Source organism: Pseudomonadaceae bacterium SI-3, assembly GCA_004010935.1.
Taxonomy (GTDB): Bacteria; Pseudomonadota; Gammaproteobacteria; order Pseudomonadales; family Pseudomonadaceae; genus Stutzerimonas.
This window is the reverse complement of sequence record CP026511.1, coordinates 2,298,976-2,356,646: the sequence shown is the minus strand read 5'-3', so window position 1 is coordinate 2,356,646 and position 57,671 is coordinate 2,298,976. Positions and strand designations below refer to the sequence as shown.

The 57,671-nt window shown below is 56.0% G+C and carries 50 protein-coding genes and 2 pseudogenes (2 of these 52 only partly in view); 27 read left to right on the top strand and 25 right to left on the bottom strand.

Annotated elements, in window-relative coordinates; translation table 11 throughout:
- The 5 genes and pseudogenes from C1896_11115 to C1896_11095 all read left to right on the top strand — a co-directional run.
- On the top strand, positions 1–251 hold the 3' portion of the coding sequence (locus C1896_11115; GenBank protein ID AZZ45404.1) for a disulfide bond formation protein B. 163 nt of this gene lie to the left of the window's left edge; the window shows 251 of its 414 coding nt (coding positions 164–414); its start codon lies beyond the left edge, outside the window; it ends in the stop codon at positions 249–251.
- Positions 248–928: a disulfide bond formation protein DsbA gene (locus tag C1896_11110; GenBank protein ID AZZ45403.1), complete on the top strand. Its 681-nt coding sequence runs from the start codon at positions 248–250 to the stop codon at positions 926–928. Before C1896_11115 ends, C1896_11110 begins: the two co-directional genes overlap by 4 nt.
- A 4-nt stretch (positions 929–932) precedes the next feature.
- Positions 933–1,373 carry a protein-S-isoprenylcysteine methyltransferase gene (locus tag C1896_11105; GenBank protein ID AZZ45402.1) on the top strand — a complete coding sequence of 147 codons (441 nt, stop codon included), beginning with the start codon at positions 933–935 and terminating at the stop codon, positions 1,371–1,373.
- A 303-nt stretch (positions 1,374–1,676) separates the two neighbouring features.
- Positions 1,677–3,140 carry an apolipoprotein N-acyltransferase gene (locus C1896_11100; protein ID AZZ47626.1) on the top strand — a complete coding sequence of 488 codons (1,464 nt, stop codon included), beginning with the start codon at positions 1,677–1,679 and terminating at the stop codon, positions 3,138–3,140.
- Between the two features lie 100 nt (positions 3,141–3,240).
- Positions 3,241–3,895: pseudogene (locus C1896_11095) on the top strand (IS5/IS1182 family transposase).
- On the opposite strand, the gene C1896_11090 reads toward C1896_11095, so the two are convergent.
- Positions 3,819–4,022 (bottom strand): hypothetical protein, encoded by a 204-nt coding sequence (locus C1896_11090; protein ID AZZ45401.1) that lies wholly within the window; start codon positions 4,020–4,022, stop codon positions 3,819–3,821. The pseudogene C1896_11095 and the gene C1896_11090 sit on opposite strands and share 77 nt — an antisense overlap.
- A 440-nt stretch (positions 4,023–4,462) precedes the next feature.
- On the opposite strand from C1896_11090, the gene C1896_11085 reads away from it, so the two are divergent.
- Complete coding sequence (locus C1896_11085; protein ID AZZ45400.1) at positions 4,463–5,653, top strand: DUF255 domain-containing protein; 1,191 nt, start codon at positions 4,463–4,465, stop codon at positions 5,651–5,653.
- Between the two features lie 17 nt (positions 5,654–5,670).
- Entirely contained in the window at positions 5,671–6,255 is a 585-nt protein-coding gene (locus tag C1896_11080) for a hypothetical protein (GenBank protein ID AZZ45399.1), read from the top strand.
- Between the two features lie 157 nt (positions 6,256–6,412).
- Here C1896_11080 and C1896_11075 read toward each other — a convergent pair whose 3' ends face one another.
- From C1896_11075 to cadR (C1896_11050), 6 genes are all read right to left on the bottom strand, one after another.
- A complete protein-coding gene (locus C1896_11075) occupies positions 6,413–7,660 on the bottom strand; it encodes a cytochrome P450 (GenBank protein ID AZZ45398.1) in 1,248 nt (415 codons plus the stop codon).
- Between the two features lie 35 nt (positions 7,661–7,695).
- A complete protein-coding gene (locus C1896_11070) occupies positions 7,696–8,604 on the bottom strand; it encodes a sterol desaturase (GenBank protein AZZ45397.1) in 909 nt (302 codons plus the stop codon).
- A 68-nt stretch (positions 8,605–8,672) separates the two neighbouring features.
- Positions 8,673–9,254, bottom strand: a complete 582-nt coding sequence (locus tag C1896_11065; GenBank protein ID AZZ47625.1) for an AraC family transcriptional regulator — start codon at positions 9,252–9,254, stop codon at positions 8,673–8,675.
- Positions 9,255–9,415: 161 nt separating this feature from the next.
- A complete protein-coding gene (locus C1896_11060) occupies positions 9,416–9,925 on the bottom strand; it encodes a lipoprotein signal peptidase (protein ID AZZ45396.1) in 510 nt (169 codons plus the stop codon).
- Entirely contained in the window at positions 9,922–10,269 is a 348-nt protein-coding gene (locus C1896_11055) for a DUF3703 domain-containing protein (protein ID AZZ45395.1), read from the bottom strand. Before C1896_11055 ends, C1896_11060 begins: the two co-directional genes overlap by 4 nt.
- Before the next feature lie 106 nt (positions 10,270–10,375).
- A complete protein-coding gene (gene cadR, locus C1896_11050; GenBank protein ID AZZ45394.1) occupies positions 10,376–10,783 on the bottom strand; it encodes a Cd(II)/Pb(II)-responsive transcriptional regulator in 408 nt (135 codons plus the stop codon).
- 236 nt (positions 10,784–11,019) lie between these two features.
- Here cadR (C1896_11050) and C1896_11045 point away from each other — a divergent pair, with 236 nt between their 5' ends.
- The 3 genes and pseudogenes from C1896_11045 to C1896_11035 all read left to right on the top strand — a co-directional run bounded on the left by C1896_11045 (position 11,020) and on the right by C1896_11035 (position 12,774).
- Positions 11,020–11,778 carry a hypothetical protein gene (locus tag C1896_11045; protein AZZ45393.1) on the top strand — a complete coding sequence of 253 codons (759 nt, stop codon included), beginning with the start codon at positions 11,020–11,022 and terminating at the stop codon, positions 11,776–11,778.
- Positions 11,779–11,878: 100 nt separating this feature from the next.
- Positions 11,879–12,415: pseudogene (locus C1896_11040) on the top strand (Tn3 family transposase).
- A complete protein-coding gene (locus C1896_11035; protein ID AZZ45392.1) occupies positions 12,412–12,774 on the top strand; it encodes a transposase in 363 nt (120 codons plus the stop codon). Before C1896_11040 ends, C1896_11035 begins: the two are co-directional and overlap by 4 nt.
- Positions 12,775–12,799: 25 nt before the next feature.
- Here the strand turns inward: C1896_11035 and C1896_11030 are convergent, their stop codons facing one another.
- A complete protein-coding gene (locus C1896_11030; protein AZZ45391.1) occupies positions 12,800–13,759 on the bottom strand; it encodes an arsenic resistance protein in 960 nt (319 codons plus the stop codon).
- A 253-nt stretch (positions 13,760–14,012) separates the two neighbouring features.
- Here C1896_11030 and C1896_11025 point away from each other — a divergent pair, with 253 nt between their 5' ends.
- From C1896_11025 to C1896_11015, 3 genes are read left to right on the top strand one after another with little or no spacing between them, the layout of a single operon-like run.
- Entirely contained in the window at positions 14,013–14,426 is a 414-nt protein-coding gene (locus C1896_11025; GenBank protein ID AZZ45390.1) for a disulfide bond formation protein B, read from the top strand.
- The gene (locus C1896_11020; protein AZZ45389.1) at positions 14,423–15,103 is read left to right on the top strand and encodes a disulfide bond formation protein DsbA; all 681 of its coding nucleotides are present in this window, start codon (positions 14,423–14,425) and stop codon (positions 15,101–15,103) included. Before C1896_11025 ends, C1896_11020 begins: the two co-directional genes overlap by 4 nt.
- A 4-nt stretch (positions 15,104–15,107) precedes the next feature.
- Positions 15,108–15,569, top strand: a complete 462-nt coding sequence (locus tag C1896_11015) for an isoprenylcysteine carboxylmethyltransferase family protein (protein AZZ45388.1) — start codon at positions 15,108–15,110, stop codon at positions 15,567–15,569.
- Between the two features lie 214 nt (positions 15,570–15,783).
- Here the strand turns inward: C1896_11015 and C1896_11010 are convergent, their stop codons facing one another.
- The gene (locus C1896_11010) at positions 15,784–16,704 is read right to left on the bottom strand and encodes a cation transporter (GenBank protein ID AZZ45387.1); all 921 of its coding nucleotides are present in this window, start codon (positions 16,702–16,704) and stop codon (positions 15,784–15,786) included.
- A gap of 377 nt (positions 16,705–17,081) precedes the next feature.
- On the opposite strand from C1896_11010, the gene C1896_11005 reads away from it, so the two are divergent.
- Complete coding sequence (locus C1896_11005; protein AZZ45386.1) at positions 17,082–17,411, top strand: hypothetical protein; 330 nt, start codon at positions 17,082–17,084, stop codon at positions 17,409–17,411.
- Positions 17,412–18,049: 638 nt separating this feature from the next.
- Here the strand turns inward: C1896_11005 and C1896_11000 are convergent.
- From C1896_11000 to C1896_10990, 3 genes are read right to left on the bottom strand one after another with little or no spacing between them, the layout of a single operon-like run.
- Positions 18,050–21,220, bottom strand: coding sequence for a CusA/CzcA family heavy metal efflux RND transporter (locus C1896_11000; protein ID AZZ45385.1), 3,171 nt, complete (start codon positions 21,218–21,220; stop codon positions 18,050–18,052).
- A gap of 17 nt (positions 21,221–21,237) precedes the next feature.
- Positions 21,238–22,584 (bottom strand): efflux RND transporter periplasmic adaptor subunit, encoded by a 1,347-nt coding sequence (locus tag C1896_10995; GenBank protein ID AZZ45384.1) that lies wholly within the window; start codon positions 22,582–22,584, stop codon positions 21,238–21,240.
- Positions 22,585–22,592: 8 nt separating this feature from the next.
- Entirely contained in the window at positions 22,593–23,900 is a 1,308-nt protein-coding gene (locus C1896_10990; protein ID AZZ45383.1) for a cobalt-zinc-cadmium resistance protein, read from the bottom strand.
- Positions 23,901–24,730: 830 nt separating this feature from the next.
- Here C1896_10990 and C1896_10985 point away from each other — a divergent pair.
- The 3 genes from C1896_10985 (at position 24,731) to C1896_10975 (ending at position 28,415) form a co-directional block, all read left to right on the top strand.
- Positions 24,731–26,050 carry an outer membrane porin, OprD family gene (locus tag C1896_10985; GenBank protein AZZ45382.1) on the top strand — a complete coding sequence of 440 codons (1,320 nt, stop codon included), beginning with the start codon at positions 24,731–24,733 and terminating at the stop codon, positions 26,048–26,050.
- 320 nt (positions 26,051–26,370) lie between these two features.
- A complete protein-coding gene (locus C1896_10980) occupies positions 26,371–27,045 on the top strand; it encodes a DNA-binding response regulator (GenBank protein ID AZZ45381.1) in 675 nt (224 codons plus the stop codon).
- The gene (locus C1896_10975; protein ID AZZ45380.1) at positions 27,042–28,415 is read left to right on the top strand and encodes a HAMP domain-containing protein; all 1,374 of its coding nucleotides are present in this window, start codon (positions 27,042–27,044) and stop codon (positions 28,413–28,415) included. Before C1896_10980 ends, C1896_10975 begins: the two co-directional genes overlap by 4 nt.
- Before the next feature lie 122 nt (positions 28,416–28,537).
- On the opposite strand, the gene cadR (C1896_10970) is transcribed toward C1896_10975, so the two are convergent.
- Positions 28,538–28,942 carry a Cd(II)/Pb(II)-responsive transcriptional regulator gene (cadR, locus tag C1896_10970; protein ID AZZ47624.1) on the bottom strand — a complete coding sequence of 135 codons (405 nt, stop codon included), beginning with the start codon at positions 28,940–28,942 and terminating at the stop codon, positions 28,538–28,540.
- Positions 28,943–29,034: 92 nt separating this feature from the next.
- On the opposite strand from cadR (C1896_10970), the gene C1896_10965 reads away from it, so the two are divergent.
- Entirely contained in the window at positions 29,035–29,925 is an 891-nt protein-coding gene (locus C1896_10965) for a sodium:proton antiporter (protein AZZ45379.1), read from the top strand.
- A gap of 86 nt (positions 29,926–30,011) precedes the next feature.
- Here C1896_10965 and C1896_10960 read toward each other — a convergent pair whose 3' ends face one another.
- The 4 genes from C1896_10960 to C1896_10945 are packed head-to-tail and all read right to left on the bottom strand — an operon-like array spanning position 30,012 to position 33,781.
- Positions 30,012–30,644, bottom strand: a complete 633-nt coding sequence (locus tag C1896_10960) for an HAD family hydrolase (GenBank protein ID AZZ45378.1) — start codon at positions 30,642–30,644, stop codon at positions 30,012–30,014.
- Between the two features lie 57 nt (positions 30,645–30,701).
- Positions 30,702–32,015 (bottom strand): hypothetical protein, encoded by a 1,314-nt coding sequence (locus tag C1896_10955; protein ID AZZ45377.1) that lies wholly within the window; start codon positions 32,013–32,015, stop codon positions 30,702–30,704.
- A gap of 21 nt (positions 32,016–32,036) precedes the next feature.
- Positions 32,037–32,780: a hypothetical protein gene (locus C1896_10950; protein ID AZZ45376.1), complete on the bottom strand. Its 744-nt coding sequence runs from the start codon at positions 32,778–32,780 to the stop codon at positions 32,037–32,039.
- A 29-nt stretch (positions 32,781–32,809) separates the two neighbouring features.
- Entirely contained in the window at positions 32,810–33,781 is a 972-nt protein-coding gene (locus C1896_10945) for a Tn3 family resolvase (GenBank protein ID AZZ45375.1), read from the bottom strand.
- 179 nt (positions 33,782–33,960) lie between these two features.
- Here C1896_10945 and C1896_10940 point away from each other — a divergent pair, with 179 nt between their 5' ends.
- Positions 33,961–34,947: a cointegrate resolution protein T gene (locus tag C1896_10940; GenBank protein ID AZZ45374.1), complete on the top strand. Its 987-nt coding sequence runs from the start codon at positions 33,961–33,963 to the stop codon at positions 34,945–34,947.
- Positions 34,948–35,124: 177 nt separating this feature from the next.
- Here C1896_10940 and C1896_10935 read toward each other — a convergent pair whose 3' ends face one another.
- Positions 35,125–35,403 (bottom strand): transcriptional regulator, encoded by a 279-nt coding sequence (locus tag C1896_10935; GenBank protein ID AZZ45373.1) that lies wholly within the window; start codon positions 35,401–35,403, stop codon positions 35,125–35,127.
- Positions 35,404–35,490: 87 nt separating this feature from the next.
- Here C1896_10935 and C1896_10930 point away from each other — a divergent pair, with 87 nt between their 5' ends.
- The gene (locus tag C1896_10930; GenBank protein AZZ45372.1) at positions 35,491–35,919 is read left to right on the top strand and encodes a hypothetical protein; all 429 of its coding nucleotides are present in this window, start codon (positions 35,491–35,493) and stop codon (positions 35,917–35,919) included.
- A 228-nt stretch (positions 35,920–36,147) separates the two neighbouring features.
- Entirely contained in the window at positions 36,148–36,951 is an 804-nt protein-coding gene (locus C1896_10925; GenBank protein AZZ45371.1) for an inositol monophosphatase, read from the top strand.
- Between the two features lie 1,745 nt (positions 36,952–38,696).
- On the opposite strand, the gene C1896_10920 is transcribed toward C1896_10925, so the two are convergent.
- The 5 genes from C1896_10920 to ligD all read right to left on the bottom strand — a co-directional run bounded on the left by C1896_10920 (position 38,697) and on the right by ligD (position 47,660).
- Complete coding sequence (locus tag C1896_10920; protein ID AZZ45370.1) at positions 38,697–39,815, bottom strand: hypothetical protein; 1,119 nt, start codon at positions 39,813–39,815, stop codon at positions 38,697–38,699.
- Complete coding sequence (locus C1896_10915) at positions 39,803–40,657, bottom strand: transposase (GenBank protein ID AZZ45369.1); 855 nt, start codon at positions 40,655–40,657, stop codon at positions 39,803–39,805. The genes C1896_10920 and C1896_10915 overlap by 13 nt, the downstream gene beginning before the upstream one ends.
- Positions 40,658–40,660: 3 nt before the next feature.
- Positions 40,661–42,454: a hypothetical protein gene (locus C1896_10910; protein ID AZZ45368.1), complete on the bottom strand. Its 1,794-nt coding sequence runs from the start codon at positions 42,452–42,454 to the stop codon at positions 40,661–40,663.
- 304 nt (positions 42,455–42,758) lie between these two features.
- On the bottom strand, positions 42,759–44,900 hold the full coding sequence (locus tag C1896_10905) for a dihydrolipoamide dehydrogenase (protein AZZ45367.1): 2,142 nt from the start codon (positions 44,898–44,900) through the stop codon (positions 42,759–42,761).
- 198 nt (positions 44,901–45,098) lie between these two features.
- Positions 45,099–47,660 carry a DNA ligase D gene (gene ligD / locus C1896_10900; GenBank protein ID AZZ45366.1) on the bottom strand — a complete coding sequence of 854 codons (2,562 nt, stop codon included), beginning with the start codon at positions 47,658–47,660 and terminating at the stop codon, positions 45,099–45,101.
- Between the two features lie 174 nt (positions 47,661–47,834).
- Between ligD and C1896_10895 the strand changes: the two genes are divergently transcribed.
- On the top strand, positions 47,835–48,119 hold the full coding sequence (locus C1896_10895; protein AZZ47623.1) for a hypothetical protein: 285 nt from the start codon (positions 47,835–47,837) through the stop codon (positions 48,117–48,119).
- A 55-nt stretch (positions 48,120–48,174) separates the two neighbouring features.
- On the opposite strand, the gene C1896_10890 is transcribed toward C1896_10895, so the two are convergent.
- Positions 48,175–48,705, bottom strand: coding sequence for a hypothetical protein (locus C1896_10890; GenBank protein ID AZZ45365.1), 531 nt, complete (start codon positions 48,703–48,705; stop codon positions 48,175–48,177).
- 225 nt (positions 48,706–48,930) lie between these two features.
- Between C1896_10890 and C1896_10885 the strand changes: the two genes are divergently transcribed.
- Positions 48,931–50,010: a mechanosensitive ion channel protein MscS gene (locus C1896_10885; protein AZZ47622.1), complete on the top strand. Its 1,080-nt coding sequence runs from the start codon at positions 48,931–48,933 to the stop codon at positions 50,008–50,010.
- A gap of 90 nt (positions 50,011–50,100) precedes the next feature.
- Here C1896_10885 and C1896_10880 read toward each other — a convergent pair whose 3' ends face one another.
- Complete coding sequence (locus C1896_10880) at positions 50,101–50,601, bottom strand: CinA family protein (protein AZZ45364.1); 501 nt, start codon at positions 50,599–50,601, stop codon at positions 50,101–50,103.
- 298 nt (positions 50,602–50,899) lie between these two features.
- Here C1896_10880 and C1896_10875 point away from each other — a divergent pair, with 298 nt between their 5' ends.
- The 4 genes in view from C1896_10875 to C1896_10860 are tightly spaced (at most 12 nt apart) and all read left to right on the top strand, a layout consistent with a single transcriptional unit that may run on beyond the window.
- Positions 50,900–52,450 carry a glycogen synthase GlgA gene (locus tag C1896_10875; GenBank protein ID AZZ45363.1) on the top strand — a complete coding sequence of 517 codons (1,551 nt, stop codon included), beginning with the start codon at positions 50,900–50,902 and terminating at the stop codon, positions 52,448–52,450.
- Positions 52,451–52,462: 12 nt separating this feature from the next.
- Complete coding sequence (gene treZ, locus C1896_10870) at positions 52,463–54,244, top strand: malto-oligosyltrehalose trehalohydrolase (protein ID AZZ45362.1); 1,782 nt, start codon at positions 52,463–52,465, stop codon at positions 54,242–54,244.
- Entirely contained in the window at positions 54,244–56,319 is a 2,076-nt protein-coding gene (malQ, locus tag C1896_10865) for a 4-alpha-glucanotransferase (protein ID AZZ45361.1), read from the top strand. Before treZ ends, malQ begins: the two co-directional genes overlap by 1 nt.
- On the top strand, positions 56,319–57,671 hold the beginning of the coding sequence (locus C1896_10860; GenBank protein AZZ45360.1) for a malto-oligosyltrehalose synthase. The gene runs 1,461 nt beyond the window's last position; the window shows 1,353 of its 2,814 coding nt (coding positions 1–1,353); the start codon lies at positions 56,319–56,321; its stop codon lies off the right edge, out of view. The genes malQ and C1896_10860 overlap by 1 nt, the downstream gene beginning before the upstream one ends.

Below are 57,671 nucleotides of genomic sequence, written 5' to 3'. Positions count from 1 at the left end.
GCTCGGATTTCACAGTCTGGCGTTACGCCCTACCGCTGACCGCTATCGGTGCGGCGCTGGCATTTGTTCACACGCTGCTCTATGCAGGGCTGATTCCACAGCCGATCCAGCCCTGCACGGCCACCGGTCCATCCTGCTCGGGCGCCGGAATGACACTCTTCGGCGTGGTGCCCCTGCCGGCACTCGCCTTGTTCGCCTTTATCCTGATCGCCATCCTGCTCATTCTCATCCGTCGGAGAACAACTTCATGAATCGCCGTTCCGTGGTCCTGATCACCAGTGCCGTGATCCTGGCCGTTTTTGCCGCCGCCGCATTCTTCTATTCCCCCTCGCAGTCACCTCAACAGGCCCAAGCTCCCGGTTCGACAGCCCAAGAGACCGCGACACAACCCAAACAGAACGGTGGCCAACTGGTTCGCTTCCACTCGCCGGTGTTCGGCCCAACGCAAGCGCCAGTAACCATTGTCGAGTTCTTCGATCCTTCATGCGAGGCATGCCGCGCCTTCCATCCCTATGTGAAGCAGATCCTCGCCGAGAACCCGGAAGATGTACGTCTGGTGCTGCGCTATGTACTGTTTCATCAAGGTTCGGAAGAAGTGGCGCGGATGCTTGAGGCGGCGCGCAAGCAAAATCTCCATGAACAAGTGCTGGAGGCTGTGCTGGAGACCCAGCCCGGTTGGCACGACGACCCCAAGGTAACGCAGGCATGGGCTGCTGCCGAGCGCGTCGGTTTGAACTTGGAGCAGGCCCGCCAGGACATGCATACGCCTAGCGTCAACGCCGTGCTTGAAACGGACATGCAGGACGTCAAGGCCGTTGGGATTCGTGGCACCCCGACCTTTTTTGTAAATGGTCGTGCGCTCAGCGAGTTCGGCCCGGAGCCGCTGCGCCGATTAGTGAGCAGCGAAGTGGCCAAGGCACGGGAATGACACTATGAGCGCGCTGGAGAACCGCGTGCCACCGCTGCTCGTAGCGGGCCTGATCGCTCTGCTGATGGGGTTGTCGGGACCCAGATTGCCGAGCATCGAACTGACATGGACCGCGCGTCTGACCGTCGCTTTGCCGGTACTGTTCCTGGGGCTCGGCGTGTGTTTCGCCGGCGTACTGTCGTTTCGCCGCGCACGTACTACTGTCAATCCATTGCAGCCGCAGCAGGCTTCGGCATTGGTGGAGGCTGGCATCTACCATTACAGCCGCAACCCCATGTACTTAGGCTTCGCCATTACTCTGGCGGCTTGGGCGCTGGCCTTGGCCTCGCCTCTAACCCTGCTGGGCGTGGTTGCTTTCGTGCTGTACATGAACCGTTTCCAGATCGCAGCTGAAGAGTGGGCGCTGGAAGCTGCGCCTGGCGCCCGCAACGCGCGAATCGATTAGCCAGTCGCTCGAAGCGACAGGCGGTTGATGTTTGACGAGCGAGACGTGGCGGTTGTCCGCTGTCTTGCTGGCTGAATACGGAGCAGCTCCCAGCTTACGGCGCACCTTGTCGAGTTCAGAAAGTTCACTTTGCTACTCTGGTCAGCCCGTCGAATGGGTTGATGGGTGTGAGTTGAGCGGAGCAAGAAAGCATGAGCTACAGGGTTGATCTTGGCTTAGGAGGCGAGAGCATTGGGTGATAAGTGCGCTCTACCGTCCGACTTAACCTCGGGAATGCGCTACAAGACGTTTCTGACAAGGGTGATGGCTTTACTAGCCGGAGGCGCCATGCCGCTTGCCTTTGCCCCTGTGGGCTGGGCATGGATTGCGGTGATGGCTCTTGCCGCATTGTTTGTCCTGGTCGCGCAATCTTCAAGGCGTCAGGCGCTATGGTCGGCCTACATATTTGGCCTTGGTTACTTCGGCGTAGGTGTCTCCTGGGTCTACATCAGCATCAGCCAGTACGGCAATGGCCCCGTGGTGGCAGTGTTAGCCACAACGGCCTTTGTCTCGCTGCTAGCTCTCTTCCCATGGGGCGTCGCGTATCTCGTACGCCGCCTGCACCCTGAGATCGATGCGACGGCGCTCTGGCTAGGGCTACCAGCGGCATGGGTGTTGAGTGAATGGATGCGCACCTGGTTCTTAACCGGCTTTCCTTGGCTTTTTATCGGCTACAGCCAGACCGACACCACACTTGCCACTATCGCTCCTGTCTTTGGTGTGCTTGGCGTGAGTTTTCTGGTGGCCTTGCTCGCTGGCGGGCTTGCGTGGGTTATCTTGGGCTTAAGCCTGCACCGTGCGACGGTAGCCGGTGCCGTGTTAATCGCTACTCTCGCCAGCTTGCAGATTCTGGATCGTGAGTGGACGCAGCCAGCCGCTGGCCCTATCAATATTGCCCTCTTGCAGGGAAACATCACGCAAGACAAAAAATGGGACCCGGATTCCCGGGAAATCACGCTTGACCGCTATCAGACGCTTACGAAGCAGCATCTCGGGGCCGACATCGTGATTTGGCCAGAAGCGGCAATCCCGATGTGGCATGACCAGGCTAGAGAATATCTTGCTGAGCTCGAGGTGTTAGCCGATCAGGCCGGCACCTCGTTAATGATTGGCGTCCCTATACGCGAGACGGACGGTCGCACCTACAACGCGGTGATAAGCCTCTCAGATCCCGCAGGGTACTACTACAAACGCCACCTGGTGCCATTCGGTGAATATGTTCCGCTCCGGAACTTCTTGGGTTCGGCCCTCGACGTGCTCGGGGCGCCTATGTCCGATTTCACACCAGGACGGGAAGCGCACGTCCTTAACGCAGCGGGTGTGCCCGTCGGAGCACTCATCTGCTACGAGGCGGTCTTTGGTGCTGAAGTCACGGAACTTCTGCCCGAAGCGCAGTTACTGGTGAATGTCAGCAACGATGCTTGGTTCGGCAGCTCAATCGGCCCTCTCCAGCACTTCCAGATGGTCCGCATGCGTGCCATCGAAACCGGACGTGACCTACTGCGAGCCACGAACACGGGCATCACAGCAACTGTCAGCTATGAGGGAAAGGTCCTTACACGCGCTCCTCAATTCCGCGTAGCCACCCTCAGCGCCGAAGTGACCCCCCGAACTGGCGCGACCCCTTATGTGCGCTGGCGGGATTGGCCTATCCTTGGCGTGATCGCACTCGGACTCGGTTTGCTCCTGCTTCGTCGAATTCGGCAGTATCATCGGTTGGATACATAACGCTTGCCATTCTCACAGCGAGCAGACTCTGTATCGGGTGAGAAGGAAGGGATTTGTCTACATATGGCATTGGCTCGCAGGAAAAAGCTCCAAAGCCGGGCTGGAGAAACATGAGCTGGCTGCCGGCATCCTGGCTGTGATCAACGGCCACCTGGGTGACCACGGCCTGTCGCTGCGCCAAGGCACTATCGTCGATGCCACACTGATCAACGCGCCGAGTTCAACCAAGAACAAGGACGGCAAGCGCGACCCGGAGATGCACCAGACCAAGAAAGGCCAGCAATACTACTTCGGCATGAAGGCGCACATCGGCGTGGATGACGAATCGGGCTTGGTGCACAGCGTGGTGGGCACGGCGGCCAACGTGGCGGATGTCACCCAGGTCGATAAGCTGCTGCACGGCGACGAGAATGTGGTTTGCGCCGACGCTGGTTACACCGGCGTTGAGAAGCGTCCCGAGCATGAGGGGCGTCAGGTGATCTGGCAGGTTGCGGCACGCCGCATCACCTACAAGAAGCTCGATAAGCGCAGCGCGCTATACAAAGCCAAGCGCAAGATCGAGAAGGCCAAAGCCCCAAGTACGCGCCAAGGTCGAGCACCCGTTCCGCGTGATCAAGCGGCAGTTTGGCTATACCAAGGTGCGCTTCCGCGGGCTGGTGAAGAACACCGCTCAGTTGGTCACGCTGTTCGCGCTGTCGAATCTGTGGAAGGCGCGCCGACGGTTACTGACCAACGCGGGAGAGGTGCGCCTGTAATGCGGGGAATGGCCGCCGCGAGGTGCTCGCGGCGGCTAAAAACACAGAAATGAGCGGTGATCTGATCATTTTTGGTCGATTTTCCGCTTTCAAAATCGGCGGAAGCTGAAGTCAGCCAGAAATACATGGCTACTTCAGACCATCCCTAGGGGATTGTTTATAGGCCATTACTTATTCTTGAGAGGACCAGTAGGCTCGGTGCGTGCAGCTGCTCATTGAGCGATTGTGGGCCTCAGCGTGAACAGACTTATATTTAGTTGTTGGCTAGTCGTATGAAAATGGTAAGCCGCTAGGTTTTTAGCATACCCAGAGTGGCACTAACCAAGCATCTGCCTCGCCTGTGTAAAATTCTTTAATGTCATCTCAGCTCTTCGCGATGCCTGAAGCCGATGCGATAATCGTTACCGATAGCTGACGTTTGCCAATAACTCAAAGGACGGGGTCTATATGGAGAAGAGATATGAGCACTCAAAAAATCTGCTATTTAAGTATGCAAGCAGCCAATGGCGGGGTCAGACCGGACGTTCCGGCCAGGAAGGGTGGGAAGGGGCTGGGAATAGCTGAGTGATGGATCAAATTCCCTCTTTACTCATCGCCGGCCAGCTCTTAATGGCGATAGTGGCAGGTTTGCTGCTCAACCTGACGCCCTGCGTTTTGCCTGCAATTCCCATTAAGGTCCGGACCATCTTACGAGAGGCGGGCAGCCAACGATCGCACCGCGTGCTGGCGGCATTGGCGTTCACCGCAGGAACGCTCGCGTTTTTCCTGACGTTGGGCGGACTGACCGCACTTCTGCAGTGGAGCTGGGGCACTTTGTTTCAGTCTGCGGTGTTCGTTGGTGTCCTTGTTGCCTTGATGGTCGGGTTTGCGGTGGTCACCTGGCTGGATTTGCCCATCCCGATCCCGGCGTTCGCCGCCTCGGTCCATGGCCGGCGCTACTTTGAAGCATTCGTATCTGGGTTATTGAGTGCGGTTTTGGCCGCACCCTGCGCCGGTCCTTTCCTTGGTGGAGTCCTAGCCTTTGCCGTTACCCAGCCGACGCCGGTAAGTATGGGGATATTCGGCAGTATCGGGCTGGGGTTGTCGCTGCCCTACGCAGCATTGATGCTCAAACCCGATTGGCTGAGCCGGTTGCCCAAGGCGGGGCCCTGGACCCTGGTCATTAGAGAAGTGCTCGCGTTGGTCTTGCTGGCCGCAGCCGTCTTTTTCAGCGCGAGCCTGGTGCCCAAAGCGGTTTATACCTGGCTATGGTGGTCTTGGCTGGCCCTGGTGCTGGCCTGGGGTGCCCGCCGTTTCGTCCAGGGTAATGGTACCGTGCGTGTGATCACCACAACGGCGGCAGGCCTTGCCCTTGCGATGACTGTGGAATTCGCATCCCCGCTGGGCAACAGCGAAGACGAACTCGTCTGGCAACCCTACTCCGCAAAACTACTGACGGAGACAAAAGCCCAGGGCACACCCTATTTGCTGGAGTTCACCGCCGACTGGTGCATCAACTGCAAGATACTTGAGCGCACGGTCTACCAGGAGGCCGCTGTGGCCGAAGCCGTGCGGCGCACCAAGATGGTGCCCATACAAGTTGACGTGACAGCGAGCAACCCAGAAAAAGATGCGCTATTAACTGCGACCGGCGGGCAGGCCTTACCCTTCGCAGTGGTTGTTGACCGTGACGACACCGTTATCGCCCGTTTCACGGGGCTTTTTGACACCGACAGCTTGGTCGAAGCTATCAATCGCACCGGAAACCCACAACCTTAGATACTGGAGACCCAATCATGGTGATTCGACAAAAAGGATTGCTAGCTGGAGTAGTGGTTTTTGCGATCGCGATCGCTGCGTTCATGTTGATCGACACCAACGGAAACAACCTCGACGCTGCCCAGACTGAACGTGCCGGTCTTGAAGTCCCGGTGCCGACCCGAGCAGGGTTGGCAAATTCCGCTGATAAGGTCCGCCTCACTGTTGCGGGAGGCGCCGCAGCAATGGCGGGAAAGACGGGTGATTTCGTTTTAACACTGAACATTCAACCGGGCTGGCATGTGAATGCAAATCCGGCCTCCATGGAATTCCTGATTCCCACCGTCGTCAGCTCTTCAGTCAACGGCCAGGCGCTTATAATCCCGACGCAGTACCCGCGCGGCCGGGTCAGTGACATTGTGCTGAGTGACACCGCCCTAGAGGTGTATGACGACGGTGCAAGTATTCGGCTGCGGCCCGACGAAAAACAGACCGCCGTGCTGGAAAAGGCAGGCAGGCTCGAAATGATTGTACGGGTGCAGGCCTGCAGTGACGAGGGCATTTGTCTGGCACCGACTGACCTGCCCGTTGCGCTGAATCTGGACGATACCAAGCGACAATAAGTCAGAACGGCCCTCGGAAATGACTCAATTGGGGAATGACTGTGAACAGCTTATTCTGAGTATTCCCCGATTGCCGTGGTTGCGCTGGGCAGCTCAACGCCATGCCCCACCGTTCATATCTTGAGATGGGCGAGACTCGCTTCGTTAAACACCAAACTTACATTGTGATTCGCGCATTCCGCATGACGAAGTGGCTTCGGGGCAGTGCCGGCAATCGGTCCCAGGTGATTGATAGATCCTGTTCGGGAACCTCATATTGGAGCGAGCGAGCCAGGAAGCGAACAGCAACGCTCATCAATGCGACGGCGACGCCTTCACCTGGACAGCGATGGTTAACATGCGGGTCGCCTGGTCCTTGTGGGATGAAGCAGTATGGCGACGGAGAGTTGGATCGAAAGCGCTCAGGCTTGAAACGATCTGCCTCCTCCCAGAGCTGGGAATCGTGATTGGTTCCGTATAAGTCCAGCAGGACTAAGGTGCCCCTGCCAAAGGCAAATCCTTCCCATAGAAAATCTTCTTTCACGCGAGCGCTGATCGCTGGGAAGAAGGGGTAGAAACGCCGCACTTCCTGCACAAAGCAACCTATATCTCTTTCATCTCCCGACTGCAGGTTTCTCAGACAGAACGGGTGCTTGTGCAGCGCTAGCGCTGCAAAGGTTATGAATACAGAGACGGCTACCGTCGGCCGCAGCAGATTTAGTAGTTCCACTGATGCGGTATGTAGATCCAACGGCTGTCCGTGCTGGTCCTTGTAATGGGCGATGCGTTCGAGAGGCGATTGCTCGGGTGTAGGGGGAGCGGCGCGAGTGGACTCGACAAGTTCTGCCGCCCATTGCTCCAATCGGCGACGTGCCTTCCGTGCCTGCCAGTGCTGCAGACCGATCGCGCCGGCGTGCTCATAGAGAGCTGCAAGATCTTGAGTCCATTGTTGAACATCTCTTTCAGCGATTGGAGCACCGGCCCAGTCGCATACGGTGCGGCATAGAATTTCGCGAGCAATCTCGTAGAGGACGATTGACTCACCGGGACGCCAAGTTCGCGCATACTCCCTCCAACGAACCTCGCTCAACTCTGCTAGTTCCTGCACGTTCGCGGGTGTGAGCACTCCCATGAAGAGGGCCTTTCGGTGACGATGCGCATCACCGTCCAAACCTTGGACACCGTCTTGTCCGAATAAGGTTTTTTGCAGTCGCTTGGGCGCAGCGTTCTGGCGAACGAATCGGTCAGGGTCGCAAATCAAGCGAGCAGCTTCGGCACCTGTTAGGCACAGAGTTTTCTGTAACATCAAGCGAGTTTGAAACACCGGCGATTGATGAAACTGACTGCGCGCAAAGATAAATCGGTAGGGATCTCGCAAGAAGGCCCAAGTACTGTCCAATCCGGTGTCACGCGGTATGTTTGGCATCGCTTGTACTCCCGTTGAGACTCCACCCGTTCTAGCTACGTATTGCGGCTTTCATCCTGTTCTAAAGAATTGTGACCGGCCGGGTAAGCAGATGTTGGACGAAGAGGATCAATAAATTGCCCGAAATAATTTCTGGGGTAGTCCTTTTCATGCAGCCCAACCTCAGCTTTGCCCAGCTTCCCGGCACTGTCATAGAAGGTTCCGAATAGCCGATCCCACACGGTTGAAAACTCACCGAAGTTGACCTGGGCGTCTTCGAAGTCGCGCTTATGGTGCCAACGATGGACCTCAGCAACCCCTAGCACATGCCGCAGCCAACCCACGCTGTAGTCCAGGTTCGAATGCTGAAAGGCCAGATGGACGGTTAGGATCCCAAACCACGTTGCGACTACGGCAGACGGAGCTCCAGATATGAGCAAAACCACCAGCCCCGGCCCGGCCATCAACGCCGCATGCAGAGGATGTCGACGTTCTCCGTTCATCCAGTAGAGCCGCTCAGCGCTGTGATGGATCATGTGAAAGCGCCACAGCCAATGCACCCGGTGGCTGATGCGGTGCATCACATACAGGCTCAAGTCGAGCACGGCGGCGACTAGTAGCAATTGCAGCCACAATGGGCTCTCGATCGGAAAGAGCCGAACCGAAGCCGGTACCGCATCGCCTAACTTAGCCAGAAATTCTGCAGTAAATTGAATGACAGACAGGTTCACCAGCATGTGCAGCAGATCCGTCAGGGTGTCCTGATGATCTTCCAGCCAGGCTCGCCGAAAAGGCTGGATGCGCTCCAAGCCAGCAATGAGTAGCAGCCCCGCCGCGGCGACTATGGGTGTGGTGGGCCAATACGGTATACCTGCATACAGCGCCCAAATCATGAAGGAGGCACAGCCGCCAAACACAAGTGGATAGCTCAGCCACCGTATGGCGAATCGCAAGGGAATAGACATCGCTCAGCTCCTGAGTAGGGAGCCATGACTGTATGTGGGAAGGTCCGCTTTCGGCTTGAACGAAAGAGCTACGACCCCTGAAGATCGACTTCAGCCAGGGCGGAGGAAGGATCGATGCCCAGCAGTGCCCGGAATGTCCGGGAGAAATGTGCCGAGTCAGAAAAGCCCGCCTCATGGGCCGCTTCAGTGAGTAGACCCCCTTTGGCTAGGTGCTGTAGGGCTTGTGTGAGACGTAACCATTTCGCATAGCTGCGCAGCGGCAAGCCTGTCTGTTCCACGAACCAATGGGAAAACCGTGTAAGGGATAAATGCACCAACGCGGCCATTTCTTCGCGCCTCATTTGGCCTCTATGCAGCGCTTCAATCACCTTTGTCAAGCGAGGATCTGGAATCGGTGGATCGGGTAGCCGCAGTGCCTGGCGCACCCCCGTCCTAACCTGGAGAGCGGTATGTCCTGTCTCGCGCAGCATATCGATAATCGCTACTACGTCCGCCGGGGCGATCACGACTACCCTTGCTTCTTCGGTACCCCGCATAGTTGGGGCTTCATCGGATAGTGCATCCAGATAGATCGACAGCACTCGACCAGCACTGATCCGGTGTTTCAGGCCCGCGGCGATGAAGATGGCAGCCCCTGTTTGAATGCCCAACGGGGTTTCAACCGATACAGGTGAATCGAGGCCCACTGAAATCTGATGCGCCTGATGGTGGTGCCACTCCTGGTGGCCGGCACGGCCATGAAAGATGCCGATGCCGGGCCCTATCCAGGCCTGGCCTGCCCAGCGTACGGTATCCGTTGAGAGCGAGCCTTTCATTCGTTGACTCGGCCGGCTTCCGCATTTGGGCTTAGCAAACTGCTCAGGATCAACATGGCGGCGCCACCGACGATAGCAATATCCGCCAGGTTAAACGCAGGCCAATGCCAGGACAGCCAGTAAAAATCCAGGTAGTCGATTACATGGCCTCGAAATGCGCGATCAATCAGATTCCCAACTGCCCCGCCCAAGATAAGGCTATAGCCTAGGGCTTCGCTTTTGGCTCTGCGTTTACGCAATATCAGAGCCAGCACGATCGAAACGACCAAAGCTATGACAATGAAGAAGTAACGCTGCCAACCACCCGCGTCAGCCAGGAAGCTGAACGCTGCACCGGTATTCCAGAAGTGAACCAGGTTGAAGAACGGGGTGAGAGGAATCACGGTGCCGACCGGGAGCGAACCCGTAATTGCGCTTTTCAACGCTAGGTCGGCCGAGGCAATGGCTAGCGATAGCATCCACCAGAACCCAGGAGCAACAAGAGGTGATCTAGGAGACGACCTCATTGCATTTCTCCTTGGAGAAGTCGCTGCAGCTCCGGTGAAATAGGCATCGGCGCAAAAGCACTGACCCTGGCGCGCCCGCTGTTTCCGAGCGGCACCCAGATCTTCGAGAACAGCAGGGCCGCCATGATTCGCGGTACTTGGCTGAGCACCTTTCGTAAGTCGCGCAACTGCCAGCCGGCCCTCAGCATCAGCCAATGGCTCTGAGCATGAAGAATAGGCATTCGCTGGCTCAATATGTGGGCTCGCTCCAGCCAGGAGAAAGCCTCGGTTGGCGCCTCTTCATTAAGTGCTTTCCTAGCCTGGAAGAAGGCCTCATCAATGGCAATGCTGAGAGCGGTATTCATCTGGATCTCACTTACGCAGTAGATGCCCGAGTGAACACCCTATAGCTGCTATAGGGTCAAGCGCTATGGGCGATTCAAGACGACGCAAAAATGACTTTATGCCGGATTACGAAAGAGGTTTGTCGCCCCCCAGCAGGCCCGAAAGTATCCCGCAGTCCAGACTTTGTCGTTCGTTATCGCAGCAACCTCGCAACGTCACCAGCTGGTTTTCGAGAGCATGTAAGGATGCGATCTGAGCCCTTACCTGTGCGATATGTCTATCAAGGAGCTCATTGACCGCAACGCAGGGTTGCTGCGGCTGTTCCTGATAGCTCTGCAAAACACCAATTTCTTCCAGTGACATGCCAAAAGAGCGGCATCGGCGAATGAACAGCAGTTTGTCCGCATGGCCTGCTTTATAGGTTCGATAGCCATTGTCCTCGCGTTCGGGCGGTGGAAGCAGTCCCTGACGTTCATAAAAACGAATCGTCTGAGTGTCCACTCCTGTCTGCTGTGCAAGTTGACCGATGCGCATGGTCTGTCCCTTGGTAAAAAAGCCAGTATATCCAGGCTTGACCCTATAGCCACTACATGGTTTTTAATCGGTAGAATCAAGTCCTATAGGAGAGGCGAGTCATGACTTCTTGTGATAAATCCTGTGGCTGTGGCCCTGAGCCGGTAAGCACTGAAGCGGCAGCCGCGCCTTCGAATGAAGGGACTTGGGTCAGCAGTTTTTCTGTGCCCAAAATGGATTGCCCGTCAGAAGAGCGAATGATTCGGCTCGCGCTCAATGGCTTTTCTGAACTCAATTCGCTGTCCTTTGATCTGAGCAGCAGACAGGTACGCGCTTTCCATGACGGTCCGGTTGACCAGATCGCGACCAAGCTGGAATCACTTGGTTTGGGGGCAACATTGCTCGGCACTCAACCGGCCAGCCAGGAAGCAGCTTCGGCCAATAGCGCCAGTGAAGAGCTGACTGCTTCCAAGGAGGCTGGCACGCTCAAAATCCTGCTCGGTATCAATGCCACGATGTTTGTCATCGAGTTGGGCGTAGGCTTGATTGCTCAGTCGACGGGTCTGATCGCCGACTCGCTGGACATGTTTGCTGATGCTGCCGTCTATGGTCTGGCTCTCTTTGCGGTCGGTCGGGCTGCGCAGCTGCAGGTTCGCGCTGCGCACCTGGCGGGTTTTTTCCAGATCGTGTTGGCCCTTGGGGTACTTGTAGAGGTGGCTAGACGGTTCATCTATGGCAGCGAACCTGCGTCGATGCTGATGATGGGAATTGGCTTAGTTGCCCTCGTCGCAAACGTCAGCTGTCTCTTGATGATATATGGCCATCGCGAAGGCGGTGCACACATGAAAGCGAGTTGGATTTTTTCGGCCAACGATGTGCTCGCGAATATTGGCGTTATCGCCGCAGGAGCTCTGGTTGCGTGGACAGGCTCTTCCTATCCAGATTTGGTGATTGGTACGGTAGTTGGCCTCATCGTACTCAACGGTGCGCGCCGAATCCTGGCATTGAAAGCCTGACCAACCGGATCGACAGCACCCCCATTTTCCAAACAGAGACGCGTAGCTTGTGAGTGACGTTGAGACGGCTGAGATAGAACAGCTGATGGCTGGATTGGACGGCAAAATCTCCTCGCCTATGCTGCTGCGAAAACTCGGCTCCTATAGTCGGCGCAACAAGCTCTACCATGCGGCCCAGGCACTGGGCAGCGTGATCCGCACGATCTTCCTGCTCAACTGGATCGGCAGCCGCGAGTTGCGCCAGGAAGTCACCGCGAACACCAACAAGATCGAGTCCTACAACGGATTCTCCAAGTGGTTGTCCTTCGGCGGTGATGTGATTGCCGAAAACGATCCGGATGAGCAGCAGAAGCGGCTGCGCTACAACGACATGGTGGCCTCGTCCGTGATCCTGCAGAACACTGTGGACATGATGCGCATCCTGCAGAAGCTGGCCCGCGAGGGCTGGCAGTTCACCGATGAGGACGTGTCGTTCCTCAGTCCCTATCTAACCAGCAACGTCAAGCGCTTCGGCGAGTTCAGCCTCAAGCTCAACCGGCCACCGGAGCCCTGGATCAAGGACTCGGTGTTCCAACAAGCTGCCGGCTCGCTGCGGGTGATCACACCTCGCCAGCTAGATACCGAGAAAACTACATGATCAATGTTCCTCCCGCATCCTTTCGCGTTACACCGTACGGCGAAGTCGATGCGGTGGCGTTGGAAAACCTGCGCGACGGCTTCGACACCTCTCAACTGCTCCGGCTGGTTGATCGATTGGACGCCTGCTTGTTGGAACTGGGTGGAACCACCGCCATTCGCGACGAGCTGCTGAGATTGCATGCGATGGCTCTGACGATGGTTGAGAGCATCGCTCTTACGGTGCCTGCCGAGAGTGCTTGTATCTGGGCAGAAGCCGAATCTCTACAGATGGATCTTGAGGCACTGGTTTCTTGGGCGCGCTCCGCTCAGCTCATCATTGCGCCGCTGATCAATCTTGCTCCACAGCACGAGGCATGAGCGCTCTCGCCGATTTCGACGAGGCTCAACTGTTTCTGACCATGGCTGGAATCGCCCGTAAGTAGATCAATTCACCAATCAGTTCTACGAGTGTCTGAGTAATCACAGCCGCCGCGGCCAGCGCGCGAATGGACTCCGGGAGCGCTAGGGCCAGGGGAAGCACTACAAGCGAGTTGCGAGTGCCTGAGCTAAAGGCCACTGCCCGTGCGGCAGAAGCCTCCAAGCCAAATAGCCGGGAGCTGAGTACGCCGAGGGCCGGAGCGAGTAGTAGAAACGCTCCGTATACCGGAAGCAACGGCGCCAGGATGTCGAGTTGGTACACGACGGCCTCGATCTGCGAACCCACCACCACGATTAGAACCAGGGCCATTGCAGGTACTGGCAGCCAGGCCCAACCTGCGCTCCATGCGCGAACCAGCAGAGATCGGCGCCCGCCAGATTCGGTGAGCACAGCCGCTACCAAGGGTAGGACTATCAGTAACAGAAAGGCTTCTGCGAAGGGCCACAGCTCGATCACTGTGCCTGCTTGGGAACCAAGGATTAGCTGCAAGTAGAGGGGTAGCAGCAGAAGCTGGAGCAACAGCAGCAATGGCGTCGCCGCGAGCACCAGACGAGAGTCCCCTTTGCCCAGGTGGGTGAAGACCACCACGTAATCGATACAAGGCGTCAGCAGGACAAGCAGCGCGCCGACCAACAAGGCCTGGTTCGATGAGAGCGGCCACGTCACCAACCACACCATTAATGGAACCAACAGGAAGTTGGCCAGCAACAAGGCACCGACGAAGCGGCGGTTGGCAAAAGCTTCTCGCAGCTCCAAAAAAGGAATCTGCAGAAACATGGCATACATCAGCACGGCAATCGCCGGTGTGATGGCCATGGCCGCCACACCGGTGAATTGCGCAGAGCTCAGGCCTGCAATGGCAGCGGCCACCACCGCCGCGAAATAAAATGCTATCTGGTGTTCTTCCAGCCAGTCCCGCGACATCTGATATCTTTCCTTGTTGCGCAAGGGCGACATTCTCGCACTGGCATCGGATTTAACCCAGCGTTGAGGCTGGTTGCGCAGCGGGCTGCCTGGTTGCTTTTCGCTTTGTGGCGGTGGGCGAAGGTCTACAAAGCTCCTAACAAGTATTGCCGACAAGAGGAAGCATGGTGTTTCGAAAAAACCGGATGGCGGGTCTGACGCAAGTGTTCTTCACCGCCAGGAGCTAACCGAGATGAATCCTCAACCTTCAGGCATGACCTGGAATCTCCTGCTGCTAACCTGGCTGGTCGCACTGATATCGACCTTGTCCGCGCTGTTCATTGGCGAGGTGATGGGCCAGGCACCCTGCGTGTTGTGCTGGTTCCAGCGTGCCTTCATGTTTCCGCTGGCGGTGATCCTGGCCATCGCCTGCTACCGCTCGGATTTCACCGTCTGGCACTATGCCCTGCCGCTGACCGCTATCGGTGCGGCACTGGCATTTGTTCACACGCTGCTCTATGCAGGGCTGATTCCACAGCCGATCCAGCCCTGCACGGCCACTGGTCCATCCTGCTCAGGCGCCGGAATGACCCTCTTCGGCGTGGTGCCCCTGCCGGCACTCGCCTTGTTCGCTTTTATCCTTATCGCCATCCTGCTCATAATCATCCGTCGGAGAACCACCCCATGAATCGCCGTTCCGTGGTCCTGATCGTCAGTGTCGTGATCCTGGCCGTCTTTGCTGCCGCCGCATTCTTCTATTCCCCCTCGCAATCGCCTCAACAGGCCCAGGCTCCCGGTTCGACAGCCCAAGAGACCGCGACACAACCCAAACAGAACGGCGGCCAGTTGGTTCGCTTCCACTCACCAGTGTTCGGCCCGGCGCAAGCGCCAGTGACCATCGTCGAATTCTTTGACCCTTCCTGCGAGGCATGCCGCGCCTTCCACCCCTATGTGAAGCAGATCCTCGCCGAGAACCCGGAAGACGTGCGTTTGGTGCTGCGCTATGTACTGTTCCATCAAGGCTCCGAAGAGGTGGCGCGAATGCTGGAGGCGGCGCGTAAGCAAAATCTCCATGAACAAGTGTTGGGGGCTGTGCTGGAAGCCCAACCCGGTTGGCACGACGACCCCAAGGTAACGCAGGCATGGGCTGCTGCAGAGCGCGTCGGTTTGAACTTGGAACAGGCCCGCCAGGACATGCATACGCCTGGCGTCAACGCCGTGCTGGAAACGGACATGCAGGACGTTAAAGCCGTTGGGGTTCGTGGCACGCCGACTTTTTTTGTCAATGGTCGTGCGCTCAGCGAGTTTGGCCCGGAGCCGCTGCGCCAGTTGGTGAACAGCGAAGTGGCCAAGGCACGAGAATGACACTATGAGCGCGCTGGAAAACCGCGTGCCACCGCTGCTCGTGGCCGGCCTGATCGCTGTGCTGATGGGTTTGTCGGGAACCAAATTGCCGGGTTTCGAACTGGCATGGACCGCGCGCCTGACCTTCGCTTTGCCAATACTGCTCCTGGGGCTCGGCGTGTGCCTCGCCGGCGTCCTGTCGTTTCGCCGCGCGCGTACTACGGTTAATCCATTGCAGCCGCAGCAGGCTTCTGCATTAGTGGAGGCTGGCATCTACCGGTACAGCCGCAACCCCATGTACTTAGGCTTTGCCATTATCCTGGCGGCTTGGGCGCTGGTCTTGGCCTCGCCTCTAACCCTGCTTGGCGTAGTTGCTTTCGTGCTGTACATGAACCGTTTCCAGATCCCAGCCGAAGAGTGGGCGCTGGAAACATTGTTCGGCGAATCATTTGCCCGCTACCGTGCACGAGTCCGCCGCTGGCTCTGAGCGTCCGCGGCGGTAGCGACTGGCGGGGCTTGCTCGTCGCGGCAGCCTGCCGAAGGTGCCACGACCTAGCCTGATCTCCTCGTGACGAGCTGCTTTGGCCACATGCCGCTAGCATGTCTCTGGTCGAAGACATAGCGCCAACGAGTGATGTCGCAAGTTCACTCCGTTGATATCGAGATAACTGTCTAGCAACAGCGGTGAGCGCAAAGCAGGCTTATGCTTCGCTGCGATGACTGTCGGCCTGCCTGGTGTCGATACAAACACTGCCGTCTAGCTCCATTTCAAGTGTCGAGTGGCTGACTTTGAATCGCTCATGAAGTACACGTTTTAAATCAGTCTTCACTCGTTCAATTTCGGGCAGGCTAGCCTTCTTGATGACAACGTGAGCTTCCAATGCAGTTGAATGTTCGGCAATTTCCCAGACATGTACGTGGTGAACACTCACAACGTCGTCCACTTGCTCCATGACATTGATTATATCAGTGATGGAAACTCCTTCTGGTGCGCCCTCCATTAACAAGTGAATGGTTTTAGGTAGCATGCTAAAGCCCTGCCATAGCACGTAACCAGCAATCATCAGCGTCAGTACAGTATCTGTCCAATACCAGTCATACAGAAGGATTAATGTTCCGGCAATAATAACACCGACGGAGGCCAGCGCATCCGACACATTGTGCAAGAATGCCGCCTTTATATTCATGCTATTCTTAGACATTGTGTAGGTGAGCAAGGCCGTGACGACATCTACAATCAAGGCTATTCCCGCCACCACGACCACTGTCCATCCTTCAATGGGCTGTGGGGCAAAAAACCGACCTATAGCTTCGTAGATGAGGTAGAGACCAACGATAATCAGCGTGACCAAGTTAATCAAAGCCGCTATGGTTTCACTGCGTCGGTAGCCGAAGGTTTTAAAAGCATCTGGCGGTTTGCGACCGATTTTACGTGCGATGAGCGCAATAACCAGTGATGCGGCATCGCTCAAGTTATGTAGCGCGTCAGCTATGAGCGATAAACTGCCAGAAAGTATTCCTCCAACAACTTGTGCCAGAGTTAGCACAGTATTAACGCCAATGGCAGCGATTAAACGCTTATCGCCTATGGCTTCGGTGTTATGGTTATGTTCGTGAGCCATTGGTTTTTAACCGTCCTTAAATAACATAAGACAAGGATAGGGAGCCCAAAAAAGTAATAGATAATACTAGCACCAATACCATCTGGCCTTCCAAACCACACTGACAGAAATGCGACCACTCTCAAGCGAGTTCGTGCATTATCGTCTGAAACTTGCCGATAACTGGCCGATCCCTCTCAAACGTTAAACGACGTTGCTCGCTAATGATAGATGATGCGGCGTCAATCCGAAGATGACAAAATTGTAATCTTCCAATCATTCTTTTCGTAGGATAGGCCCTTGCAGATTGGTGCGCCTCGGTGCTGACATGACGAAGCAAGGCGCTCATGTCACCGCGCAATGGAAGCATTACATTTCAATAATGTAATGCTTGGCTCATGCTGCTGTTAACTTCAATCACGCAAAATTCATTCGAACCTGCAGGGCTCAGCGAGAAAGCTCAGCAAGCCACCTTTGAATTTAGCGAGGACTGCCCTATGAATCTGTTGAAAGCTATTGTTGTTGGTTTGGTAATCTGCGGCTCCGCATTGTCTTATGCAGAAGATGGTTACGACCGCTCAATTAAATTTAATGAAAAATTCCGAGCAGATCAAAAACGAATTCACGGAACCGAATCCGCCAAACGAAAAATAGACGAATTACAGATTAAGGATACCCGCCAAGATCAGAACAATACGGAAAGCAAGAAAGAAACCAAAGCTGACTAACCGCTTCATATCTGAACGATATTCGCCTCCGGCAGCTTCCAATCTCCTTTGGAAGCAGTTGCACTCTAAGCGCCCTTCGGGGCGCTTTTTTGTTTCCATAACTTGCCCGCAACATCGCTACCAGCGAATCGCCCGGAATTTATATAAGCCGTTTCGTTTAAGTCAGGCCGCCATTGCCTGATCTGTTGTTATTAGCCTTCGCAAGGATCATGTCCGAGTGAGCTGAACAGACGCTGTGGCGTACAGCGCACCCATGTCTGGGTCGCTATCTCAAAGGCCTCACGGTTCGCCCATGATTGACGGTGTCAGCTCGGCCTTGCACAGCCCGCTGATCGTTCCAGCCAGGGCTTTGTCGTAGCTATCGCCCTTTGCTGCCGACCGGGGCAGGTCAGTCGCTGTTTGCATAATCCTTCGTCAGCTCACCGTGGGTGAAAGCCATCAGGTCAAGGACGCGTATGTAGCGAAAGTCATACGCACTAAGCGCTGAGCAATTTTTTATTTACCGCTTAGATGCATCAGACTGCGCCACAAAGGCTGTGCTGTCCGCTGCGCCGCTAATGAAACTGCGCTCCGATAATTAACGCGCCCCGTTCTCGCTAGCTAGCAAGAACGGGGCGTTGTGTGCCGCCATCCAATCTCTAGCTTGTTCTGTCAGCGGCCAACGCGATTTCTTGCTCCTCCAATTCGTCTTCGCGTCGATGAGCCATCTGGTAGAGCAACGGCAAAACTAATAGCGTTAGCACCGTTGAGGAGAGAATCCCCCCGATCACCACCGTCGCAAGGGGACGTTGTACCTCTGCACCGGTACCCACATTCAAGGCCATTGGAACGAACCCGAGTGAAGCCACTAAGGCTGTCATCAATACCGGTCGTAGCCGGGTAAGGGCACCTTCGCGGATCGCAGTGTCCAGAGGTAAACCTTGCTCCCGTAGGCTACGGATGAAGGAGATCATTACCAGGCCATTTAGAACGGCGACGCCTGACAGAGCAATAAAGCCAACACCTGCTGAAATGGACAATGGGATATCTCTGAGCCACAGCGCAACAATGCCTCCGGTGAGCGCAAATGGAATCCCTGTAAAGACCAACAAACCGTCTTTGACATTGTTGAACATCATGAAAAGCAGAATGAAGACCAGGAGCAGCGCCACGGGGACGACAATCTGCAGCCGCTTCGTTGCCGATTCAAGCTGCTCAAAGGTACCGCCCCAGTCGATCCAATAACCTGCCGGGATATCTACCTGGGCCTGGATTTTCTGTTCTGCCTCAGATACGAATGATCCAATGTCACGACCACGGACGTTTGCACTGACGACAATTCGCCGTTTCCCTTCTTCTCTACTGATCTGATTCGGACCGGGGGCCAAATCCAGGGTGGCCACCTCGCCGAGGGGGATATAACTTATGGTGCTGTTTAATTCCCTTGGAAGGGCAATTGGAAGCCGCTCAATTGCGGCGAGATCGCTGCGTATCTCGTCCGGTAAACGAACCACGATATCGAAACGCCGATCTCCTTGAAACAAGGTGCCTGCCTCTCGGCCACCGATAGCTACTGCAACCGCTTGCTGGACGGTATCTAGACTCAGGCCGTATCGTGCGATCTGATCGCGATCGATATCAATCGTGAGCATGGGAAGGCCAGTCGTCTGCTCGACCGTAACCTCTGAAGCGCCTGGTACTTGTCCTAGCACCTCGGATACTTCCGCCGCCGTGCTGTTAAGAACGTCCATGTCATCACCATAGATTTTCACGGCTACCGCGGCACGAACTCCGGAAATCAGCTCGTTGAAACGCAGCTGAATCGGCTGGGAAAACTCGTAGTTATTGCCCGGCAACTCAGCGGCGGATGCTTGCACCTCGCTTAAGAGCTGATTACGCGACTTGCCTGGATCCGGCCACTGTTCTTGTGGCTTCAGCATGACGTACCCGTCAGAGATATTTGGAGGCATAGCATCCGATGCCACTTCCGCAGTGCCAGTTCGCGCAAATATGCGTTCAATCTCCGGAAACTCATCCATAAGCTTTCGCTCCAGCTGCTGCTGCATCTCTACAGACTGACTAAGACTGGTAGCTGGTACACGAAGGGCTTGGATAGCGAAGTCTCCCTCGTTGAGGCTAGGCACGAATTCACTGCCCATACGTGACCCTACGAGGCCAGAAAGTATGACTACAACTACCGCAAAGGTGAGCACTGCTGGCTTGTTGGCCATTACCGCATCGAGCGCAGGTGCGTAGGCCCGTTTAGCATTGCGGATTAGAAAGTTTTCCTTCTCCGTAACCCGCTTACCGATAAAGAGCGCAACGGCCGCCGGGACGAACGTCACCGAAAGGATTATCGCCCCGAATAGCGCTGTCACTACGGTAAACGCCATGGGCGTGAACATCTTACCTTCTACCCCTGTAAGGGCGAATATCGGCAGATACACGATCATAATGATCAGCTGCCCATACAATAGAGGCCGACGCACTTCCTTTGCCGCAGCGAATACTTCATGAAGCCGTTCGGACAGTGTTAATGCCCGTCCGTGATGGGACTGAGCGTGTGCAAGTCGACGCACGCAGTTCTCAACAATCACCACGGCTCCATCGATAATGATGCCGAAATCCAATGCGCCTAGGCTCATCAGGTTGGCGCTGACCTGATTGGCTACCATGCCGGTGAACGTGAAGAGCATAGAAAGCGGTATCACAAGCGCGGTTAGGATCGCCGCCCGGATATTGCCTAAGAAGAGAAAAAGTATAACCACAACAAGAATGGCACCCTCAGTGAGGTTCTTCTTAACGGTGGATATAGCTTTGTCTACGAGTACAGTTCGATCGTAGACAGTAATTGCCTTTACGCCTTCCGGAAGCGAAAGGTTTATCTCTTTCATCTTGTCGTCGACAGCCCTTGAAACTACTCGGCTATTTTCACCGATAAGCATGAAGGCCGTACCTAGTACCACTTCGCGGCCATTCTCGGTGGCTGCGCCAGTGCGGAGCTCCTTTCCAACCTCGACCGTCGCAACGTCGCGGATACGCACTGGGGTACCGTCAACGTTGCTAATAAGGGTATCGCGGATGTCCTCCACAGACTGCATTTGTCCTGGAGCGCGAACAAGATACTGCTCGCCGCGCTTTTCAATATATCCGGCACCTAGATTGTTATTGTTTTGCTCAACCGCCTCGATCAAATCTTGTAGTGTTAGTCCAAACGACCGCAAAGTGTCTGGGTTGGGGGCGATCTGATATTCCTTTGCATATCCTCCGATCGTATTGATCTCAGTAACACCAGGTACATTTCGGACTTGCGGTTTGATGATCCAATCTTGAATCTCACGCAAGTCAGCAGGGGTATACGGCGTACCGTCCGATTTGGTGGCACCTTCCTCAGCTTCAACCGTCCAAAAATAGATTTCGCCAAGCCCAGTGGAAATAGGGCCAAGTGTTGGAGTGACGCCATCTGGGAGCTGATCTTTGGCCCCTCCCAGGCGCTCGTTCACAAGTTGGCGGGCAAAATAGATGTCAGTGCCTTCCTCAAAAATAACTGTGATCTGAGAAAGTCCATATCGAGACAAGGATCGTGTCTGCTCGAGCTTGGGCAGCCCAGCCATTACCGTCTCGAGCGGGTAGGTAATACGCTGCTCCACTTCCAGCGGGGAATAACCTGGCGCCGCAGTGTTGATTTGCACCTGTACGTTGGTGATATCCGGGACAGCATCGATAGGCAGCTTTTGGTAGCTGTAAGCTCCTAACGCTGCCATGCCAAGCACGGCTAGCATAACCAACCAGCGATGCTCGATAGAAAAACGAATGATACGTTCGAACACGATTCTATAACTCCGTATCAGTGAGCATGCGAGGCGCTGGCTTTGCCAAGCTCGGACTTGATGATGAAGCTGTTATCCAAGGCATAGCGCGCTCCGGGCTGGAGGCCTTCCTTGATTTCGACCGCGTCACTATCGCTGCGGCCACTCACGATTGGCTGAGCAGCAAAGCCATGGTCGGTCCGTACAAACACCACCGGCTTTTCTTCCAATGTGTGGATCGCATCAGGACTTACTGCGACTGGCACGGATGCTTCGCCAGCGCCTACCTGCACTTTGACGAACAGGCCGGGGCGCCAAACCCCTTCAGGGTTGGGAAGTGTGACCCGGGCGGTAGCGGCGCGGCTTTGCTGACCAACAAGTGAGCCGACATAAGAAACGGTTCCATTGGCACTGGACTCGAATGCTGTGGCCTCGATAACGGCATTGCTGCCTACTCGTACCGCGCTGAGTGCATTGGCAGGAACGCTGATATCTGCCCACACGGTGGAGAGATCGGAAATGATGAATATCTGGTCATCGGTATTGACTGACTCACCGAGCGTGATGTCCTTCTCAACGATCATCCCATCGAACGGCGCCCTGAGTTCGTAGCGGCTCAATGCGTCTGGCTTGCCAGCATCACTGCCAAGCGCTTGTAGCTGTGCGTTTGCATTCGCAACAGTCAGCTCTGCTTCCCGTAAAGCCTGTTGTGCCTGTAAATAATCCTGTTCCGCAGAAATACGCTCTTCCCATAGCTCCTTTTCGCGTCGATAGGTTTTTTGAGCCAATGCAAGACGTTTTTGCGCCGCGTAGAACTCGCTTCTACGTTCCGACAGGTCTGTACTCGCGATCACAGCAAGTACTTGCCCCTGTTTCACCTGTTCGCCCAAATCGACTTTGACCGCTTCAACGACACCTGAGAGACGAGGCACAACTTGCGCTGTGCGGTCTTGGTTGAATGTAATTTCGCCAGGCAGCTCAATTGCGCTTTTTATCTTTGCGGGCTGAGCAGTTGCCAGTGAGATGCCGGCGGCTAGGATTTGTGTCTCTGAGAGTTCTACCTCTGCTGTTTCAGTATGCTCCGCTCCCTCGGGCTCATCTTCATGCTCATCTTTCTCTGCCGCACCGACCTCGTGATCGCTATCGGCGCCTCCTTCATCATGGCCATGATCTCCTTCGGCTTCTGCATCCTCATCCGAATGCCCTTCATCCTCATGCTCCGATTCGTCACCATGCTCGCTATGTGCGTCGCCCGCATCGGGCACAGCTGGACTACTGCGAAGAAGCAATCCGCCAAGCATAAGTGCCACGCTTAATATGACGACGATCCAAAAAATCTGCTTCTTGTGACCAGCCAAGGAAGATGTATTCGATTTACTTTTCATATGGATTCCTATGGCTGAGTGGCCGAGGTGATAACGGCCGACCCATCTCCGACAATTCGCGAGATTTCTGCCGCCGCCTGGTTAGCTTGTGATAGCGCAGACAGGTACTGAGATCGGGCTTGGAAAAGCGTGCGTTGAGCATCCAGTACGTCAAGGAACGTGAATTTTCCAAGTTCGAACCCCTTGCTGGCAGCTTCATAAGCGCTTTGGGCACTGGGGAGCATATCGTTGCGCAACAGTTCAAACTGCTGGCGAGCAGTGCGCAGCCGCATGTGCGCTTGGGAAAGTTCGCTTTTCAGGCGTATATGGACGGCGTTGAGCTCGTCCTGCGCCTGGTAGGCCCGTTCCTGTGCTGCTCCGATGTTGCCTTGGTTTCGATCAAACAACGGCAGGGGCATCGAGATACTCACCAGTCCCAGCGTGCCGTTATATTCATCTGAGCGTTGGGCACCTACGCTAACCGTCACGTTAGAAAAGCGATTCGTCCTTTCCAGCTCCAACGCAGCCCGACGTCTTTCAGCCTCCCGACGCGCGCGGGTTAGTTGGGCGGAATCGTTCAAACGGCTATAAAGCTCAGCTAGCTCGGGAAGAGGAGGCACTGCCTCTACCGGCTCTTTTACTCGCTCAAAGCGTGGCTGTGGATTTCCCCAGTTGGCCGCCAGCCGAGTGCGCGCAGCTTCGAGTTCAGCTGTGGCCTGGGCAAGCTCTACTTGCACTCCAGTAGCCGCAACCCGCGCCCGGGTTTCCTCTACGGGAGAGACCATGCCGGCCCTCACACGTCGATTGGCCACGTTCACTGCTTGCTTCGCAAGCTTTGAAGCAGCCTGAGCGAGGTCCAGCCGTTCTTGAGCAGTAAGCACATCGTAGTATGCACCCATCACTGCCCCCCTCAGTCGAGCTTGGGCGTCCTGTAGGTCGGCGGCCGCTACGTCCATGGCGCGTTGCGCTGCCTCAATACGAGCCGAACGTTTACCACCCAGCTCTATTTCTTGGCTCAGTTCAAGCGTGGTCTCCGGGGCATCGCCCCGGATTCCCTCCTGGCTAGCGGACAATATTGGATTCGGACGTGCTCCTGCTTGGCTAATCAATGCGCGAGAAGCAGCCAGCTCACGTCTTGCAGCAGCCAGTTCAGGGCTTGCAGAGCTAGCGAGTTCCAAGGCGCGTACAAAGCTTATGGAGTCGACAGACTCAACGGGGAAGGTATTTGACACACTGACAGGTAAGGTCTGTGTGAAGGTCGGCAACTCTAAAGGCTGCGCAGAGGCGAGGTTGCACGACAACATCGTCAACCCCAGCGGTAAAAGAACTTTTCGCACCGAAATCTCCTAGAAAAGGGAAGGTTCGGTGAGACGTCAGATACAGATAAATGGCGTCCTACTGGTTAATCTGGCGTCTCACCGGCTTTGCACCGATGCGCCAATTAGGTTTTTCAGGACGCCCGGCTTCAGCCGATGCGTAGCTAGCAGAAGAAAACGGTTTCAAGCTTATTGATAATACCGAACCGGGAGAAATCCCTTTCGTTATAAGCGGCTTGATATGGTCGCCATGAAAGACACAGTCTCCATCCAGACTGATTTTTTTTGCGGCTTTTGACGATCCTTCCTCGTCAGCACCCAGAGACTCGTGCGAATGTTCGTGATGTCCAAGATGATTTGCTGCCGAACCATCCTCATGTCTGCAGCTCGTGCTAACAACTGCCCATGATGATTGCAATGGGAACAGGGCTAGCAACAACAGCAGAACTATTTTTCTCATCCAAGGCAAAACGATGACTTCCTGGTTTAGATGTCGAATCCAATCATAGAGCTACCCCCGCCAAGACGCGGAACACAGCGCCGCTACTGCGACAGTGATTCGTCCTGGGTTTAGGACACAATACACGAAAGCGTTTTTATCAGCCTCGCCAAGCCGGGGAGATAACTGATGGCCATGGGGCTGACTTTAAAGAAGAGTGGATAACGACCGCGTGACCGCAACATTACAAATCTGTAATCGAGGATATGCGCGATTGCTTGCCTCTCAGATAACAAAATAGTAATTTGCCGCTAATCCTGCGGTCATCTGCAGGGAAGAACTTGCCTAAGCGCTAAAAAAAAGCGAAAGGCGTCATTTGAGCACTGACCTGCCGTACACCAGGAGCATCATCATGAGCAAAATGGCCGTTTTTTCACTAACAGCCCTTTCACTGGCATTGGGCAGCGCCCCGGTCTTTGCCCAATCGGAAACAGCGGAGGGCTTCATCGAAGGCAGCACGCTATCGCTGATAAATCGCAACTATTATTTCAATCGAGATTTTCGCGACGGTGAGAGTGCGACCGGCAATGGCTACTCTGAGGAGTGGGCTCACGGGCTGATGGCCTTCTTCGAGTCCGGATATACCCAAGGCTCGGTGGGGATCGGCGTCGACGCTTTCGCCATGCTCGGCCTCAAGCTCGATTCTGGATCAGGACGTTCCGGTGCTGGCGGAACCGTCGATCTTCTCCCCTACAATAGCGCCGGCGATGCCGAGGATGACTTTTCTCGAGTAGGGGGGGCCGTGAAAGCACGGTTCTTGGGCACCGAGATCAAGGCAGGCGATGTATTTCCCGCTACTCCTGTCGTGCACTTTGGTGACGCACGGCTGCTGCCGGAGTCTTTCAAGGGTGTCACCGTTGTGAACAACTCGCTGGACGACCTCACCCTCCAGGGCGGCCGCCTGCACGCGATGAGCCAGCCCAATACCAGCAACACGAACGATGACTTCGTCACGTTTTATGGCGGCGGCGTCGACTCGCCTTGGCTCGGCTACGCAGGCGGCGACTATAGCGTCAACGAAAATCTTAGTCTTAGCCTGTATACCAGCCGGCTCAAGGATGCCTGGAACCAACATTACTTCGGTCTATCGGCCACCTATCCGCTTTCCGATGTCGTCGCGTTGCTGGGCAGTTTCAACTACTACAAGGCAACCGACGAAGGCCGCGAGTTGCTGGGCGAGTTCAACAACAACATCTGGAGCTCCAGCCTGGGTGTCGCCTTCGGCGCGCACACCGTCACGGCGTCGTATCAGCGAAACAACGGTAACAACGACTTTGACTACTTGCGCCAGGCGGACTCGATCTACCTGAATAACTCCATCCAGTACAGTGATTTCAACTCACCTAAAGAGCAGTCCTGGATGCTGCGCTACGACCTGAACATGGCGGGTTACGGCATACCTGGGCTTACGTTCATGACTCGCTACGCCCGCGGCTGGGGCGCCGATTACAGCAACGCAAATGAGGTATATATGCGCCAAGACGATAACGGCGCGCCTCTGTCCGGACAGAAGCGCTGGGAACGCGACGTCGAAGCACGCTACGTTGTACAGACAGGCTCGTTCAAGGACCTCTCTCTGCGGGTGCGCCAGGCTACCACGCGGGCGACTGCTTTCGAGTCCGACCTCGATGAGGTCCGATTCATCGCCGAGTACCCTCTCTCGATCTTGTGAAACACCATGAGCAACACCACATCTTCTTTAGTTTTGCTCCCTTGGTTTGAAGATGTGTTTCAGGCGCCCATCAGGGCGCCTTTTTTCGTTTGGTGCACCCGCTCGCGCTGCGGGTCAACCAAATGACCGGTAGATTACAAATTCGCAAGATAGCCCTCACAGGGCTTTTACCGCGTTAAAGTGCTTCCCGCTTCCCTGGGCAGATCTTTTCGCCTCTGCCTTTCACGCTAGAGCCAAGCCGCTTTCGTCTTGACCTAGTTACTACATGGATTTTTTTGGTTCCGCTTACCGCGCACCTCCTTGCCGAGTTACCTCAAAACATGCGCATCCTGGTTGTCGAAGACGAGATCAAAGCTGCGGAATACTTGCAGCAGGGTCTTATCGAATGTGGTTACTTGGTCGATTGCGTAAGTGATGGCCTCGATGGGTTTCACCTGGCACTGCAGAACGACTATGACATCGTGCTGCTAGATGTGAATCTGCCAACCATGGATGGGTGGGAGGTTCTCGAACTCATCAGGCGGCGTAAGCAGACACGCGTCATCATGCTGACTGCCAATGGCCGCTTAGAGCAAAAAGTCCGCGGCTTGGAATCGGGCGCCGACGACTATCTGGTCAAGCCGTTCCAGTTCCCCGAGCTGCTTGCCCGTATCCGGACACTGTTGCGGCGAGGCGAGGCAGTCACACTTCCGAGCAACCTGCGTGTAGCCGACCTCGAACTGGACCCGGCCCGGCATAGGGCTTACCGGAGCGGTCAGCGTATCGACCTCACCAGCAAAGAATTTGCGTTATTGCATCTGCTCATGCGCCGGACTGGCGAAGTCCTCACGCGTACGGAAATAACTGCCATGGTGTGGGACATCAATTTCGACTGCGATACCAATGTGGTGGATGTTGCGATTCGTCGCCTGCGGATGAAAGTGGACGAACCCTTCGGCGATCGCCTGATACACACCATCCGGGGTGTGGGCTACGTGCTGGAGGCGCGGCCTTGAAGCCACTCAGCCTCGCATCGCGTCTCGCGCTTCAAATCACACTGACCGGCGCCGCTTTGGTCGCGCTGCTGATTGCACTGAGCTACTGGGTACTGGTGCGCCAACTGGAACTGCGCGCCCAGGAGGAAGTGACGGCCAAGCTCTCTCAGATCGATCATGGACTCCTCGAAGACACCAAAGCCCGTATGGGCCGCTCCTGGCAACACGCATTGAGCGATACCGTACTCGGCCATGACAACCTTTCGATTACGGTCATCGGCGATACAGCGAAATCACCCATTTTCAGTATCGGCCGATTCGCCAATGCGCCGCAGCAGCTGGATCTCGTGAGCAGGGACGGCGACTATCTTGGCTGGACAACGAAAGATGGCGTGCAGATGCTAACCGGGCGCAAGCAAATCCAAGTCCCGGGACTGGCTCCAATGACGCTTTTACTTTCGCAAGATCGCAGTGCCGATCAACGGCTGGTGGCTGCATTCCTGCGCTCGGCCTTAGTGACCGTGCCGATGCTACTGATATTGATCGGATTGGCTGGATGGCTAATCGCCCAAAATGGCTTGCGGCCGCTTCGCAAGTTCCGGGCCTTGGCGACTAAGGTATCTACACAGGATCTATCACCTCGAATCCGCACCGATCGGCTTCCGCAAGAGCTCCAGGCATTGGCGCACAGCCTCAACGTAATGCTTCATCGACTCGATGACGGCGTTCAGCAACTGTCACAATTCTCGGACGATGTGGCTCATGAGTTAAAAACTCCGCTGAACAACCTGATAGGCAAGGCGCAGGTGACTTTGGTGCGTGAGCGAAGCAAGGAGCATTATCGGGAGGTGATCGAGTCGTCGGTTGAAGAACTCGAACGCATGGATCGAATCGTGTCAGACATGCTGTTTCTCGCCCAGGCCAGCCACGCCAGCCCAGCACTGAAGCTCGAACAATTATCTTTAGGAAGCGAGGCGAGGCGCGTATGTGAATACTTCGAAGTCCTTGCCGAAGAAGCGGGAGTCGCTACGACAGTAACGGGCGATGCCATGATTTTGGGAAATCGACTTATGGTCCAGCGGGCCATTTCCAACCTGCTATCCAACGCGCTGCGGCATTCAAATACTGGCAGTACGGTCGAACTTAAGATCCTTGAGGAGGACGTAGACATCGTCTCGCTGGCTGTCACCAATCATGGCGCGACTATCGAATCGGATCATCTCCCACATCTGTTCGACCGCTTTTACCGCGTTAACGGCATACAACCTCGCGGGGCAGGATTGGGGCTAGCGATTGTCCGCTCAGTGATGAACCTCCACAAAGGCCACGTGGCCGTCGCCAGCAAAGACGGTCGGACCACGTTTGAACTCACGTTTCCTCGGCAGGCCTGACTCAAAGTGATACCGCACGGAGACAGCCATCACTACGAAGGGGCAAAAACCACAGGGACAAACAACCATTTCGAGGGCATGCGCGTTGGCCGGGTAACCAGGCCCGCAAGCCCCAACGCCGTTCATTTAATGCATGCGTCCTCGCTAATTCCGGCGAGAATGCCGCAAGCCTCAACTTCCCGCCCATCGTTGCAATTAGCCCGCAGTGAAACGAGTTGTCGTTCGAGTGATTGCAGAGCGGTTATCTGGGATCTGACTTGAGAAATGTGATCATCGAGTAAGGCATTGACGGCCGTACAAGGCTGGCGAGGGTCATCCTGGTAGCTTTGGAGTGCGTGAATCTCTGGAAGTGACAGATTCAAGATTCGGCAGCGCCGGATGAAAGCTAGCCGCTCGCCATGCTTCTCGGTGTAGACACGATAGCCGTTCGCCTGGCGATCAGGCGGTGGCAACAAGCCCTGCTGCTCATAGAAGCGGATCGTCTGTGTATCAATCCCTATTAGCCTTGCTAACTGACCAATGCGCATCGTGTGAATCCTCATCGGCTCTGCGTTATTGACCTTATAGTAGCTATAAGGCTTTTAATGATCCCATCTTCGATTTCAAGTGGAGCCGTATCATGAGCAAGTCCGATGGTCCCTGCGGCTGCGATGCGACACCAGCCGCTGATGCCGATATGCAAAACCCTTCCGATACGACGGGGCAATGGGTCAGTGTTTACGCCGTGCCCAAGATGGATTGTCCATCAGAAGAGCGAATGATCCGCTTGGCGCTGAATGGTTTGGACGGAGTTCGGAAGCTGACTTTTGATCTGTCGGACCGTCGGTTAGATGTCATGCATGACAGTGCCGTTGAGCCCATAACCAAAAAGCTGGCGACGTTAGGGCTAGGCGCCACTCTTCAGAAAACTGTCGCGGCAGACCCTGAGATGATCAAAGCCGCCGAGAATCCGGCGAACTCTACACAGGAATCCCGCTCCCTACGTTTACTGTTAGGCATCAACGCCTTCATGTTCGTGGTAGAGATGACTGCTGGCCTGATTGCCAGGTCCGCGGGTCTGATTGCCGATTCGCTCGACATGTTCGCTGACGCGGCAGTGTACGGCCTGGCCCTTTATGCGGTTGGGCGCAGCGTCAATCTGCAGGTGCGTGCTGCACACCTTGCTGGTGTGCTCCAGCTGATTTTGGCCCTCGGCGTGCTCGTAGAGGTGATCAGACGCTTTATATTCGGCAGCGAGCCCGAGTCGCTGATAATGATGGCCGTCGCGTTCCTGGCATTGCTCGCCAACACGGGTTGTTTGCTGCTGATTTCCAAACACCGGGAAGGTGGTGCTCACATGAAAGCGAGCTGGATATTCTCCGCCAATGATGTGGTCATCAACATGGGCGTCATAGTCGCCGGAGCGCTCGTCGCTTGGACTGGGTCCAACTACCCAGACCTGATTATCGGTACCGTCGTGGGATTCATCGTTCTCAACGGCGCTCGGCGTATTCTGGCGCTCAAGGGTTGAAGGAGCTCCCGTTACAGAAAAAGGGTGTCTTCATGCCTGTAAGCCATCCGGGTCTAGCGGCGTCAGCTAAAACTGGCGACGCCGCTTTAGCCGTTGGCGGATGGTGGGTATTGCAGAACGTGGGCTGCAAAGTCCATCAGCGAGACGAAGCCGCACTGATCGGCTTTTCCTTCACGCTGTAGGTGGTAGCCCCGCATGCCTTGCCCAATTGGACCAAGCATATCGGCTTGCAACGTGTCACCGATCATTGCGATAGCGGAGGCTTCGCAGCCAAGCTGTTCGATCATCTGACGATAGATTGCGGGCTCAGGCTTTATTGTCCCAACCTCAAAGCTCCATCCGTAAACATCGAACGACGGCAGTAACAGTTTGGCCGGAATCGCATATGGGGCTGCGAGATTGGAGCACAACGCGAGATTCAGGCCGGCGTCCTTTAGCTGATTTAGCGACTCCAACGCATCATCGAAAAGGCGAACGCTGGCCAGCTCGGTGAAAAGGTCGCTTTCAAGGCTAGCTAACTCAGAGTTGCTCAACTGCGCACCGAAATAATCGGCAGCTCCAGCCAAGCCCAGATTTCGAGTCATCAGAGTCCGTGCGTCATCCGGCCTTGGTGTTTTGCCCTGAAGCCGCAGGTTCTGCATCAGTTGGCGGAAAGGATGGCGGCGCTCACCTATCTGGAGAAGCGTGCCAAACACATCGAAAACTACTGCTTGTATCATGCCGGTACCTCTACCGTTGGAGGCGAACCGCCCACCCGAAGAGCGATGCCGCCCCTCTCAGTTTTCTGAACTGGATTTCTTCAGAGGTGGCACGAAGAAGATGGGTCTTTGCGGGGGCGCTATCAGGATATCTGTCGACTTGATGCTTGTGCCTTTTCGACGCCTTGTTTTGCCGTTCTTGTCGACCGCCAGCAGATCACCGGTCGCGACAGCAATGTCGAGTGCCTGCTTTACGCGAAGCTCGTCAGCCATGGTGTAGTTGGTCAATCCGCTCATCAGGCCCAAAAAAGGTTGCCGTTCTACCTCGTAGACCTGTTTGGGCAAGAGCTCCGAAAGTTCTCCTCGGATGCGGTCATTGGTAGCATCGTCGAAATAATGCTCATCCAACAGCAAATCGTGCTGACCTGTCACGGCGATATCCCGATTGGCGTCGTAGCCGAAAAAGCTGGAAGGCGACAGCATATGGGAAAAGTTGTTGCCGTATTTCCAGTGGATCTTCTTCATCACATCGTTAGCGCGGTAGTTGTTCGCCAGATGGATAAACCAATAGGCCATCGGGTTGCTGCCGGCCGGACGAATGAAGAAGACGGTCATGTACTGGGCACCGCTTTCCTGCTTGATCCCCTCGGACAGATAGCGCTGGATCAGGTATTGCCAGCTCCGTGGCTGATGCGCCTTCAGCTGTTTAAGCATGTCCCATGGCACATGCTGATCCAAGCCGATATTTGCAATGGCTTTCCGGTTCGCTTGGCGGTCGGCTAGATACGTAACCAAAAAATCGACATTGAAGGTCAGCAGGACCTCGGCTTTGTTGAGATTCTGGAAAATCCATTTGATCTTAGGGAACGGCACATCGCCATAACCGTACTGATCCAGCAGGAAGAGCACACGCTCACCCTTGCCGAAATGCTTGAGCTTTTGAGCGATGGTCGGCAATGCTTCTGTGAATTCAGCGCTATGCAGATGCACATCCTGGCCAAGCCGAGGAGCATGACCACGCGCGGCCAATACTGAATGCAAGCAGGCAATGTTCTCGGGCTTCACATCCACGAAATAGTGCTGGGAGCGGATGGGGCGCGGCTTGATGCGCTCTAGGTTGTTGCGGACCTCCGAAGCCTGAATCGCCTCCAGTGCAATCACGGGAGAGCCGAAGTGATTCCGACCTAAGCCGTCGTGGTAGATACCTCCACCACTGAAGCCATCGACGATCGACAAGCCCAGTTCTGGCATCAGTTGGTTGCGCATCAGCACGTCGATGTAAGTCTGGATGTACTCATCGATGATCTGATGTTTGATCTTGCTGTGCGGGTCGATGGTTGGGAAGGTTTGTGTACCCCAATCCCAACGGTATTTCTCATCATCCTTGGCCATGCCGTATTCCTTGTGCTGGTATCAGGCGAGGTTGAGCAGCGGGATTTCATCCCAGGTCTGGCCGTTCAACAGTCGACCGTTGGCTTTCTTCGAGCGTTTCACCCCATCAGCACCCCATCCGCCCCATTGCTTGAAGAAGAAAGCTGAGCCAGAGGCGTCGCACTGGCGATGAATATTGTCGACCCATTCTTGTTTCATCGGGCGGGCCTTAGGCCCCGACTCGCCGCCGACAATGACCCAGTGGATATCGGTCAGGTCCAGCTCACCCAAATTTTCCAACAGCGGCTCGGCAGAGAGGAAGCGAATCGTGGCATCAACTTGGCGTAGACAGTCGATCCTTGGCACACCATATTCGCGGTCCTCAACCGACACGCCCAGCCAGGCATTCGCTGGAGGTGTCCGTTTACTGAAATATTCGGCCAGGCGCTCGGCACGCTTGGTCAGGATCTGGAAGGTGTGTTGGGAAGCTTTTTGGATCACCTCGAATACCTGGTCGATGTATTCGTCCGGTACATGCTCGTGGAACAGGTCAGACATCGAGTTGACGAAGTAAATGGTCGGTTTCTTGCGCTGTAGCGGCTCCTGCAACTTTTCCGGCCGCAGGCTCAGGCGAAAGCCGTTCTCGTAACCCGGCGTTCCCATGGCCTGCAGCCGATAGGCCATGTTCTCCGCATAGCAGTGTTTGCATCCGGGCGACACCTTGGTGCAACCCACGATGGGGTTCCAGGTCATTTCCGTCCATTCGATGCTGGTCTGCGTACTCATTTCACCGTCACTCCTGTCGTGCAGCGATGTTAGTGAGAAGCTGGCAGCTGAGTCAAAGTGCCAGCATTGAATTCAACAGCGGGCCTGACCGCCAGGCCACCAAATGAAATAGCGGGATCGATGTACCGCATGGCCGACTTGATGTCTTTCCAGCCCACATAGGTCATCAAGGCCTTGAGGTCCCATCCATTGGCCGAGGCCCACGTAGCAAAGCCGCGGCGCAAGGAGTGGCTGGTATACAGTTCAGCGGGAATTCCGGCGCGTTGCAGAATCTGGCGCAGCAAGCTGATCAGGCTACCCGGATGTAAAGCATCCTCGCTGAGATGCCCCCAGCGATCCAGGCGGCGGAACACGGCTCCTCGAACGATACCTGCAGCATTGATCCAGTCGAGATAGGCCTGTACCGGGCATAGTCGCTTTAGCGCCGGCGTGTAGTGCGTCGTACCGAGGTTTTCTCGGTCGCCCTTGCTCTGCGGCAGGAACAGACGCATGCCTGCGCCTGTTTCGGCCTGAATATGCTCGACCTGCAACCGGCAGAGCTCATCACTGCGAAAGCCCCGCCAGAAGCCGATCAGCAGCAATGCCATGTCGCGCCGGCAGCGCAACAGACTCGCTAAATCGTCCCGCATCCGAGCTCGCTCTGACTCAAGTGCCAGCCACTGTACCGCCTGTTCCAAGTGCTGCAGTTGCAAAGGGGCGGCTTGCTTGACCTGTGCCGGGTGCAGGGTGCGGATGCCCTTGAGCACCTGACGCACTGTGGGAGTCTTCGTTGGGTCGGGAAAGCCTTGGGTAATATGCCATTGAGCGAGAGCAGCCAGGCGTTGCTTCAACGTGTTCATGCTCAGCGTATCCGCATAATCCACCAAGTAGCGCACCACGCTATCGCCTGTCGCGGGCAGAAAGCCGCCCCACGACACTTCGAAGTGCTCGATGGCCGACTGATAGCTGCGGCGGGTGTTTTCCCGCGTACCGGCTTGTAGGTAGCGCCCGACGTCTTTCATCGCCCTGAGATGCCCTTTATGTACTGCAAAACGGCCACTGGACGACCGTTTGTGCCATTCATATTGAATAATTCATGATTATCCAATCTTTGACGGGCTTTAACCTAGCACAAATCCGATCGTTCAGTACCATGTAACTACATAGTATGTAATATGGTACGAAATCGTAGGAGATCAACATGGCACGCGGCGGCATTAACAAGGCGGTGGTGCAAAAGGCACGAACCGCCCTCCTCGCCCGTGGCGAGCACCCCAGCATTGATGCGATACGGATTGAGCTTGGCAATACCGGCTCAAAGACCACTATTCACCGCTACCTGAAAGAAATAGAAGAGACTGAGCGCGGCCGGCAAACGGCTCCGTCTCTCAGCGAGCAATTGGCCAACCTTGTGAACCAGCTAGCCGATCGGTTGCAGGAAGAAGCGCATGCAGCCGTCGCGGTAGAGCGGGAGCAGCTTGGCCGCGAGATGATCGATTACCGGAATCAAATTAGACAGACCGAGAACCGCCTTCAGCAATTGGAAGACCAGACGGCAATGGACGCCAAACGACTTTTCAAAACCGATAAAGAGCTAATGCATGCGAGCCAAAAACTCCAGCAGGCCGAGATTGAAATTTCCCGTCTGCAGCAAGCTAATCGAGATATGAGGGACCGAGTAAAGGATCGCGACGCACAGATCGGTTCGCTTGAGGAAAAACACAAACATGCGCGTGACGCGCTAGAGCACTACCGCCAGGCCAGCAAGGAACAGCGCGAACAAGAACAGCGCCGACATGGATCGCAGCTACAGCAATCTCAGATGGAAGTACGTCAATTGCAGCAGACGCTGATCGTCAAGCAGGACGAATTAACCCAGCTGAATCGTGACAACGAACGTCTTCTCACCGAGGCAAGACTATCGCAGAGGGATCAACAGGCCCAGAAGCGCCTGCTCGATCAGAACATTCAAGCCCGGGAAGCCCTACAGAGTCAGCTGAATGTCGCAGAAGCTGTCAAGCTGGCTTGTGAGCAACGAAATGAAGAGCTACAAACTAAACTGGACAGCTTGAGCAAGACGAAAATCAGGCAAAGCAGCCGCCAAAAGTCTCGCCGAGATGAGCGTGTAATTGGCGGCGCAGAGAAACCATCTCTGCCAGCGAAAAGAAGAAAGGGTCCAAGCGACTAGGTCAGCACCCTACCCGGACAGGGCGTAAATAGCATAACAACGGTCTCATGCGAGCTGATCTGCGTCCGGTAAGGATTACCCGCGGTGATACTAACTTCACCGCGTTCGATCGCCCATGTAGCTGCTATCAGCAGATAGCAGGTCAGCGCGGTGCGTCCTGAGAACCTTCCTTTCCATTCAGAATCCCAACTGTTTCAGCTCTGCGACCAATGTCGACTGCAGGTCGTCCGCACCCACTTGATTCTTGAGTATGTAAGTCGCCGCCACCAGCGTCACAGGGTGCATCCCGAGTAGTTTACTGAGCTCATCGAGCTTTTCCAGGGTCGGGGATTTCAATCCGCGCTCAAGCTGACTTATGTAGGTTCGGCTGCTTATGCGAGTGAAATCTTCTTGCGTTCGTCCTGCGGCCTGCCTCGAAATTCTGAGGGCCTGCCCGAATGCCGTATTCAGTTCCATTTGCCATACCTGCAAAAGGAACTATAAAGCGATGTTGAACGCTATAATGCTACAAACTATAGTGTTCATTTGCGAAGGTATGCCACCATGTTCCTCACGTTTGATCACGCGGAAGTCCCTGTAGGCTCTCTTCTACGTGGGGCCCATACATGGCGGTACGTTGAGTATCTTGCCTCCTTCCCCTATTTTCATGTCTCTGCGGTTGATCAAGATGACGAGGGCATACGCCCAACGACCTTACTGATCTATACGGTGCAGGACCTCGTGGATTTGGCTGCCGCGAAAACCAATGGATGGAAAATTGAGCAAGTCCAGCTTGTTAGTCCGGGACGTATGAACGGCACTGGTGAATGGCGGATGGATGAGCTCAGGGCAGTCGAGGGTACAGATCTGGCGCGAGGAACGAGTTATGCCTATGTGCTTAAATCCGGCGCGACGTACTTTGACCATGAATCATCGAAGAACCTACCACCGCAACGCTGGCGATTGACCTTTAGCGCCGATGGCGGGAATTGAGCATGGTCCCAAGTCCCAAAGCGGACTCATAGCGTATGCCGCTAGGACTCACTGACAATCGTGCACCGGTGGAACTGAAGTCGGCTTGAGGACAACAACCACTATCGATCTCAATAGCCTATACATCAAATGTGGCTTACCAGCATACGAGCAGTTAACGGCCCCTTCCGTCATCTCCAACGCACATTGTGGCGAGCAGAGCGGGCGAATCGAATAGCGGTGTAATCTATGGACTATGTGGTCTTGCTCAATCAGGTCATCGATAGGGTCGTAGCGGCATCTGCGTTGTTGGCAGCAGAGTGGCTTCTTCCAAACGGACCCCGCGGGAGTGGTGACAAGGCCGAGGTGGACTTGGAAATTGAGTGCTTTCTGCGCCGCGATTTACTCGCTCTGCTCGACTGCGACTTTTGGGGAGAAGAGACCGGCAACTCCTTGACTGGTGCGGAATACTGCTGGGTCGTCGACCCTAACGACGGCACGAGTGATTTTCTGAAGGGGCATAAGGGTTCGGCTGTTTCGGTCGGTCTCCTGCGGAACGCGGTACCTGTACTGGGCGTGGTTTGTGCCCCTGTCACTGAGGACCGCGGAGCCGACTGCATCGCATGGGCAGAAGGCTTGAATACCGTCCTCCGCAACGACCTAGAAGTTTCATGGAGACTAAATGATCGGGACCTAGATAAACAAAGCAAGGTAATGGTGAGCATGGCTGCGGCTGCGAAGCCAAGTGTAAATGCTGAGCTGTGTGCACCGGCCGACTTTGTCGCCATGCCGAGCATCGCTTATCGCTTAGCGCGAGTAGCGGCCGGGGATGGAATAGCGGCCGTTTCGCTTGTAACAGTGTCCGCACACGATGTTGTCGCAGGTCACGCACTGCTAAAGGGAGCTGGCGGTGTATTGCTCAATCAGGAGGGCAAAACGGTCGGCTATCAAACGAAAGCAAATCTCACCGAAGTTGCACAGCGTTGCTTTGGTGGCGCCCCATCCGCGTGCCGAAAGCTGATTCTTCGCGACTGGGGAAAAGTGTTCGAGTAGGTAACGCTAAAAGCATGACTCGCTCAGCGGCTTGAAGACGCGTTTTAACCATGCGCTAGATAGCAGCAACGTTTCGCCCTGCTCGAAACATCGCAACGCAACCTACCAAGGCTTTTCGCTACGCCCTGAGCTCAGCACAGCCATTTTCAGCCCTGCCCCAAGGAGCAGGCTGCGAAGACGAGTACTCGGAGTGCCGTTATGACCCATGACCCCATGAGGCAATGGCTCGGGTAGCGCAGACAGGTGAATGGCCTAATAGGGTCTGCTCCGTCAGCACGACCGCCCGCAAGAGCCAAAAGCCCAAAAGCCAATCGATTCCGGTTTTGATCTGCACATTTATTTGCATATAACTTCAGGGCTGCGACGCCAGCAATAACGGTCCCTTCAAGGACTTTTTGCCGTCGCCGATGCATGTTTATCTGCAGATTTTTAATCGCATTTTTCCAAAAAGACAGCGCTCGACCCGCTAACAGTCGGACCATCCGAATCATTTGCCGGCCAGTTCCCATTCAATTCTTCGTGGACATGGATTAGAGCTGTGCTAGAAGAACAATCCTGAGTAACTCCGAGTGATTCGATGCCAGGGTCGTGCCTTATCCAAACGAAAAGCTTGGGTTGGCAGTCATTGTAGATAACTTCGAACGGGATGCCGATTTTATTGGTAAGGAGCAGGTATCGCCGTCGTCTGGAGTTTCGAGTATTTGGCGTCTCTCCAGGAGGCACGTAGAAGGGGGCGTGCTTCCCTCATGGATACCGTATTGTTTCAGGTCTTCTGGTTACTTTTGTTTGCGCCGCAGCTGGTTGGTTTGAGGCGGACGTGTACTACGTTCCGGTCAGGGCAATTGAGATCTTGCGAGAACGTCCAATGATTGGGGCTGTGGTCTTCCAGACCCAGCGGGCAGAACCAGCGATAAGCTAGTTCAGATGCACCTCGCCGCTCATCACCGCTCAGAGCGGATGCCATAACAGGGGTCGATAAAAAACGCGCACCATCATCTCAGCCTCAATTGGGGGCGACCAAATGGGCTGTAGATACCCACAGGCCTCTAAGATTCAAGCCTTGTATGATGCTTCTACGGATATACTGGGCAGTACGTAATCTTCCGATTTGACCGAGTATCATAGCTGCTGCTGTTCTCTCTTTAACTGTCCATAATAGTATTCGGCTCCAGGCGTGCTAATAAAGCAACAGCCAATGGCATAAGGAACCCACTAATTTTTCAGCAGCGGCGGCCCGATACAGCCATTCACTTCTGAGTACTTTAAAGTCAGTGCGAACATTCTGGCGCTTGGCTTAACGATACTGAGGAGCTGGGGGCCCATTGTACTTTGGGGACTCTCGAGCACTCGAGCTGTGCAATATGTGATCATATGCATTCAGAAACAGAACCTGCCGAAGTATCATATAGGTCGGAATGACGGAGCGAGTACACCTGCCCTTCAAGTACGCAGCACCTCAGCCCCACCCATATTGAATGAACTATCATCAAGTGCTCTGAAGACCACTGGGATAGTTACGTATCAAGATGAGTACCGCTATATAAAACTTCCCTGGGAAGGCCTAGCTTAGGCCCGAACTTGAAATGGGAAAAAACGGTACCGCCAGTCATTGCTATTTCAATATCGCTCAGCTTATATCTGCCGCACTTTCAAGCTTGAAGCATGGCAGATGGCGATAATAATATAAACAAACTTCTGAATGAACGCCTATTACCAATAACTGCTTTAAATCTACCTTAGGATCGTTACGAGCATCTTATCTGATGCCACTGACTAGGTGAGTTAAAGCCTGTTTTATTGTTCGTAATTACGTGATTAAGGAAGCGTGAAGCCCAATCTATCGTGGTTTTTGTTTTGGCCGCCTTTAAAAAGGGCGATAGTACATTACAGACTTGCCTGTTGTTTTCCACATGAAGTACGGAATCGACCAAATCTGCTAACGAACGCGGCCACAGAAATCCTCTCTGGCGCGACAGCTTGTCTAGCCAAGCAATTTCATCATCACTATACAAACCGACAAGATTGCCAAGCAGAAGCAATGCACACATTCTCTGAGCCGGAAGCCCTGTCAACCATCCTATATCTTCCAATTTATCAACAGGGACGTAATCGGGATACCACGAATCCCGACGATAACCAAACAAGTATCTAGCCAAGCCCCGTTTATATTTGCGTGACGGAACTCGAAGCAGCCGTTTAAGTAAGAGATCGACACACTGTAACATTTCCCTAGCGTGCGGGTGAGTAAGGTTATTTCTGGATAAAACATAGAGACGATTTATCCAGAGCTGAACTCGAATAGCCAGAAAGTTACGGATTAAGACGAGTGTCGTTTCGCTTTGAAACTTTCGACTCCCAAAATCACCAAGATTTTCATCCAGACTAACAAAAGCGGCGCATGCTTTAGCCGGACTAACATCTGCAGACACCGAGAGCAGACGTTTATGTATGAGGCAAAACGGAGCATGGACGTAGCACCAACTTCGACGCCACGCAGGTAGGCCAAAATGAGTAATATCATCCTTTAAACACTCTGCACAGTAGGCTGAGCGAAACATTGGGTCGAGGAGATTTTTTTGTTCGTAACCGAAAAGCTTATCGACAGCTTGGGCTGATAACTTGTAATGTTTGACAATTTTCTTAAATAGCTCATTTGATATGTCAAAATCAAACGACGGGTTCGAAAGATCACTTCCTGAGTTCAGGTCCAGTGCTTTGGGTATGAACACTAATCCGTCCAAATCAAGAGTAGTGATCACCTCGCATGATGGATCATAAGCGCAGCGATAGGTCCAGGACGCGATTGTTTCATCGTGCACAATACGAGGACCTTTCCAATATCGTTGCACAGTTAGTAACTCCAACGCGTCGCAAAACCCTTTTCAATCAGTTCTTTGGTTATCTTTTCCTCACCGGTCAATACGGCCTGTATAGCTGCCCATTTTACGCCCTTGACCACAAAGTCCATCACGCCGTTAGAGTGAAGCAGCAATGTCTTCGCTATATCATCTCTGTATAGCCTTGAGTCTTCTCTGAGCGGTAGCTCGTTTTCCCAAGAGGCCAGAAAATTTCGAAACTCATCGTCCAACGTCCAACGCTGAAGCTCCAAGATTTCGTAGCGGCGGCTGAGTTGAGCATCGACACTCAAAGCATTTTTTGCAGCTGAGGTGCCAAAAGCGATAATTGATAGTCGATAAGGAGCTCCTGACAATGCCTTGATCAAGAGCAGATTCCGCTCTTGCTCGCCTCTACTGACTGTAAGAGAAGATTGCATTTCATCTATAATCAGAGCTCTAATATTACTTTGACGTACGTATTTGACGATGTCTGGAGGCAAAAGTGCTCTCGTAGTTGCTCGCCCGGGTAAGATAGGCACACCTAACGCGCTCATAACGAGGTCGCTAAATTTGAGCATTCCGGGATTATCTGCCAAAGACATGAATCTAATTGCCTCACTTCGGTCTTTTGAAGACATTTTCAGTTCATTAATCAGCGCAGTTTTTCCGAACCCGCCCTCTCCGCACACAAGCATACATGGAGCAGGCTCTACATCCTTAAGCTTAAGAATATTATCTACCGTCTTAGTTATACTCTGATGTCTGGGGCAACTAATCCAAATATCGCGCCCAATCACCTCGATACGTTTCAAATCAGATGCGCCGCAATATTTCTCTCGCCTGGTTTTGCGTAAGCCTTCAGCCGTCATTGTCTATTCCTTAACCGGATAAATTGTTGGAATAAACTTGCGTCCGTCTAGCTCAGACGCATCACTAAGCTCCGCCTCGGAGCTCGGTCCTGGAATATAAGAATTCGCCAGCTCATAATTCTCTTTTTTTGCTTTGCTGACATTCCTCTTTCTGATCAGCTTTTCCGCTTCAAATCTAACAGCGTAACCTTGCTCACTGGTTAGCCAAGGAGGTTGCTTAGTAGGCTTGCTCGCCAGCATCACCTCTGCAAGGCTCATGTCCGGTCTGGTCATGCCATAATCAGCTTCTATATAATTGTTATCTATATACGCCCATATTTTTTTCATTTTGAAGGGATCATATTTAATGATTACATCTTTTCTGCCAACATGAAGCGCCAATGCCTGAGATGAATAAAAATTTCTTTTAAACTGAATTCCTCTGGAGGTGATGCTTCTCCGGTCTTCTGGCATAAAATCAAGCTTGAACTTAAACGGGTCAGCGATGAGGGGTGGGTAAATGGGGCTACCGTTATCGGTTTGGAAAGCTTCGAACCAAACGTTAGCGGGAGATCGGCCTTGAAGGCCTCTATGGGATGTATTGTGGTAAATCTCGATTTGCAGGGTCAGCCAAACTAATAGCCTAGGGAAAGTTACAGTGGCATTTATTTCGCCTTGAGGCCTTTGGCTGACACTCGACATAGTAGTCCCAGGTAGGGAGTGTACTTTTCGCATCAATGTCCCAATGACACGCTCCACAATACCACCCCAATGTTTTTTCCCTATGGGTCGCCATTCTACCCGAATATTATTTAGGGAGCAGGCTCGTACAAATTTTGAACTACGAAATTCAACAGCATTATCAACAAATATCAACTCTGGTTTGCCATAGAAAGGGTAAGTTGCCGAGCTTGCTCCGATCGCATTTAGAAAGCTAGCTTTTGTAAAGCACGCCATCGATAACGCTGCTGCAACTGATACCGCCGATGGCGGATGTAGAGCAAGATAAAAGCCTAGTATTACTCGTGTATAGCTGTCGATCACGACCGTGAGCCAAGGTCTCACTGCACGCTCACCGTCTTCGGTACCTGCCAATAATATATCGACTTCCGTGTGATCAATCTGCACTTGTTCCAGCGGGCGAGATAATACTAACTTACCGGTTTTGAGCCCTAACTTTTCCTTGGCATAATCAGCGCCGTGGATCGCGGTCATTTTCTCGAGCGGACTGAGCTTTCTAACCCTACGCTGCACGGTGCTCAGGCTGGGCGGGGATAATTCTAATCGCCTGCACTCTTCAATTATACTGAGGTGAATTTTTTTTACTGTAGCGCCTTTCCCTCTATAATTTTTTGAAATTGCGGCATCCATAACTGCCTCAACCGGCGCCTGTAATGCGCTAAGACCCAACTTTCTCCCTTTTTTATTCGCCAGTAAAGCCATGACGCCGTCCTCCTTTGCGAAGCTACGGCGAAGTTTGTAAATTGTGGATACTGATAGATCGAGTTCTTCGGCTGCTTGAGATACGGTTATTTCATTATTGACACACTTGTTTAGTACCACATACCTCTTTTGAGCGATCTCTGCACTTTCGATAGAGGTATCGTGAAATCTGTACATTGCTTCCGAAAGTCGCGGCTTCGGAACTGAATCTTTCTCGGACAAATTAATGAGTTCTATTTCATCAATCGTAAGAACATGGCGGGATCTATCCTTTTTTAGCTGAATTTCAACCTTTCCGTTAGGCATAAGCTTATTGACGAAAGCCAGCGCTCCCAACGCGATTACAGGCATTCCCTCGGCCAAGGTGATTTCCATACCTTCTCCCGTGCTATCAACGAACCGAATACGCTTTCGGCAGAAGTCATAGAATGCGCTAGAAAAGCTGTAATCGGAGCTGATTTTCCAGCATTCAGTGAGTTTTTTATAAGATATATCGGAAAATCAATTACTTATCGGCGTGGCTAATTTCGTGACTCACCACACCAGGCAGCTGGCGGATTGGTACCTAGAAAAGCAATCTGCTCCCCGTCACCAACGCTCGGCGCCGAATGTCGGTCTGGAATCATCGCAGCGCCGCGAATCGGTTATTCGCATCAGTTACGACATTCGAGCATCCTGCTCAGGCTTGGCCGCCCAACCGCCAACGATGCAACCTGGCAGCCCAGGTCTGTGGACGTTTGGCTGTATGCGCGCGCCGCCAGGCCTCCGCAACCGCGAGGCTGGCCTCAGCCAAGGTCGGATTGATGTGTACGGTACGGCGCAGTTTGTTCAGTCCCAGTTTATGTTTCATCGCCAAAACGAACACGGCGAGCGTTTCACTCGCTCCGTCCCCAACAAGCGTGACGCCGATGATGCGGTCGCGCCCGCGTTCGGTGAGGACCTTGAGGAAACCGCTGCTGCCGGCGCTCATCTGTGCCGCCTCCAGCGAATCGAGGTTCAGCAAGGTCACCTCGTATTCCAGTTCAGCCAACTTCGCCTGGGCCTCAGTCAAGCCCACGCTGGCGATTTCGGGTGAGGTAAAGGCCACGCGCGGGACCACTCGGTCGCTGACCATGAAACGGCGGAATCCGGAAAAAAGGCCATTGGCAGCGGCATACCAGGCATGGTGCGTAGCGCTTTGAAAAGAGCTGTCCGGACCGGTCACTGCGCCCACGGCATAGATGTTTGGGTAGCGCGTAGCCAGGTATTCATCCACCTCCAGGCTACCGTCTTCGCGAGTGTTCAGCTCCAGCGCTTCAAGCCCTAGGTCATCCAGATGGGCCTGGCGCCCCAACGCCAGCAACACCTCATCAAATGGCAAGGAGTGGTTTTGCTCCTCGAACAAACAGACCAGGCGGCGCTCGTTTCCAGCCACTTCGACATGTTGTGGCGCTACCTGCAGCAGAATCTGGACCCCATCCGCACAAAGGGCGTCATAAACAGCTTGGCGTGCCTCTGGTTCGACCGCAGCCAACAACATGTCGCCCTCAACGACCAGCGTAACCTGACAGCCGAGGCGCTGGAACGCCTGTGCCAGTTCACAGGCATTGGCTTCGCCGCCCATGATCAGCAGTCGATCCGGCCGTTGCTGCAGATCCCAGATGCTCTCGCAGGTCAGCGGCTCGACCTTCTCGAGCCCCGGTATTGGCGGGATGACGGGTTGGCTTCCCGTGGCGATGACGATGGCGCGACTGTAAAGGGTGCGATCGCCTATCTGAACCGACCAGGGTGAAGTCAGCTGAGCCCTACCCCGAATCATCTCAACACCGGTGGCCTTGCATGATTCAGCCGTGGCCTGCCCTTGTGCCTCGTCGAGCGTGCGGCGCACCTGTTGCATGACCTCAGCAAAATCAACTTCGGTGTGCATCTGGATGCCCAGCGTACCGCCCTGGCGCAATGCGTGATTCATATTGGCCGCCCGCATCAGCGCCCTGGCCGGGACGCTGCCACTGTGCAGCGCCGCGCCGCCGAGCCGCTCGCGCTCCACCAATGCCACCCTAGCCTTCATCGAGGCAGCAATTCGAGCAGCGGCCAGCCCCCCGCTCCCGCCACCGACGACCAGCAGGTTGTACTCATAGCTTTCCGGCTTCTGCCAACCGCTGTAGACCTTGCGCGCTTTGTAGAGCGTTAACAGCTTGGTAGCGGCCAGCGGAAACACGGCAAGCAGAGCCAGCGTCCCGATCAAGCTCGGCGAGAGAATGTCGGAAATTTCGCGGATACGCGCCAGCTGGCGTCCGGCCCCTACATAGATTGCGTGGCCTGGGAGCATGCCTGCCTGGGTTGTCCACCAGAACGTCCACATGCTTACTCGCGTCAGCCCGAGCGCAGGATTCAATAGAACGAAGGGAACGAGAGGTATCAACCGGAGCGAGAAAAGGTAAAAGGCTCCGTCCCGCTCGAGCCCCCGATTGATACTTGCGATCTGTTTGGCGAACCGTTTCTGAATCCAGTCACGTAACAGGAACCGGCTAATGAGCATCGCAACCAGCGCACCGATATTACTGGCAAAGGACACCATCAAGGTTCCGCCAACCAGGCCGAACAAGGCGCCGGCTAGCAACGTCAGCACCACGGTACCGGGGAACGACATGACCGTCAGGGCCACGTAAGCGGCAAAGAACACCGAGCCTGCCCACCAGGGGTGCGCCTGGACCTGGTCCCGCAGCGCCCCACTCTTCGCCTGGATCATTTCCAGCGTCAGGTATTGCTCAAGATCGAACCAGAAAAAACAGGCCGCCGCGACCACAAACAAAAGCACGATCAGCCAACGGGTGAACTTCATGGATGCCAGTACTCCGCGGCGCGTTGGAAGCGGTCGCTTCTGACAGAGGGATAGGTGAGTTGAAGTCCAGGCGTCAGTGGCGTCGGCTGGCAATCGCAAGGGGAACAGCAAATCATCAGGAAAACTCTTGTCTGGGCCATAACTTGGAGCTGACCGGACTGAGGATGTTCCGAGAGAGCCGACGATCAGCCCGCCTCGTTATTTCATGCCTAGCCGTTCGCGCATCTCAGCGGTGATTTGCTGCCCTGTCTCGTCTATCCCCGTCCATGGGTCTTCGCCCTGCTCTTCCAGGCGCGGCATGAGATTTCGAATGGTCCAGATATTCGCGCCCTTGAGATCGGCCAGCTCGTCGCGGTGAATGGGCACTGAAACGGCAAGTCCCTCACGCGCCCGAACCGAATAAGCGGCGACGGTGCTCGCGCCCTTACTGTTGCGCAGGTAGTCGATGAAGATTTTGCCAATCCGGTTCTTGGGGCCGCTGACCGCTGAAAAATGCTGCGGCATGAGCTTGGCCATGTACTGCGCTATGGCCTGACTGAAGGCTTTGACCTCGGTCCAGCTGTGGACCGGCTCCAATGGCACCATCACGTGCAGCCCTTTGCCACCACTGGTCTTGAGATAAGACTGCAGACCCAGTTCGTCCAGCAAGGTCTGGGTGAGTTGAGTGGCCTCTACCATGCGCTTCCAGGGCAACGCAGGATCCGGGTCGAGATCGAGCACGAAGCGATCCGGGTGATCGAGCACCGGCGCCACGGCATTCCAGGTGTGCACTTCGATGGTGCCCATCTGCGCCGCGCTGATCAGCGCTTCGGCGGTGTCGATGGTCATCAATGCCGCATGGTTGGGAAACAACGCGGTGTCCAATTGGGTGATATGCGGAATGCTCAGCTTCTCGGTGTGCTTTTGGAAAAACAGCTCACCGTCAATTCCCTCTGGTGCTCGGACCAGGGCAAGCGGCCGCTGTGCCAGGTGAGGCAACGCCCATGGGGCGACTTCGGCATAAAAGCGCGCCAGCTCCATTTTGGTTGCACCGATAGACTTGTCGATGATGCGTTCGGGGTTCGAGATCTTGATCTTGCCGCCCGCCGTGTTTGATGCGGGATTGCGTTGTTTCGGCTTATCCGGGCTAGACGCCTTGGCTGCTTTCGCTGGGCGCTCGTGGGTGATGGCTTTAGCCGGCTTGTCCGAGCGCAGGCCATGAAAAACCGAATGGCGCACCACGCCCTGACGGGTCATCTCCGCATAGGCGACCTCGCACATCAGCTCAGGCTTGAGCCAATGAGCACCGCGTACGTCGGCAGCTGGTGGCGCCTTTGCCAAGGGGCTCTTGTCGACTTCGAGCGGTTTGAGCTTGGCATGCAGGCTCTCCAGAGTGGCATGGTTGAAGCCAGTGCCCACCTTGCCGGCGTATAACAGCTGACCTTGTTCGTCGTGCAGCCCCAGCAGCAGCGCACCGAAGCCACTGCGCGCGCCCTTCGGGTCGGTGTAGCCGACGATGACGAATTCCTGACGGTTCTTGCACTTGATCTTGGCCCAGCTGTTGCTGCGCCGGGACACGTAGGTACTGCCTGCACGCTTGCCGATCAGCCCTTCCAGCTTCATCTGGCAAGCGCTCTCGAGCATGCTCTCCGGCTGTTCGGTGAAATCAGCGGAGAAGCGCAACAACTCGCTTTCGTCAGCATCCAGCACCTGACTCAGGGCCGCTCGGCGCTCCTCCAGTGGGACCTCACGCAAGTCCATGCCATTCAGATAGGGCATATCGAACAGGTAATAGAGAATGCTGCCGCTACGGCCAGCTTCGAAGGCGTTCTGCAGCGCTTGGAAATCCGGCGTGCCGTCGTCGTCGGGTACCACCACTTCGCCGTCCAGCCAGGCCGATTCCAAACCAAGCCCAGCGAGCGCTTCGGCCTGCTGTGGCATCTTCTGCGTCCAGTCGTGACCGTTACGCGTGAAAAGCTGCACCTTGCCCGACTCGATGCGAGCCATGATGCGGTAACCGTCGAACTTGATTTCGTAGCGCCAATCCCCGTCAGGGACTGATTCAACCAACGTCGCGAGTTGAGGCTTGAAGCTCTCCGGTAAAGGCGCCTGCTTGGCGCCGGTCAACGTCGCGTTCGGCGCGTCCTTGCGGCTGCGTCTACGCGCGGGTGTTTTGACCGCTTTGGCTGCGGCTGCCGGTTTGGCTTTACCACGCTTGCGGGGTATCAGGGTCCGATCGCTCAGCACGCTGTCGGGCAGCTCTTCGACGATGTCATATTCGCTCTCTGGCCTGGCAGCGTCGTCGTTGGACTTGATCAGAAACCATTGTTCCTTTCCCCCGTCCATGCGCGTGCGAACCAGATTCCAGGTGCCGCTCAGCTTTTCACCTTCGAGACTGAACTTCAGTTTCCCCTTGCGATAACCCTCTTGCGGGTCGCCTTCGGGAATCCAGACACCGCGATCCCAGACGATCACATCTCCCGCGCCGTAATGACCTTTCGGAATGCTTCCTTCGAACGTCGCGTACTCAAGCGGATGATCTTCGACATGCACGGCCAGACGGCGCGATTTCGGATCGAGGGAAGGTCCCTTCGGGACAGCCCAACTTTTCAGCGTCCCGTCGAGCTCGAGTCGGAAGTCATAGTGCAGCCGCGTCGCGTCGTGCTTCTGGATGCAGTACTGAAGCGCACGAGCCTTGGGGCGTTTGCGCGTACCGTTTTCGCCATCAGGCTCAGGGGTCGCAGCGAAGTCGCGCTTTCGGTTGTACTCATCCAGGGCCATGGCAGCGACTCCGTTATCGATTTGTCCGAGCTGTGAGCCTTCTGCCAAGCGGCGACGTAACGATGTTTACATCTCGGCAGGGCCTGCTAGCGTTTGTAGATGTTGAAAAAACAAGGCAGCGCCGACTCGGCGCGAGCCCCGTTCCATATGCAGACATTGATGGGAGGAAGGATCATGGCTACACGTCTACCTCTGCTCACCATAGAGAACATCCTTCGCGGTTATCTCCACCCCTTCCGCTGTGACTGCCATGCTCAAGAAGACAGCCATCTCACCGTCCGGCTCTACGAAGACATCGCTGGCGGTGAGGAACTAACCGTATTTGGCATCACCGACGATCAGTGTCGGGATGCAGCGAACCTTGTCCGACTGGCTCAGGAGCTACGCTTCGAGCTCTACGCCACCCGCAGCGGCATGCCAGTCGCTGCGGATGATGCCGCCAAGGTTGTCGGAGGCTAACCAATCGGCATTGCCTTGATCTACAACCTGGGTGGCCCGCGGGTGGCCGAAGCGATCAACGCTTCGCTTCGGTATGCGGCTCGGCTGCCCGAGTCAGATAGGCTTGCGTCAGCTCGGCCAGGTGGCTGCGCATCCACTCTGCCATCGCCACCTCTTCTGCCAGGATGCGCGTGCAGATGTCGGCTGTTTCGGTGTCGCCTACGGCTTTGGCCGCTGCAATTAGAATCTCATAAGAGGCGATCTCCAGATTCTCGAAGACGTAGCCCATCTGCGCGCCTTTAACGATTTCGTCGTTGACCATCATGCCGCCCATGGCCTGCCCCATCGCTGTCATCTTGCCGCCCAGATCCTTTAAGCCGGAGTAGGACTTGTCGTAACGGTGCAAGCAGGTTTCGATGAGCTTCGCCTGATTCTGCGTTTCGGTTATGTGTTGCTCGATCCGCGCCTTCAGCTGTGGGTAATGCTCGATGCGGCTGGCCTGCTTGTTCAGCATGGTCTCTGCCTGGGCCTCCATGGCATGCGCGTCGCGCAGCCATTCGATCAGTCGCTCGATGCGAATATCATTTCCCGTCTGTGCGCTTTGCATATGTTCTCTCCCACTGGTTTGGATAGCCATCAGGGCCTCATTGCCGCCCTCTTGTTATGTGTGAGAGACGGCAAGGCAGCGGAGTTCCGCAGACCCGACTGGCTGCACCTGCCATGAACTTTGCATAGGGGCACCAGTCCCTCATGCAATGGATTAAACGGAGCAGGCCTCATCGAATTTCTAGATCCCCTCCTCCAGTGGGAGAACTACATCACCGAACCGGCGCTGCGCACGATCCTGGTGTCCGCCTTCGTCGTGGTCTTGCTCAGCGTATTCAGTCGGGTACTGACGGCAGTGATGTTGCGGCTGGGCCGCGGATTTCTGCTCACCAAGGCCGTGTCAGAACAGCTGGAAAAGCCCATCAGCGTGTTGCTGCCACTGCTCGGCCTGCAAGCTGTGCTGGCGGCGGCCAGCGACGAACTGGCGCTGATCAGCCTCGCCCGGCGCCTCACCGCGCTGGTGATGATCGCCTGCTTCACCTGGCTGGCTATGCGGCTGGTTCGCGGGCTTGAGCACGCGGTGCGGTTGAGAAACCCCGTCGACGTCAGCGACAACCTGCGCGCACGGCAGATCCAGACCCAGTCGCGGGTGCTATTGCGGACACTGAGCTTCTTCATCCTCTTGATCGGTGCCGCGGGAATGCTCATGACCTTTCCGGGCGCTCGCCAGTTCGGCGCTAGTCTGCTCGCTTCGGCGGGTCTCGCGGGCCTGGCCGTTGGCTTCGCCGCTCGCCCGGTCCTGGCGAACCTGATCGCAGGGATACAGATTGCGATTACCCAGCCGATTCGCCTGGATGACGTGGTGATCGTTGAAAACGAGTGGGGGCGAATCGAGGAGATCACCGGCACCTACGTAGTGGTGCGTATCTGGGATGACCGGCGGCTGGTGGTGCCGCTGCAATACTTCATCGAAAAGCCCTTCCAGAACTGGACACGGCGTAATTCAAGCATCATCGGCTCGATATTTATTTGGGTCGATTATTCGCTGCCGTTGGAGCCCGTGCGTGAGGAACTGCGTCGGCTGTGCCAGGAGGTGCCGGAGCTGTGGGACGGTCGTGTGATCGTGCTGCAGGTCACCGATAGCAGTGAAAAGTCGATACAGGTACGGGTACTGGTCAGTTCACCGGACTCATCGCGTAATTGGGACCTGCGCTGCCACCTGCGAGAGGCCTTGATCAAATTCATCCAGCGCGAATATCCCGGCTGCCTTCCGCAGCTGCGAGCGGACCTCAACGTGGGCCGAAAACCAAGTGTCGAACACCCAGTTCCCGATCATGTCGAGCCCGAGCGTCAGCCGCCGGTATGACGGCAGTACCGATGCACCGGCTGTGCTGCAATACAGGGCATTACGCGAAGAATTGTCGTGTGTCGGTGCGTGAAGGCCGTCGATATCGAGTCATTCGTGCTCCCGCAGTTTACGCAGCAGCTGCTCGTATTTGCTCGGCAACTGCTCTAGCCCGTAGCGAGCCGCCTGCTTACGAATAGACACGCGATCACCTTCGAACTGAACGGTCTCGCTGATGCTCACTTGGCGCTCCCCTTGCATCAGTGCGTAGGCGTAGCACTGCGTGCCACCGGCGTCCTCCTCGTTGTCGTCGGCCACGCCAGTGTTTGCAATGGCAATGTCGGCGACGCTGGCGTTCAGCGCACCGATGGCCATTTCGGTGGCGACCTCTTCGCTGGTAAGGCCAAAGGTTTCGATGGTTTCGAAACTGACATGCAGCAGACGATTTTTCGCCTTCGGCGAATAGACGACAAATCCGCTGTCGAGCGCTTTGCCACAACCTGGGATGTCGCCTAACAGGGAGGCCATCAGGCCACAAGTGCAGGATTCCGCAGTGGTCAACATCATCTGTTTGTCACGAAGAAACCGCACGATTTCAGCAAGGTTTTGCATGGTATTGGCTCCGGCTTTCAGCTTGAAAAAGCTCGCGTCAGTCAGATTTCCGAGGCGATCCCCTAAGGCAAAGTTCCAACCCTCCGTATTCCGTCTAAAGGCGAGAACTATTTCACAGCGTCCGGGTCTGGTTTCAAGTAGGGCCAGCGCAGCTCTACGCCGCTCCTCGCGCGGCTCCAGTACAAAAAATCAGCTTTGCCGTGCTCATGGTTTGCAGCGCTCCGAGTGGTGCTGCGTGGAAGAAACGTGCTTATAGCAGGCCTGCTAGAGACGCTGGCCGCTTGGGGAGAGGTAAATTATGAGTATTGCTGCTGTGGACACCCGCCCTGTCCGCTTTAACATTGCACAACGCCTGGCGCCGCCAGCTGAACGTCCCTTGCTGCAATTGCGCAGCACCCAGGACGAGAAGAAAAAAATTCTTTTTGTGACGTCCGAATTGACCGACCTGGTCAAGACCGGCGGCCTGGCCGATGTGTCCGCAGCCCTGCCCCGGGCCCTCGGTGATCGGCATGACGTGCGCGTGCTCATTCCTGGCTACACACAAGTGATGCAGTGCGGCGAGCCGATTCGTATCGTTGGCAGCGTGATCTCCCACGCTGATCTGCCACCAAGCCGAATCGGCCGCCTAGACATGCCGGATGGCCTGATCATCTACGTGGTGGTTTGCCCGGAACTCTACGAGCGCGACGGCCTACCGTATGGCGATGAGCATGGCCAGGATTGGCCGGATAATCCGGTGCGCTTTGCCCGCCTGTGCATGGCAGCAACCGATATTGCCGATGGCACGGCAGGTATTCGCTGGACGCCTGATCTGGTCCATGCCCACGACTGGCCGACTGGGCTCACACCCGCCTACATGCACTGGCGTGGTCTGACCACGCCAAGCGTATTCACCATTCACAACCTGGCGTACCAGGGCAACATCGACATGAGCCTGCGCCGGTCGTTGGCAATTCCGCTGGAAGGCTGCGGGCCTGAGCGCATGGAATTTTACGGTGCCCTGTCGCTGCTCAAGGCCGGTATCGCATATGCGAACCACGTCACCACAGTCAGCGCGACCTACGCGCAGGAAATCACCACGCCGGAATTCGGCTGCGGCATGGAAGGTTTCCTCAGCATGAAGGCGCGCCAGGGCCTGCTCACCGGCTTGCTCAACGGCATCGAAGAAAGCTGGGAGCCGCGCAGCTGCTCTCATCTGGTCAGCCCTTTCGGCCCAAATGACTGGTCCGGCAAAGACGCAAACGCGGCACACGTACGTGAACTCTTTGGCCTGGTCGAAGGCAACGGTCCATTGTTTTCGGTGGTTTCCCGCCTGGTGCACCAGAAAGGCATCGACCTGACCATCGCGGTTGCCGAAACCATCGTCGAGAACGGCGGCCAGCTGGCCATTCTCGGCCGTGGTGATCCGCATATCGAAGACGAAGTGCGGCGCCTAGTCGAACGTTTCCCCGGCCATGTCGGCGCGCATATTGGCTTCAACGAAACCGATGCTCGACGCCTGTTCGCTGGCAGCGACTTCCTACTCATGCCGTCACGCTACGAGCCTTGCGGCCTGAGCCAAATGTACGCCCAGCGCTTTGCGTCATTGCCGATAGCCCACCGCACCGGCGGCCTGGCGGACAGCATTGATGACGGCGTCACCGGGTTCCTGTTCAGCGAAGCCACCGTCGACAGCTATCACGGCGCCGTCGAACGCGCCCTGGCGGTGCATCAGAACGCCCAATTGCTCAATGCCATGCGCTGCCGTGCAATGAGCGGGGGATTTTTCTGGAGCCACGCGATCGAACCTTATGACCGGTTGTACCAACGCCTGTTGGGCGGACGACGCGAGGTCAGTGCCACTATCTAATGAGGTTGATCAATGCAGAATAGGCCCGCCCGCAACGGGCAACACGGACCGGTGCTACTGGATGATTCCCGTACCCGGTTCAGGCTCTGGGCACCAGACGCGCAAAGCGTCAGCCTGGTGGTAGCTGGCGGCGATACGCTGCCCATGCAGGAAGGCGCTGATGGCTGGTACAGCGTCGAGGCCGATGTCGGCGCCGGCACACAGTACAGTTTCCTGATCGACAATGAGCTCCAGGTGCCGGATCCGGCGTCTCGAGCGCAGTCGGCCGACATTCACGATCCGAGCGTCGTGATCGATCCTGCTGCCTACCAGTGGCACCATTCAGACTGGCAAGGCCGACCCTGGCACGAAACCGTGCTCTACGAGCTACACGTTGGCAGCTATGGCGGCTATGCTCGGATCGAACAACGTCTTCAGGCGCTGGCTGATCTCGGCGTCACGGCTATCGAGTTGATGCCGCTCGCCGAATTTCCGGGTGACCGTAACTGGGGCTACGACGGCGTCCTGATCTACGCGCCGGAGGCCTCCTACGGCACACCCGATGAGCTCAAGCACCTGGTCGACACCGCCCATGGCCTGGGCCTGATGGTGTTCATCGACGTGGTCTACAACCACTTCGGCCCGGACGGCAATTATCTGCACCGTTACGCCAAGCATTTCTTCCGCCACGACCAGCAGACGCCTTGGGGGGACGGGATCGATTTCCGCCGCCGCGAAGTGCGCGATTTCTTCATCGACAACGCGCTGATGTGGTTGATGGACTATCGCTTCGACGGGCTGCGCATGGACGCTGTCCACGCCATTCCAGACCGGACCTTCCTGCCTGAACTGGCTGAACGCGTGCGTGCGGAAGTGGAGCCTGGTCGCCATGTGCATTTGGTACTTGAGAACGAACACAACCTAGCCAGCCTGCTCGCGGACGATTTTACGGCCCAGTGGAACGACGACGGCCATAACGTCCTGCACACCCTGCTCACCGACGAGAGCCAGGGCTATTACGGCGACTACCATAAGGACTCGACCAACAAGCTGGTGCGCTTCCTGGGCGAAGGATTCATCTACCAGGGCCATGAGAATCGGCGAGGCGAGTCGCGTGGCGAACCGAGCGGCCACCTGCCCCCCACTTCGTTCGTCCTGTTTCTGCAGAACCACGACCAGACGGGTAACCGGGCATTCGGCGAACGCCTGATCAACCTGGCGCCAGCGGATGCCTTGAAGGCGGCGACTACCGTGCTGCTGCTCTCCCCCATGGTGCCGCTGCTGTTCATGGGCGAGGAATGGGGCGCACGCGAGCCCTTCCTGTTCTTCACCAGCCACCACGGCGAGCTAGCCGATGCCGTACGCGAGGGGCGCCGCGGCGAGTTTGCGGAATTTGCCGAATTCGCCGACGAGCACACCCGCGAGCGCATTCCCGATCCAAACGCGCTGGAGACATACGAGGCCTCCAAACCTGATTTCAGCAAGCGCGACGAGCCTGAACACGCCGAATGGCTGCGCCTGTATCGCCAGCTGCTCCAGCTTCGCCACGCCGAAATCGTGCCGCGCCTGGAAGGCTCGCGCTTCCTCGGCGCTGAAGCCTTGGGCGAAGCCGCTGCGTTGGCGCGTTGGCAACTGGGCGACGGCAGCGAATTGCGCCTGGAGCTCAATTTGAGCGGCAAGGACCTTGCCGTTACGCCGCCCGCTGCGAATACGCGCTTACTGCACAGCAGCCGTGAAGGCGATTCAGGCGGCACTGACACGATACCTGCGCACACCGCCAGGATGTATTTGCTTGATTCTGCAGGAGTGTCTTAATGAGCGATGAACGACTGAACCGCCTGGCCGAGGCGGCTGGCCTGTCCATCGAATGGGTTGATGCAGACGGCAAGGATCAACGGGTCAAGCCGGAGGTTTTGCGTGCAGTGCTTGACGGGCTGGGGCTACCAGCCGAAAGCGATGATCAGATCGAACGCAGCCTGGACAAACTTGACACCGGCGCAGGGGCGGCCAGCGTGCCACCGCTGCTGACATTCGACCAGAATGCACCGCTGGACCTCAGTCAGTACTTTGAACCATCGTCCCGTTACAGCCTGACGCTCGAAGACGGGAGCCAGCAGAACGGCACCCTGGACGCCCAGTCACGCCTTGCCGCCATTGATGTGCCCGGCTATCACCAGCTGAACATCGCCGACCAGCAGCTGACGCTCGCCGTTGCGCCAGTCGCCTGCCCAAGCGTCGAGGACGTGGCTGGCCCGGCTGCCTGGGGAGTCACGGTGCAGCTTTACGGGCTGCGGCGTTCGGGTGACGGCGGGCTCGGCGATACCCAGGCGCTCGAAGCGGTTGCGCGCAACGCGGCGGCACACGGAGCCGACGCTTTGGGCATCAGCCCTGTGCATGCGATGTTCACAGGCAACAGCCAGCAATACAGCCCGTACTCACCGTCGAGCCGGCTGTTCTACAACATTCTGCACAGCGCACCTGGCAGCGTGCTGGGTGAAAAGCCGCTGCGCATGGCAATCGAGTCCTGCGGACTTGCCGACGAGCTGGAGCGCCTCGAGTCGCTCGAACTGATCGACTGGGACGCCGCCTCGCAAGCCCGACAGTGCCTACTGCGCACGCTGTACGAGGATTTCTCCACAGGCGGCAACGCTCAGCAGGCAGACTTCGACAGCTTCCGCGACGCGGGTGGTGAAGCGCTGGAAAACCACTGCCGCTTCGAGGCGCTACACGCCGCCCTCCTCAGTCCCGAAGGCTATCCGCAACACTGGCGTGACTGGCCTGAGGAATACCGCACGCCCCAGGGCCCCGCCGTCGAACAATTCGCTCAACAAAACGCCTCCGACGTGAGCTATTACGCGTTCTGCCAATGGTTGATCGCCCGTGGACTTGAGCGGGCCCAGATTGCCGCGCGCAGTGCCGGAATGAAGATCGGCCTGATCAGCGATCTGGCCGTCGGAGCCGACGGTGGCGGCAGTCAGGCCTGGAGCCGCCAGGATGAAGTGCTGGCAGCGCTCAGCGTGGGTGCACCGCCAGACATCATCAATCGCCAGGGGCAGAGCTGGGGAATCTCAGCGTTCTCCCCATGGGGCTTGAAGGCCCATGGTTACCGCGCGTTCATCGAAATGGTAAGGGCTAATTTGGCGCATGCCGGTGGCATACGCATTGACCATGTGATGGGCCTGATGCGCCTGTGGGTGATGCCGGCGGGCGCTGGCCCTACCGAAGGCGCTTACCTCAACTACCCGTTCGATGACCTGCTGCGCCTGCTCACGCTGGAAGCCTGGCGGCGCAACGCCGTAGTGCTCGGTGAAGACCTCGGCACCGTGCCCGAAGGGCTGCGTGGAAAGTTAGCGGCGCGCAAGCTGCTGGGCATGCGTGTGTTGTTCTTCGAACGCGATGACAACGGCACTTTCAAGCCGCTCGAAGAATGGCCCGCCAGCGCAATCGCTACGTCCACCACGCATGACCTGCCCACCATCGAAGGTTGGTGGAAGGCCCACGATATCGACTGGCGTATCCGCGTCGGCCAGCACCGTGAAGACGAGCGCCCGGCGCAGCTGGAGGAACGCGAGCGCGAGCGCGCCGGGCTGCTGCGGCTGTTGCGACAGTATGCGCCGAGCATCAAGGGCGACCTCGCCGATCCCGACGTCCTGGCCGACGCCTGCGCGGTATGCCTCGGACGCTCGCCAGCGCCGTTGGTGCTGTTTCCGGTCGAAGACGCCCTGGGCCTGCTCGAACAACCGAACATGCCCGGTATCGTCGACACCCATCCCAATTGGCGGCGCCGCTACCCCAGCGATAGCGCCACCCTGCTTGACGACCCCGCCTGTTCGCACCGCCTGGAGCTTCTCTCCAATGCGCGCAAGCAGGCCATTGGAAGCAAACATTGATGAGAGACCTTAGCGCCACGTTGCGACTGCAGTTCCATCGTGACTTCACCCTCGACGATGCCACTGCACTGGTCGATTACTTCGCTGACCTGGGCATCAGTCATTTGTACGCGTCGCCTCTGTTGACGGCCCGCCCCGGCTCGATGCACGGATACGATGTCATCGACCCTACCCGGATCAATCCCGAGCTGGGCGGCGAGCCGGCACTACGCCGCCTGGTCGACGCCCTTCGGGCCAAAGGGATGGGCCTGATACTCGATATCGTCTCCAACCACATGGCGGTGGGTGGCTCGGGCAATCCCTGGTGGCTCGACGTGCTCGAATGGGGCCGCCGTAGCCCCTATGCGCAGTTCTTCGACATTCAGTGGAACTCGCCTGATCCGCTGCTTGAAGGCCAACTGCTGGTTCCGTTCCTCGGCAGTGACTACGGCGAAGCCTTGCAGCAAGGCAAGATCCCCCTAAAGCTGGACATCGATAACGGCGCCTTCTATGCCGAGCACTACGAGCACCGCTTCCCGATTTCGCCACCGACCTACGGCGAAATCCTGCGCCTGACCGACCAACCGGAATTGCGCACCCTGGCGCAGCATTTCGACGCGTTGAAGACCGAGCCCGCGCCGTACCAAACCGCCCGCCAGCTGCGCGCGGATCTGGCGCGACTGCTGGAAGACAGCGCCACACGGCAGACACTCGAAAGTGCGCTGCGGCACTACGACTCCACCACCGAAGACGGCTTCAAGCGGCTTCACGGGCTGCTCGAGCGGCAGCACTATCGTCTGGCCAGCTGGCGCACCGCAGGCGACGACATAAACTGGCGCCGCTTTTTCGATATCAACGAGCTGGGTGGCCTGCGTGTCGAACGGCCGGTGGTATTCGAGGAAACCCACGCGAAGATCTTCGAGCTGATCAGCGAAGGATTGGTCGACGGACTGCGCATCGACCATATCGACGGCTTGGCCAATCCGCGCGGTTACTGCCGCCGTCTGCGGCGCCGTGTCGACCGGCTGAATGCCGCGCGTCCCCAAGGCGCGGAACAGGATCATGTGCCGATCTACGTCGAGAAGATTCTCGCAGAAGGTGAGCGCCTGCATGATGACTGGGGTGTTGATGGCACCACCGGCTATGAGTTCATGAATCAGGTGTCCTTGCTGCAGCACGATCCAGCTGGCAAATCCGTCCTCTGCTCGCTGTGGAGCGAAACCGCCGACCGCCCCGCCGATTTCATGGAAGAGGTCCGCCAGGCTCGGCAACTGGTACTCACCGGACCGCTGGCCGGCGACTTCGAAACCGTCGCCCAGGCACTGCTACAGGTTGCGCGGCATGACGTAATGACCCGGGACATCACCTTGGGC

What these genes read in the sequence shown, in the direction of transcription:
- C1896_10930 (AZZ45372.1), top strand. Translation starts at nt 35,491, where the DNA reads ATGTTCCTCACGTTTGATCACGCGGAAGTCCCTGTAGGCTCTCTTCTA.
- C1896_11015 (AZZ45388.1), top strand. Translation starts at nt 15,108, where the DNA reads ATGAGCGCGCTGGAAAACCGCGTGCCACCGCTGCTCGTGGCCGGCCTG.
- C1896_10950 (AZZ45376.1), bottom strand. Translation starts at nt 32,780, where the DNA reads ATGAGTACGCAGACCAGCATCGAATGGACGGAAATGACCTGGAACCCC.
- C1896_11110 (AZZ45403.1), top strand. Translation starts at nt 248, where the DNA reads ATGAATCGCCGTTCCGTGGTCCTGATCACCAGTGCCGTGATCCTGGCC.
- C1896_11100 (AZZ47626.1), top strand. Translation starts at nt 1,677, where the DNA reads ATGGCTTTACTAGCCGGAGGCGCCATGCCGCTTGCCTTTGCCCCTGTG.
- malQ (AZZ45361.1), top strand. Translation starts at nt 54,244, where the DNA reads ATGAGCGATGAACGACTGAACCGCCTGGCCGAGGCGGCTGGCCTGTCC.
- C1896_10995 (AZZ45384.1), bottom strand. Translation starts at nt 22,584, where the DNA reads ATGAAAAGTAAATCGAATACATCTTCCTTGGCTGGTCACAAGAAGCAG.
- C1896_10965 (AZZ45379.1), top strand. Translation starts at nt 29,035, where the DNA reads ATGAGCAAGTCCGATGGTCCCTGCGGCTGCGATGCGACACCAGCCGCT.
- C1896_10945 (AZZ45375.1), bottom strand. Translation starts at nt 33,781, where the DNA reads ATGAAAGACGTCGGGCGCTACCTACAAGCCGGTACGCGGGAAAACACC.
- C1896_11055 (AZZ45395.1), bottom strand. Translation starts at nt 10,269, where the DNA reads ATGAATACCGCTCTCAGCATTGCCATTGATGAGGCCTTCTTCCAGGCT.
- C1896_11075 (AZZ45398.1), bottom strand. Translation starts at nt 7,660, where the DNA reads ATGCCAAACATACCGCGTGACACCGGATTGGACAGTACTTGGGCCTTC.
- C1896_11030 (AZZ45391.1), bottom strand. Translation starts at nt 13,759, where the DNA reads ATGTCGCGGGACTGGCTGGAAGAACACCAGATAGCATTTTATTTCGCG.
- C1896_10905 (AZZ45367.1), bottom strand. Translation starts at nt 44,900, where the DNA reads ATGAAGTTCACCCGTTGGCTGATCGTGCTTTTGTTTGTGGTCGCGGCG.
- treZ (AZZ45362.1), top strand. Translation starts at nt 52,463, where the DNA reads ATGCAGAATAGGCCCGCCCGCAACGGGCAACACGGACCGGTGCTACTG.
- C1896_11010 (AZZ45387.1), bottom strand. Translation starts at nt 16,704, where the DNA reads ATGGCTCACGAACATAACCATAACACCGAAGCCATAGGCGATAAGCGT.
- C1896_10955 (AZZ45377.1), bottom strand. Translation starts at nt 32,015, where the DNA reads ATGGCCAAGGATGATGAGAAATACCGTTGGGATTGGGGTACACAAACC.
- C1896_11005 (AZZ45386.1), top strand. Translation starts at nt 17,082, where the DNA reads ATGCTGCTGTTAACTTCAATCACGCAAAATTCATTCGAACCTGCAGGG.
- C1896_10935 (AZZ45373.1), bottom strand. Translation starts at nt 35,403, where the DNA reads ATGGAACTGAATACGGCATTCGGGCAGGCCCTCAGAATTTCGAGGCAG.
- C1896_10925 (AZZ45371.1), top strand. Translation starts at nt 36,148, where the DNA reads ATGGACTATGTGGTCTTGCTCAATCAGGTCATCGATAGGGTCGTAGCG.
- C1896_10980 (AZZ45381.1), top strand. Translation starts at nt 26,371, where the DNA reads ATGCGCATCCTGGTTGTCGAAGACGAGATCAAAGCTGCGGAATACTTG.
- C1896_10910 (AZZ45368.1), bottom strand. Translation starts at nt 42,454, where the DNA reads ATGGAAATCACCTTGGCCGAGGGAATGCCTGTAATCGCGTTGGGAGCG.
- C1896_10960 (AZZ45378.1), bottom strand. Translation starts at nt 30,644, where the DNA reads ATGATACAAGCAGTAGTTTTCGATGTGTTTGGCACGCTTCTCCAGATA.
- C1896_11090 (AZZ45401.1), bottom strand. Translation starts at nt 4,022, where the DNA reads ATGTATTTCTGGCTGACTTCAGCTTCCGCCGATTTTGAAAGCGGAAAA.
- C1896_11080 (AZZ45399.1), top strand. Translation starts at nt 5,671, where the DNA reads ATGGTGATTCGACAAAAAGGATTGCTAGCTGGAGTAGTGGTTTTTGCG.
- C1896_11085 (AZZ45400.1), top strand. Translation starts at nt 4,463, where the DNA reads ATGGATCAAATTCCCTCTTTACTCATCGCCGGCCAGCTCTTAATGGCG.
- C1896_10940 (AZZ45374.1), top strand. Translation starts at nt 33,961, where the DNA reads ATGGCACGCGGCGGCATTAACAAGGCGGTGGTGCAAAAGGCACGAACC.
- cadR (AZZ47624.1), bottom strand. Translation starts at nt 28,942, where the DNA reads ATGCGCATTGGTCAGTTAGCAAGGCTAATAGGGATTGATACACAGACG.
- C1896_10875 (AZZ45363.1), top strand. Translation starts at nt 50,900, where the DNA reads ATGAGTATTGCTGCTGTGGACACCCGCCCTGTCCGCTTTAACATTGCA.
- C1896_11060 (AZZ45396.1), bottom strand. Translation starts at nt 9,925, where the DNA reads ATGAGGTCGTCTCCTAGATCACCTCTTGTTGCTCCTGGGTTCTGGTGG.
- C1896_10985 (AZZ45382.1), top strand. Translation starts at nt 24,731, where the DNA reads ATGAGCAAAATGGCCGTTTTTTCACTAACAGCCCTTTCACTGGCATTG.
- C1896_10880 (AZZ45364.1), bottom strand. Translation starts at nt 50,601, where the DNA reads ATGCAAAACCTTGCTGAAATCGTGCGGTTTCTTCGTGACAAACAGATG.
- C1896_10890 (AZZ45365.1), bottom strand. Translation starts at nt 48,705, where the DNA reads ATGCAAAGCGCACAGACGGGAAATGATATTCGCATCGAGCGACTGATC.
- cadR (AZZ45394.1), bottom strand. Translation starts at nt 10,783, where the DNA reads ATGCGCATCGGTCAACTTGCACAGCAGACAGGAGTGGACACTCAGACG.
- C1896_10895 (AZZ47623.1), top strand. Translation starts at nt 47,835, where the DNA reads ATGGCTACACGTCTACCTCTGCTCACCATAGAGAACATCCTTCGCGGT.
- C1896_11105 (AZZ45402.1), top strand. Translation starts at nt 933, where the DNA reads ATGAGCGCGCTGGAGAACCGCGTGCCACCGCTGCTCGTAGCGGGCCTG.
- C1896_11020 (AZZ45389.1), top strand. Translation starts at nt 14,423, where the DNA reads ATGAATCGCCGTTCCGTGGTCCTGATCGTCAGTGTCGTGATCCTGGCC.
- C1896_10915 (AZZ45369.1), bottom strand. Translation starts at nt 40,657, where the DNA reads ATGACGGCTGAAGGCTTACGCAAAACCAGGCGAGAGAAATATTGCGGC.
- ligD (AZZ45366.1), bottom strand. Translation starts at nt 47,660, where the DNA reads ATGGCCCTGGATGAGTACAACCGAAAGCGCGACTTCGCTGCGACCCCT.
- C1896_11025 (AZZ45390.1), top strand. Translation starts at nt 14,013, where the DNA reads ATGACCTGGAATCTCCTGCTGCTAACCTGGCTGGTCGCACTGATATCG.
- C1896_11035 (AZZ45392.1), top strand. Translation starts at nt 12,412, where the DNA reads ATGATCAATGTTCCTCCCGCATCCTTTCGCGTTACACCGTACGGCGAA.
- C1896_11070 (AZZ45397.1), bottom strand. Translation starts at nt 8,604, where the DNA reads ATGTCTATTCCCTTGCGATTCGCCATACGGTGGCTGAGCTATCCACTT.
- C1896_11045 (AZZ45393.1), top strand. Translation starts at nt 11,020, where the DNA reads ATGATTCGGCTCGCGCTCAATGGCTTTTCTGAACTCAATTCGCTGTCC.